Source organism: Nocardia sp. NBC_00881 (genome assembly GCF_045207455.1).
Lineage (GTDB): Bacteria > Actinomycetota > Actinomycetes > Mycobacteriales > Mycobacteriaceae > Nocardia.
In genome coordinates this window covers 1,956,030-2,013,700 of record NZ_CP108798.1, presented here as the reverse complement: position 1 = coordinate 2,013,700, position 57,671 = coordinate 1,956,030, and the positions used below count along the sequence as shown (strand labels likewise).

44 protein-coding genes and 2 pseudogenes (2 of these 46 cut by a window edge) are annotated in these 57,671 nt (G+C 65.7%); 23 read left to right on the top strand and 23 right to left on the bottom strand.

Going from position 1 to position 57,671, the window contains the following annotated elements; genetic code table 11:
* Window positions 1–1,252, bottom strand: partial view of an MDR family MFS transporter gene (locus OH799_RS08090; RefSeq protein WP_406277292.1) — the 5' portion only. The gene continues 365 nt to the left of window position 1, outside the view; the window shows 1,252 of its 1,617 coding nt (coding positions 1–1,252); its start codon is at window positions 1,250–1,252; its stop codon lies off the left edge, out of view.
* Complete coding sequence (locus OH799_RS08085; protein ID WP_406277289.1) at window positions 1,249–1,887, bottom strand: TetR/AcrR family transcriptional regulator; 639 nt, start codon at window positions 1,885–1,887, stop codon at window positions 1,249–1,251. The genes OH799_RS08090 and OH799_RS08085 overlap by 4 nt, the downstream gene beginning before the upstream one ends.
* A gap of 179 nt (window positions 1,888–2,066) precedes the next feature.
* Here OH799_RS08085 and OH799_RS08080 point away from each other — a divergent pair, with 179 nt between their 5' ends.
* Window positions 2,067–3,488: a purine-cytosine permease family protein gene (locus tag OH799_RS08080; RefSeq protein WP_406277286.1), complete on the top strand. Its 1,422-nt coding sequence runs from the start codon at window positions 2,067–2,069 to the stop codon at window positions 3,486–3,488.
* A 570-nt stretch (window positions 3,489–4,058) separates the two neighbouring features.
* On the opposite strand, the pseudogene OH799_RS08075 reads toward OH799_RS08080, so the two are convergent.
* Window positions 4,059–4,202, bottom strand: a pseudogene (locus OH799_RS08075) (SDR family NAD(P)-dependent oxidoreductase); the annotation flags it as partial.
* Window positions 4,203–4,257: 55 nt separating this feature from the next.
* Window positions 4,258–4,971, bottom strand: a complete 714-nt coding sequence (locus tag OH799_RS08070; RefSeq protein WP_406277283.1) for an SDR family oxidoreductase — start codon at window positions 4,969–4,971, stop codon at window positions 4,258–4,260.
* 89 nt (window positions 4,972–5,060) lie between these two features.
* Here OH799_RS08070 and OH799_RS08065 point away from each other — a divergent pair, with 89 nt between their 5' ends.
* Window positions 5,061–5,708, top strand: coding sequence for a TetR/AcrR family transcriptional regulator (locus OH799_RS08065; RefSeq protein ID WP_406277281.1), 648 nt, complete (start codon window positions 5,061–5,063; stop codon window positions 5,706–5,708).
* Window positions 5,709–5,796: 88 nt separating this feature from the next.
* Here OH799_RS08065 and OH799_RS08060 read toward each other — a convergent pair whose 3' ends face one another.
* The gene (locus OH799_RS08060; protein ID WP_406281907.1) at window positions 5,797–8,508 is read right to left on the bottom strand and encodes a DUF5682 family protein; all 2,712 of its coding nucleotides are present in this window, start codon (window positions 8,506–8,508) and stop codon (window positions 5,797–5,799) included.
* Here OH799_RS08060 and OH799_RS08055 point away from each other — a divergent pair.
* Window positions 8,409–8,648: pseudogene (locus OH799_RS08055) on the top strand (hypothetical protein); the annotation flags it as partial. The gene OH799_RS08060 and the pseudogene OH799_RS08055 overlap by 100 nt on opposite strands.
* Here the strand turns inward: OH799_RS08055 and OH799_RS08050 are convergent.
* The 4 genes from OH799_RS08050 to OH799_RS08035 are packed head-to-tail and all read right to left on the bottom strand — an operon-like array spanning window position 8,553 to window position 12,830.
* The gene (locus OH799_RS08050) at window positions 8,553–9,665 is read right to left on the bottom strand and encodes an AAA family ATPase (RefSeq protein WP_406277278.1); all 1,113 of its coding nucleotides are present in this window, start codon (window positions 9,663–9,665) and stop codon (window positions 8,553–8,555) included. The pseudogene OH799_RS08055 and the gene OH799_RS08050 sit on opposite strands and share 96 nt — an antisense overlap.
* 14 nt (window positions 9,666–9,679) lie before the next feature.
* Complete coding sequence (locus OH799_RS08045; RefSeq protein ID WP_406277275.1) at window positions 9,680–10,993, bottom strand: vWA domain-containing protein; 1,314 nt, start codon at window positions 10,991–10,993, stop codon at window positions 9,680–9,682.
* Complete coding sequence (locus tag OH799_RS08040) at window positions 10,990–12,372, bottom strand: hypothetical protein (protein WP_406277272.1); 1,383 nt, start codon at window positions 12,370–12,372, stop codon at window positions 10,990–10,992. The genes OH799_RS08045 and OH799_RS08040 overlap by 4 nt, the downstream gene beginning before the upstream one ends.
* Window positions 12,372–12,830, bottom strand: a complete 459-nt coding sequence (locus tag OH799_RS08035; RefSeq protein ID WP_406277269.1) for a hypothetical protein — start codon at window positions 12,828–12,830, stop codon at window positions 12,372–12,374. The genes OH799_RS08040 and OH799_RS08035 overlap by 1 nt, the downstream gene beginning before the upstream one ends.
* Before the next feature lie 538 nt (window positions 12,831–13,368).
* On the opposite strand from OH799_RS08035, the gene OH799_RS08030 reads away from it, so the two are divergent.
* The 6 genes from OH799_RS08030 to OH799_RS08005 are packed head-to-tail and all read left to right on the top strand — an operon-like array spanning window position 13,369 to window position 20,573.
* On the top strand, window positions 13,369–14,718 hold the full coding sequence (locus tag OH799_RS08030) for a Rieske 2Fe-2S domain-containing protein (protein WP_406277266.1): 1,350 nt from the start codon (window positions 13,369–13,371) through the stop codon (window positions 14,716–14,718).
* Window positions 14,708–16,240 (top strand): class I adenylate-forming enzyme family protein, encoded by a 1,533-nt coding sequence (locus tag OH799_RS08025; RefSeq protein WP_406277263.1) that lies wholly within the window; start codon window positions 14,708–14,710, stop codon window positions 16,238–16,240. Before OH799_RS08030 ends, OH799_RS08025 begins: the two co-directional genes overlap by 11 nt.
* The gene (locus tag OH799_RS08020) at window positions 16,240–17,646 is read left to right on the top strand and encodes a 3-isopropylmalate dehydratase large subunit (protein ID WP_406277260.1); all 1,407 of its coding nucleotides are present in this window, start codon (window positions 16,240–16,242) and stop codon (window positions 17,644–17,646) included. Before OH799_RS08025 ends, OH799_RS08020 begins: the two co-directional genes overlap by 1 nt.
* Window positions 17,646–18,248, top strand: coding sequence for a 3-isopropylmalate dehydratase small subunit (leuD, locus tag OH799_RS08015; RefSeq protein WP_406277257.1), 603 nt, complete (start codon window positions 17,646–17,648; stop codon window positions 18,246–18,248). The genes OH799_RS08020 and leuD overlap by 1 nt, the downstream gene beginning before the upstream one ends.
* A 22-nt stretch (window positions 18,249–18,270) precedes the next feature.
* Entirely contained in the window at window positions 18,271–19,509 is a 1,239-nt protein-coding gene (locus OH799_RS08010) for a hypothetical protein (protein WP_406277254.1), read from the top strand.
* Complete coding sequence (locus OH799_RS08005) at window positions 19,506–20,573, top strand: DUF3179 domain-containing (seleno)protein (protein ID WP_406277251.1); 1,068 nt, start codon at window positions 19,506–19,508, stop codon at window positions 20,571–20,573. Before OH799_RS08010 ends, OH799_RS08005 begins: the two co-directional genes overlap by 4 nt.
* A 207-nt stretch (window positions 20,574–20,780) precedes the next feature.
* Here OH799_RS08005 and OH799_RS08000 read toward each other — a convergent pair whose 3' ends face one another.
* Window positions 20,781–22,865 (bottom strand): serine/threonine-protein kinase, encoded by a 2,085-nt coding sequence (locus tag OH799_RS08000; RefSeq protein WP_406277248.1) that lies wholly within the window; start codon window positions 22,863–22,865, stop codon window positions 20,781–20,783.
* A gap of 465 nt (window positions 22,866–23,330) precedes the next feature.
* Complete coding sequence (gene aztA / locus OH799_RS07995) at window positions 23,331–24,017, bottom strand: zinc ABC transporter ATP-binding protein AztA (protein WP_406277245.1); 687 nt, start codon at window positions 24,015–24,017, stop codon at window positions 23,331–23,333.
* Window positions 24,018–24,065: 48 nt separating this feature from the next.
* Here aztA and aztB point away from each other — a divergent pair, with 48 nt between their 5' ends.
* From aztB to aztD, 3 genes are read left to right on the top strand one after another with little or no spacing between them, the layout of a single operon-like run.
* Window positions 24,066–26,057 carry a zinc ABC transporter permease AztB gene (gene aztB, locus OH799_RS07990; RefSeq protein ID WP_406277242.1) on the top strand — a complete coding sequence of 664 codons (1,992 nt, stop codon included), beginning with the start codon at window positions 24,066–24,068 and terminating at the stop codon, window positions 26,055–26,057.
* Window positions 26,054–26,971: a zinc ABC transporter substrate-binding protein AztC gene (gene aztC / locus OH799_RS07985; protein ID WP_406277239.1), complete on the top strand. Its 918-nt coding sequence runs from the start codon at window positions 26,054–26,056 to the stop codon at window positions 26,969–26,971. The genes aztB and aztC overlap by 4 nt, the downstream gene beginning before the upstream one ends.
* Before the next feature lie 26 nt (window positions 26,972–26,997).
* The gene (gene aztD / locus OH799_RS07980) at window positions 26,998–28,152 is read left to right on the top strand and encodes a zinc metallochaperone AztD (RefSeq protein WP_406277236.1); all 1,155 of its coding nucleotides are present in this window, start codon (window positions 26,998–27,000) and stop codon (window positions 28,150–28,152) included.
* Between the two features lie 506 nt (window positions 28,153–28,658).
* Here the strand turns inward: aztD and OH799_RS07975 are convergent.
* The 4 genes from OH799_RS07975 to OH799_RS07960 all read right to left on the bottom strand — a co-directional run bounded on the left by OH799_RS07975 (window position 28,659) and on the right by OH799_RS07960 (window position 33,352).
* Window positions 28,659–29,429, bottom strand: coding sequence for a hypothetical protein (locus OH799_RS07975; protein ID WP_406277233.1), 771 nt, complete (start codon window positions 29,427–29,429; stop codon window positions 28,659–28,661).
* A 603-nt stretch (window positions 29,430–30,032) separates the two neighbouring features.
* A complete protein-coding gene (gene prcB / locus OH799_RS07970) occupies window positions 30,033–30,884 on the bottom strand; it encodes a proteasome subunit beta (RefSeq protein ID WP_406277230.1) in 852 nt (283 codons plus the stop codon).
* A gap of 257 nt (window positions 30,885–31,141) precedes the next feature.
* Window positions 31,142–32,467 (bottom strand): family 1 glycosylhydrolase, encoded by a 1,326-nt coding sequence (locus OH799_RS07965; RefSeq protein ID WP_406277227.1) that lies wholly within the window; start codon window positions 32,465–32,467, stop codon window positions 31,142–31,144.
* Between the two features lie 87 nt (window positions 32,468–32,554).
* Window positions 32,555–33,352 (bottom strand): HugZ family protein, encoded by a 798-nt coding sequence (locus OH799_RS07960; protein ID WP_406277224.1) that lies wholly within the window; start codon window positions 33,350–33,352, stop codon window positions 32,555–32,557.
* 100 nt (window positions 33,353–33,452) lie between these two features.
* Here OH799_RS07960 and OH799_RS07955 point away from each other — a divergent pair, with 100 nt between their 5' ends.
* Entirely contained in the window at window positions 33,453–34,544 is a 1,092-nt protein-coding gene (locus OH799_RS07955) for a hypothetical protein (protein ID WP_406277221.1), read from the top strand.
* Window positions 34,545–34,703: 159 nt separating this feature from the next.
* Here the strand turns inward: OH799_RS07955 and OH799_RS07950 are convergent, their stop codons facing one another.
* From OH799_RS07950 to OH799_RS07940, 3 genes are all read right to left on the bottom strand, one after another.
* Complete coding sequence (locus OH799_RS07950) at window positions 34,704–35,609, bottom strand: SMP-30/gluconolactonase/LRE family protein (RefSeq protein WP_406277218.1); 906 nt, start codon at window positions 35,607–35,609, stop codon at window positions 34,704–34,706.
* A 465-nt stretch (window positions 35,610–36,074) separates the two neighbouring features.
* Window positions 36,075–36,791, bottom strand: coding sequence for a metal-dependent hydrolase (locus OH799_RS07945; protein WP_406277215.1), 717 nt, complete (start codon window positions 36,789–36,791; stop codon window positions 36,075–36,077).
* A gap of 433 nt (window positions 36,792–37,224) precedes the next feature.
* On the bottom strand, window positions 37,225–38,160 hold the full coding sequence (locus OH799_RS07940; protein ID WP_406277212.1) for an AAA family ATPase: 936 nt from the start codon (window positions 38,158–38,160) through the stop codon (window positions 37,225–37,227).
* A 351-nt stretch (window positions 38,161–38,511) separates the two neighbouring features.
* Between OH799_RS07940 and OH799_RS07935 the strand changes: the two genes are divergently transcribed.
* The 5 genes from OH799_RS07935 to OH799_RS07915 all read left to right on the top strand — a co-directional run bounded on the left by OH799_RS07935 (window position 38,512) and on the right by OH799_RS07915 (window position 44,850).
* On the top strand, window positions 38,512–39,420 hold the full coding sequence (locus tag OH799_RS07935) for a hypothetical protein (protein WP_406277209.1): 909 nt from the start codon (window positions 38,512–38,514) through the stop codon (window positions 39,418–39,420).
* A gap of 513 nt (window positions 39,421–39,933) precedes the next feature.
* Window positions 39,934–40,437 carry a DinB family protein gene (locus tag OH799_RS07930; RefSeq protein ID WP_406277206.1) on the top strand — a complete coding sequence of 168 codons (504 nt, stop codon included), beginning with the start codon at window positions 39,934–39,936 and terminating at the stop codon, window positions 40,435–40,437.
* Window positions 40,438–40,921: 484 nt separating this feature from the next.
* Window positions 40,922–41,569, top strand: coding sequence for a response regulator (locus OH799_RS07925; protein ID WP_406277203.1), 648 nt, complete (start codon window positions 40,922–40,924; stop codon window positions 41,567–41,569).
* A 70-nt stretch (window positions 41,570–41,639) separates the two neighbouring features.
* The gene (locus OH799_RS07920) at window positions 41,640–43,382 is read left to right on the top strand and encodes a GAF domain-containing protein (protein WP_406277200.1); all 1,743 of its coding nucleotides are present in this window, start codon (window positions 41,640–41,642) and stop codon (window positions 43,380–43,382) included.
* Window positions 43,383–43,557: 175 nt separating this feature from the next.
* Complete coding sequence (locus tag OH799_RS07915) at window positions 43,558–44,850, top strand: IS4 family transposase (RefSeq protein ID WP_406273045.1); 1,293 nt, start codon at window positions 43,558–43,560, stop codon at window positions 44,848–44,850.
* 102 nt (window positions 44,851–44,952) lie between these two features.
* Here the strand turns inward: OH799_RS07915 and OH799_RS07910 are convergent, their stop codons facing one another.
* Together OH799_RS07910 and OH799_RS07905 are read right to left on the bottom strand one after the other, a co-directional pair.
* On the bottom strand, window positions 44,953–45,423 hold the full coding sequence (locus tag OH799_RS07910) for a universal stress protein (RefSeq protein WP_406277196.1): 471 nt from the start codon (window positions 45,421–45,423) through the stop codon (window positions 44,953–44,955).
* A 219-nt stretch (window positions 45,424–45,642) separates the two neighbouring features.
* Entirely contained in the window at window positions 45,643–46,638 is a 996-nt protein-coding gene (locus tag OH799_RS07905) for an Acg family FMN-binding oxidoreductase (protein ID WP_406277193.1), read from the bottom strand.
* Between the two features lie 388 nt (window positions 46,639–47,026).
* Between OH799_RS07905 and OH799_RS07900 the strand changes: the two genes are divergently transcribed.
* From OH799_RS07900 to OH799_RS07890, 3 genes are all read left to right on the top strand, one after another.
* Window positions 47,027–48,775 carry a GAF domain-containing sensor histidine kinase gene (locus OH799_RS07900; protein ID WP_406277190.1) on the top strand — a complete coding sequence of 583 codons (1,749 nt, stop codon included), beginning with the start codon at window positions 47,027–47,029 and terminating at the stop codon, window positions 48,773–48,775.
* A 187-nt stretch (window positions 48,776–48,962) separates the two neighbouring features.
* A complete protein-coding gene (locus tag OH799_RS07895) occupies window positions 48,963–49,550 on the top strand; it encodes a YitT family protein (RefSeq protein WP_406281905.1) in 588 nt (195 codons plus the stop codon).
* A gap of 229 nt (window positions 49,551–49,779) precedes the next feature.
* A complete protein-coding gene (locus tag OH799_RS07890; RefSeq protein ID WP_406277187.1) occupies window positions 49,780–50,664 on the top strand; it encodes an SGNH/GDSL hydrolase family protein in 885 nt (294 codons plus the stop codon).
* A 479-nt stretch (window positions 50,665–51,143) separates the two neighbouring features.
* Here OH799_RS07890 and OH799_RS07885 read toward each other — a convergent pair whose 3' ends face one another.
* Window positions 51,144–52,034 (bottom strand): alpha/beta fold hydrolase, encoded by an 891-nt coding sequence (locus tag OH799_RS07885; RefSeq protein ID WP_406277184.1) that lies wholly within the window; start codon window positions 52,032–52,034, stop codon window positions 51,144–51,146.
* Window positions 52,035–52,159: 125 nt separating this feature from the next.
* Here OH799_RS07885 and OH799_RS07880 point away from each other — a divergent pair, with 125 nt between their 5' ends.
* Window positions 52,160–54,019, top strand: coding sequence for a Na+/H+ antiporter (locus OH799_RS07880; RefSeq protein WP_406277181.1), 1,860 nt, complete (start codon window positions 52,160–52,162; stop codon window positions 54,017–54,019).
* A gap of 10 nt (window positions 54,020–54,029) precedes the next feature.
* Here the strand turns inward: OH799_RS07880 and OH799_RS07875 are convergent, their stop codons facing one another.
* Window positions 54,030–54,578, bottom strand: coding sequence for a TetR/AcrR family transcriptional regulator (locus tag OH799_RS07875; protein ID WP_406277178.1), 549 nt, complete (start codon window positions 54,576–54,578; stop codon window positions 54,030–54,032).
* 361 nt (window positions 54,579–54,939) lie between these two features.
* Here OH799_RS07875 and fadD11 point away from each other — a divergent pair, with 361 nt between their 5' ends.
* On the top strand, window positions 54,940–56,751 hold the full coding sequence (fadD11, locus tag OH799_RS07870; protein WP_406277175.1) for a fatty acid--CoA ligase FadD11: 1,812 nt from the start codon (window positions 54,940–54,942) through the stop codon (window positions 56,749–56,751).
* A gap of 168 nt (window positions 56,752–56,919) precedes the next feature.
* On the opposite strand, the gene mshC is transcribed toward fadD11, so the two are convergent.
* A protein-coding gene (gene mshC, locus OH799_RS07865) for a cysteine--1-D-myo-inosityl 2-amino-2-deoxy-alpha-D-glucopyranoside ligase (protein ID WP_406277172.1) crosses the window boundary here: on the bottom strand, window positions 56,920–57,671 show its 3' portion. Its footprint extends 487 nt past the window's final position; only the last 752 of its 1,239 coding nucleotides appear in the window; its start codon lies beyond the right edge, outside the window; the stop codon is at window positions 56,920–56,922.

The window sequence follows — 57,671 nt, the reverse complement described above, 5'->3', positions numbered from 1 at the left end:
CGAGTGCGCCACCCATCTCACGGAAGTAGTTGTTGGCGCTGGTCGCGGTGCCGATCTGGTTGGGTGACACCGCGTTCTGCACGACGAGCACGATGATCTGCATCATCAGACCGAGGCCCGCGCCCATCACGAAGAGCATCGCCGAAACCATCCACATCGGGGTATCGGCGTCCAGCCGGGTGAGCCACAGCATGTCCACGAACATGAGCGCCGCGCCGAGCGGCGGATAAACCTTGTAGCGACCGGTCTTGGTAACCATCGTCATCGAAGTGATCAGAGTGATCATCAGACCGACCATCATCGGTATCAACAACAGGCCCGAGACGGAAGCCGAAGCACCAGTGGCCATTTGGAGATAGGTCGGAATGAAGGCGAGCGCGGCGAACATCACCAGGCCGACCAGGAATCCGATCGCCGAGGTCAACACGAAGGTCCGATTGCGGAACAACCACAGCGGCAGCATCGGCTCCTCGGCCCGGGCCTCCACCATCACGAACGCGGCCACGATCACCACGAACGCGGCGATCATCGTCACCATCACCGTCGAACCCCAGGTGTACTGCTTGCCGCCCCAGTCGGTGATCAGGATCAACAGCGTGGTCGCGGCCGACATCAGGACGACACCGAGGTAGTCGGGTCTGGTCCTGGGGCGGTGGCTGGGAATACTCAGGTAGCGGAAGGCGATGAACAGTGCGGCAATACCGATCGGCACATTGATCCAGAAGCACCAGCGCCAGCCGAGGTGATCGGCGAAGAAGCCGCCGAGCAGCGGGCCCGCGACCGAAGTGATGCCGAAGATGGCGCCCATCGGGGCCATGTACTTGCCGCGATCCTTCGCGGGCACTACATCGGCAATGATGGCCTGCGCCAGGATCATCAGGCCGCCGCCACCCACGCCCTGCAGGCCGCGGAAGGTGATGAACTCCCAGAAACCCGTCGACGCGGCGGCGCCGACGGATGCGACGGTGAAGATGGTGATCGCGAACAGGAACGGCCAGCGCCTGCCGAACAAGTCACCGAATTTTCCGTAGATCGGCATCATGATGGTGGTCGCCAGCAGATATGACGTTGCGGTCCACGCCATATGGGAAATGCCACCGAGATCGCCGACGATGGTCGGCATGGCGGTGCCGACGATCGTCTGATCGAGGCTGGCCAGAAACATACCCGCGATCAGCGCGGCGAAGATGAGCCCGATTCGCCGCTGGGTCAGGACAATAGGGGCGGGCGGCGATTCAGCGGTCGTGGTCATTCGGCACGTCTCCTTTTCCTGGCCGCCGGCTCGAACAGCCGGGCGGCCATTGCACAGTGGTCGCGCATCGCCGCGGCCAGCGATACGGTCGGATCACCCGCTGAGGACATCGCCGCCCTCGTGGTGATGGTTGTCATGACTCCCGCTGCGAGCGAGGCGAATTCGGGCGATACCTCGCTACCCAGCCGTGCCGAGAGCAGTTCGCCCAAGGTGGCCTCCAACCGGACACCGGAGGCGACGAAGGCCGCGAGCACCCTCGGTTCGGTTTTGATAATCTCGGTGACCAAGGAAATGCCCTCGCGTACTTCGCTTTCTGGTTCGAATCCCGCGGCGAACAGCCAGGTGAGATCGTCCATGAGCACACCGGTCGGTCCGCCGGCGGTGAACTGCTCTCGCAATTCCGGTGTGCCGATCTCGCCGACCGGACCCACCACCGCGTCCATCTTCGTCTCGTAGTAGTTGAAAAACGTGCGCGGCGAGACACCGACGGCTCGCGCGATGTCCTCGACGGTCGTGGCATCGAGCCCCCGCTCGATCGTCAGCCGCCGCGCGGCCATGCAGAGGTCGAGTTCGGTCCGCAGCTTCTTCTGTTCGCGCAACCCGATCGTTGGCTCGGCACGCTTCGACGGGGACATGTGCGAAAATTTAGCACAAACTGCAAGATTTCATAAACTGCAAGTTATTGGGTGTCGGAGCGGTCTGAGCATCGCACGCCGACCGTTCCTTGACGCCTTCCTGGGTGGCGGCCGCAGAGATGTCGCACCCCAATCAAGCCTCTATTGAATGAGCCGTTGATTGACGGTACATTCGCGCGATGAGCGAAGCCGGTGCTGCCGATTCCGATTCGTGGTTGCGGCGAGTAGGTGGTGAAGTCGAGACGGTCGGCGTGGCGCCCGTACCCGACAACCAACGCACTGCCACACCGGGAAAGTTGTTCATTGTCTGGGCCATGACGTCCGGCTCCGCGATAACACCACTGATCGGCGCGATTCTGTACCCCTACGGGCTCTGGTACATGATCGGCGCGATCGTGGTGAGTTGGCTGATCTTCCTGATTCCCTGTGGCCTGTTCTCCGAGATGGGCCGTGAGCTGCCGCTCACGGCTTTGGTGGTCGCTCGCCGCACCTACGGATGGTCGGCGACATTTCTGCTCTCGGCGCTGTTCTCCTTCGTCAACATCGTCTTTTTCGGCCTGAACACGGCCACTGGCGCCCTCATCATCGCGGCGTTGTGTCACACCTCTGCGACACCGTGGTACTGGATCGTCGGCGGTATCTGCATCGTGCTCGTTCTGTTCGGGTTCAAGTGGCTCGAGTACTTCTACCGCTACACGGCGCTGCTGTTCATCGTCTGCTATGCCGCCTTGACCGTCTATCTGGCGACGCACTACTCGCTGCACGTTCCGCGCCAGACCACCCCGATGGCATGGGGCACGGCGGTTTCCGCTGTCGCCGGGTTCTCGATTCTGTCCTGGACTTATAAGACGTCGACGATTTCGCGCTTCTGTTTGCCTGCTGAGCGCACAGCTGAGCGGACCTGGTACTTCCTGATGCCGAGCCTTGGGATCATGATGCCCATCGTGATCATGGGCGTGATGGGCGCCTACTCGCAGGAGGCGATCGGCGACTGGAACATCGCCGTCCTCGGCGCGCAGATCACCGGTTGGGGCGCGGTGGCGGCGATCGGCGCGGCGCTCGCTGTGCTGCACACCAACGCTATGAACCTTTATCCCTCGACCGTCGACCTGCTCGTGACCCTCAACACCGTGCGAAAGCCGCGCAGTTGGGAACAGCCTGTCGTCACGGTCGTCCTCGGCGTTCTGGGTGTCCTGCTGGCCCAGGCCGGCATCCTGACGCACGCCGAGGTGTTCGTCACCGGCGCAGGCGAGCTGCTCGGCCCGTTCGCCTTCGTCATGATCGTCGACTGGCTGTGGGGATTGGCCGACAAACGCGACGTCGACAGTTACTTCCGCCCTGCGGTCGGCTTCGCCGGCCGATGGCGCATTCCGGCGCTCGCCTGCTTCCTCGCAGGCTTCATGGTGAATTTCTGGGGGAAGGATTTCCTACCCGAGGGCATTTACCACACGGTGCCGCTGAGCCTGGTCGGATCTCTCGTCGCAGGTGGCGCGTACGGAGCCGTTCTCGGGACGCGCCGCAGTAGCTCGGGCAGGCGACGGCCCGGCTCCAAGGTGCTCGCGGACCGAAATCCCGAAGAACAGCAGGTGCGGAGGATCTAAGGGGTGTTTCGAAGTGCCGGTGGCGAGCGCCGCTGTGTGGATTCTGCGGTAATGGGCGGATTCACGCGGGGAAGGCTCGGCTCGCTCGTCAGTTGGCCAGGAAGTTGATCGCTTGGGTGGTGAATCGCTTGGCGCGCTGGAACAGGAAGGCGTGACCAGCGTCGCTGTAGACCACGAGAGTGGCGTTCTGGATGTAGGGGACTCCGACGGGGCCGTCAGCGCCGGAGTCGTTGGTCGTCGCTGGGCGACAGTGCCGTCCAGCGTCCAGTCGAGCAGGTCGACTTCGGTCGAGCCGCGGGCTTCGATGAATTCGGTTGCACCGTCGGTAAATCCCTCGACGGAGTCGCGCGGTTCACCGGTGGTGTAGCCGACCCGACCTTGTCGAACACGCACGCCGCGCTCGGCGGCCAGATAGTCGAGCCACTGCGTGGCCCCACCGTCGATGGTTCCCCGGACATGGTTCAGAGGATCAGCGGTATGCCGCCGCGCGTGGGCCGATCCGCCGATAGGTGAACCGGGCAGACGGGCCGTCCGCGGTCAGGTTCTCGGCGACGTCTGCCAGATAGGTGTCACCCCGTCGGGCGGAGTGAGCTCGCTGGTGTTGCGGCTTGTTCCGATTACCTGGAATCCGGCGCTGACGAGCGCGAGGGCGGCTGCTTCGCCGATCCCGGAGGACGCGCCGGTTACCACGGCTACTGGAGGTGTGATGGCCATTGGGTGCTCCTGAATGTTGGGGTCTGTCGGGTTTGTGAACTGTGGTTCGTATCGGCTACTCGGCTGCGGCGGCTTGGGGATAAAGGATCGCCGGGTCGGCGGCGAGCCCGGCTTTGACCTGTCGGGTCAGGTCATCGGCGATGACTTCCAAAGCGTCGGCCTCGATGCCGTCGAGAGCTTGAGATGCCACGCTGTGCGGGGAGGTCTTGGGGGCGTCGACGCCTGCGGTCATGTCGGTGTCGACGTAGCCGACGTGCAGTCCGGTGACGCCGATACCGCGCGGGCGCAGCGCCAGTCGCAGTGCGTTGGTCTGCGACCACAGTGCGGCCTTGGCAGCGCTGTAGGCGTCGGTGCCTGGGATCGAGATCCACGACAGGGCCGAATGAATAGTGAGGATGTGGCCGCCGCCGTTGCGTTCGAGGATCGGGGCGAAGGCACGGGTGACGTGTAGCGGACCGTAGAAATTGATATCGAACTCGCGGCGGATGTCGGAGACCGGCGAGTCGAGGAACGACGAGCCGAATGAAGCCCCGGCGTTGTTGACCAGGATCGTCACGTCCGGTGCCTGTTCGGCTGCGGCCACTGCGGAGTCCGGGTCGGTCAGTTCCAGGGCCAGCGCGACCGCGTTCGGGTGCGAGACAGTGCGTGGGTCGCGAGCGGTCGCGTAGACCTTGGCGGCGCCGCGTGCATAGAGCTGCTCCACGAGTGCCTTACCAATGCCGCGGCTGCCACCCGTGACGAGTGCTACGGAACCTTTGATGCTGGTCATAGACTGAACTCCTGCCGGAAACCGATCTGTTTCCCCCAGCATAAACAGATCGGTTTCCATTAGGCAAGGGGATGGGTAATCTGAGATCTATGGCCGACCCGAGACCGTCAGTGGCATCACATGGTGCCGCCTCCACCCGCGACCGGTTGCTCGATGCCGCCGCACGGCTCTTCTACGAACAGGGCGTCCACATCGGCGTCGACACGTTGTGCAAAGCCGCCGGTGTGTCCAAGCGTTCGATGTACCAGCTGTTCAGCAGCAAAGACGAGCTGCTGGCTGCCAGCCTGGAGCGCATCGCGCCAAACCATCAGGCCGCACTGCTGCCTGCCGACGACGTCGGATCGCCCCGTGAGCGGATCCTGCACGTCTTCGAACGGTTGGAATACTTGGAGCCGGTCCAGGATTTTCGCGGCTGCCCGTATGTCGCGGCGGCGGTGCAACTCAAGTCGCCCGAGCATCCGGCCAGTCAGGTCGCTCGCCGACAGAAGGACGGGCTGACCTCGTTCTTTCGGGACGAGGCCGAACGCGGCGGCGCATACGACCCCGCCCAGCTCGCCCGACAGCTGACCCTCGTCTTCGACGGAGCCAGCGCCCAATCGGTCATCCAAGCGCAGCAGCTCGACGGTCTCGCCGTCGCCACCGCAAGCACCCTTCTCGACGCTGCGGGAGTCGGTAAACCCTTGCCGAACAAAGTTATCGGCCAAGCCGCTACCGCGGCAAACGCTCCCGCGCAATAGCGGGCAGATCAAGGGGATGAGCTTCCTACAGATCCATCAGGACCAGACCTTCGAATATTCGCCGCGTGTATTGGGGCGGTCAGAGTCGCTAGCCGAGTCCGAGATCGGTGGCGAGTGCCGCCGCGGTCGCCGGGTGGCGTCCGAGCAGGGTGGTGAGTGCCCTGTCGGCGGCGGGACTCGCCTCCTGGCAATCCGCGTCGTAGCCGAACAGGGTGACTAGGGCGTCGCAGGTGGCGGGGTGATCGGCGAGCAGATCGGTTGCTGGTCCGCGCGGTGCGGTGGCCGGGGCGGGTTCGGCCGACCACGGCGGCACCCAGGCGTCCACGGCGGGAAGCGCGCCAGGGAAGGTGCGGTCCGCCTCGCGAACCAGCGCCGGGACCAACTCGCCCCCCTGGTTGCGCAGGGTGGCGATCAGGGCCGGCAGCCACGGCAGCAGGACCTTATCGGGAAGCCTGCCGAAGGCTTTCGACAACAGTTCCACGGCAAAGGGTTTCAGCGCGGGGGCCGGATCGATGGCGTGCACGAAACCGGCAATGTACTGCGGAAACGACGGCAGCACCAGGGGATTGGCGAGCATGGCGTCGCAGCGTTCGCGCAGTTCCGTCAGTGGCAGCAGCCCGAGCTGGAAGCGGGCCGCCCACAGCAGTGCCACCTTGGCTGGTGCTTCCGGATGGGATTGCAGTACGGCCAGTTCCAGTTGAGTGTGATCGCAGCCTAAGGAGAGCGCGAGGTGCTCCATGCCGAACAGGAAGCCCAGCATGGCCGCGATCTGACCGGTGCTCGTGTCCTCGTTGGCAAAGGCGGTGGGCAGCAGGGTGCAGTAGTGCGCGTAGCCGGCGGTGACGAAACGCCCGCACCAATCCGGAAGGCCATCGCTGGTCGTGCGGAAGTAGTTGAGCAGCAGGCGGATTCGCTGCAGCACCGCAGGAGCATCATCGGCCGTCTGTTCCGCCGTGAGCAATTCCACGGCGCGGGAGCCCAGTTCGTCGGCGAGTCGGACCGAACCCAGGTATAGCAGGGCGTCCTCGACCGCCGACAGGGCGATCGTGACGGTGGCATCCTGTTCGTTGACCACGCGGCGCAGCCGCTGTTCGAGCACCTGCTCGACGGTGACGCCTTCGTAGCCGAGCTCTACCAGCGACCGTTGGTATTTGCCGAGCCCGAGATCCCAGCTCTCCTGAATGGACTTCGCGCCGAGGGTGCGCGAACCCATGATGGGGCGGATCGCGTCCGGGGGCAGCAGCCGGCGCAGCAGCCACAGCAGATCTGAGCACGGGTGCAGGTCCGGATTCGCCCCCAGATCGAGCAGCGCCCGCTGCAGTGTGCGCTTGGACAGATCCAGGCCCAGTGGCTGCAGCCGGTCGAGCACATCCCGCGCCAGCGGCGGTAGCGCTGCGTAGCCGACCTGCCCGATCCGATCGCCGCCGAGCAGAACTTCGCACAACCGGCGCACATCCCGGCGTCCTGGCACGCGGTCCTTCTCCAGGCAGGTGATCGCGGCGTCCTGGAAGTCATACGGCGTCGGGCGGGTGCGATTGCGCATGCCTGCCAACAGGATCGAGGTCTCGAAGATCGCGATGGCATCGGCGGTGCTGGCCAGGTAGCCGTTGCGCCGGGCCGAGCGGACGATGTCGACTGACCACTCCAGCAGTTCGGCCTCGTCCAGCGGATCCAACCGTGGCGGCCGGGACAGAAACCCGGAGAGATGATCGGCCACGGCGGTCGCAGGTTGCTTCGGGGCGATCTGCTTCTTCTTGGCTCGGGACCGCCCGCTTTGTTGTCCTTCCAGCTGGAACGGTCGCAGCTTGTTGCGCCGCAGTCCTTTCGACCACGTGGCCGCAGCGATGGACACCGCACCGCCGGCCAGGCCGAACTGCGCCTCGATGGCGGAGTGGCTGGAGGGGATCAGCCCGTAGTGCCAGGTGGTGGCCGAGCGCGGCGTGATCTCGAACGGCGCGTCCGAGTCCAGGCCGAACTGCTCCACCCGGCTGGCTGCATGCGCCGCGCCGCAGACATACAGGCAACGCCGCGGATCGGTACCGGTGGCCGCCAGATGCTCACGCATCCGCGTCCACATGTACCGCTCCCGGTCCTCGTCGACCTCGGTGCCGCCCCGGCGCATGCGCAGGAACAGGCTGCCGATCATCACCATGACCTGGCGGTAGGTGTCATAATCGGCGTCGGTAAGAGGCTGTTCGACATACTGGTCCCACCACTCCGACCAGTGCCGGACCTTGCCGTGGTGCAGTAGGTACTGCTCGAGTTCGGCAAAACGCGGGCGCAGATCACCGATCTCGATGCCAACCGCCTCGCCGTGCAGTCCCCTCTCTGGGTTGTGCGACCCGTCGTCGCGCGGCTCGGACGTCGCCGGCTCGTCTTCCCGCGGCGACCACTGGAATATGTGATCGGTGGAGCGGTCCACCAGAACAAGTTCGACGCCGGGAGTGTCCAGCGTATAGGCGATGGCCTGGTATTCCGCCGACGATTCGGTGATGGGCACGACGATCGACAGCGGCGCCCATTCGGCCGGAAAGCCGTCGATCTCGTTGGCGAAGGCCTGCAGCGCCACTGGCAGGCGGCAGTTACGCAGCTCGTCGAGCAGTGGGCGCAGATCCTCGCACAGTTCCAGATAGATGACGCTGGGTTGTTTTTCGTGCAGGCGGCGCACCATCGCCAGCGCGGAGGCGGGCGAATGATGGCATACGGGAAAGATTTCCAACCGCTCCGACAGCGCCCGGTCGACATCGCCGACCATGCCTGCCAGGATGTCGCCGGTCGCGCCGGTATCGCCTCCGAACACGGAGGCCGCGTCGGTCAGCTGTTCCTGGAGCGCCGCGAAGGGATTCACGAAAGCCTCGCGATCGCCGCACGTCCGCCCTCGAGGAATTCGCCCCAGGCTCCGTCCTGGTTCTTGCTGCGCGGCTCGACCACGCCGTGCAGGTACTTGTTCAGGATCGCGAGATCTTCCGGTGTGCGCCTGGCCAGGGAACCGACCAGCGAACCAGCAAGGGTCTCAGCACGCAACTCGCGTTCACCGAAGAACTGGCTGTGCAGGATGGCGTCCTCGAGCACGCCGATTTGCTCGGCGGTTGACAGCGCCGACTCGAGCTTGTCGTCGTCGTTGGCAGCCGCAGCGGCGGCGGCACGCAGGTCGGCGAAGCTCTCCAGCAGGATGTCCAACAGCGTGGGCGGCAATTCCAGCTCGATCTGATGGCGGCGCAGTAGTTCCTGGGTGCGAAACCGCACGATCTCGGCCTCGCTGCGCTTGTTCGACACCACCGGGATGCGCACGAAGTTGAAGCGCCGCTTGAGCGCCGAGGACAGATCGTTCACCCCGCGGTCGCGGCTGTTGGCCGTGGCGATGATGGAGAAGCCGGGTTGCGCGAAAATCACATTGTCGTCGTCGAGTTCGGGAATCGAGACGTACTTCTCCGACAGGATCGAAATGAGGGCGTCCTGCACATCGCTGGTGGCGCGGGTCAGCTCCTCGAAGCGGCCGATCACGCCCTGCTCCATAGCGGTCATGATGGGCGAGGGGATCATCGACTCCCGGGACTGGCCCTTGGCGATGACCATCGAAATGTTCCACGAGTATTTGATGTGGTCCTCGGTGGTGCCCGCGGTGCCCTGCACCACGAGCGTGGAGTTGCGGCTGACGGCCGTGGCCAGCAGTTCAGCCAGCCAGCTCTTGCCGGTCCCCGGATCGCCGATGAGCAGCAGGCCGCGGTCGGAGGCCAGGGTCACGATGCTGCGTTCGACGAAACTGCGGTCGCCGAACCACTTCTGCTCGATCTTGCGGTCCAGGCCGTCGGCGCGTTCGGAACCGAGAATGAACAGCCGCACCATCTTCGGGCTCAGCCGCCAGGCAAAGGGCCTGGGGCCGTCATCGATGGATTCCAGCCAGTCCAACTCCTCGGCGTACTTGACTTCGGCGGGCGCGCGCAGAACGTCGTTCATGATGGGTAGGTCTCCTAGTCGAGAAAGTTCTTGAGTTCGTACACAAGCTTCTGAATGCTTCCCGAAAGCACCGGGGCACCAATGTGTTTGAAGCGTCCACGGAACCATGGGTTGATGCTCTGCTGGCCGGAGCTGTTCACCGAACCCACCGGGATGAGCTTCACCCCGGAACGGTGGACCGACTCCATGCTTTCGAACAGCTGCTGGCATTCCCATTCGTAGAAGTCCGAGATCCATACCAATACAGTGTTTTTCGGGTCGGCGATCTTGGGTTGGACCAACGTCATGGCGACGCGGCCATCGGTGCCGCCGCCGAGGCTGGTACGCAGCAGCACCTCGAACGGGTCGTGCACCCACGGGGTCAGGTCGAGAGCATTGGTGTCGTAGGCGATCAGGTGCACGTCCACTTTCGGCAGTCCGGCGAAGATCGAGGCCAGGATGGTGCAGTTCACCATGGCGTCCACCATCGAACCGGATTGGTCGACCACCACGATCATGCGTGCGGGTACGGTGCGTTTCGCGGTGTGCCGGTAGAAAAGCCGGTCCACATAGAGGCGCTCGTCCTGCGGATTCCAGTTGGGCAGGTTCTTCCAGATGGTCCGGTCGATGTCCAGGTTGCGCAGGATGCGCTTGGGCGGGACCGATCGGTCGATGGCGCCGACGCTGGTCTGCTGCACCTGGGTGCGCAGCACCTCGGCCACCTGATCGATGAACCGCCGGATGAGGGCCTTGGCATTGGCCAGCGCGGCGCCGGAGAGATTGTTCTTGTCCCGCAACAGCTGTTCGATCAGCGACATGCTGGGAGTGAGCTGCCCGGCCAGCTGGGAATCGGCCAGCACTTCGCGCAGGCGCATGCGAGCGACCAGGTCGGCCTCGCATTCGGCGAGCGCGCCGAGCACTTCGCCGGACTTCGCGTCGCCGAGGGTGCGGATCAGCCAGTTCGCATCACTGTGCCAGCCGGCCAACTGGGTCGCGGTGACCGAGCCGGTCCCGGTAGCGAAGATGTTCGACAGCAGTTTGGAAACCAGTGCGGCAGTGCGCACATCGCTGTTGTCGATGCCCTCGCCCTGTTCGCCGACATCGGACACGACTGGCGTGTGCTCCGCGTTCCCGGTGAGATCCAGCGCGTCGAACTCCGGTCCCAGCTCCGGGAACCGCTGCACCACAGTGTCTATCGACACCCGGGGGTCGAGCACCACGGGTGAAAGACCGATATCCTCGACGATGCCCGCGCTCGCGGATTCCAGCGAGGGTTGCGGGTCGCCGGTGAAGACGCCGGCCAGCAGACGCCAGTACAGGATCTGGCGCCGAGTCTCGTGATTGGTCATTTCCGCAGCAACCGTCCCGCCCGCTCACGCAGCACCGCTACGGCGTCTCCCGCCTTCGCCTGCCGCTTGGCCACTTTCGGATCTGTCGGACCGCACGCCCAGTCGCCATTGTGTAGGGCGACGAGCTGAGTCCTGACCTTGCGCTGAATGGCGAGCGGGCGCAGGCTCCAGCGTCCGGCGTCCCAGCGCAGCAATCCGATGCAGGCGACGGAACCGGATACCGCGGCCGCGGTGAGCGGTCCACTCGCCGGCAGACGATCCAGTTCGACGGCGAGCTGGTGCCCGTCCAATTCCAATGCGCCGTCTTTGATCCGGTATCCGTGGACCAGGACAGGTTCGGCGATGTGTACCGGATCCCGGTCCAGCGGAGCGGCGGCTGGTGCCAGCGCACCAGCGAGCCGCACGGCCGCCGTGGTAAAGGGATCCGCCGGATCGCCGACGCTCGCCCGCTCGTCGTACCACACCAGATCGCCGCTTGCCGACAACGGCATGTCGGTGAGCGCCAGCGCGCGGTGTTCGGCGAGCGCGGTCAGCAGGCGGGGGTGCTTGCCGAGCAGTTGCCACACGGCCGGGCCGACGATAGTGTCCACTTTGGCGGCCGCAATGCTCACGCGCACGGTGCGAGCCGGTGCGCTGGCTGACTCCAGCACGCCGTAAACCTGTGCCTGTACGGCAGTCCCGTGTTCGTGCACATCCACACCAAGCGGCAGAAGCTGCCCGGAAGCCGTCTCCGGCATGCTGACTTCTCCGCCGCGCCAGGATAAGAGCAGCGCTCGCGTCCACAGGTCCGCCCAGCGCCGCGCAGGCAGCCGATCCATGGTGGCGACGGGAGCCGAGGCGCCCAGTTCGGCGGTCAATCCGTCCAGCAGGACCGCGAGCCGCCGCAACGCGGGCTCGGCCAGCAGTCCCCGCACCGTCTGATCGGCTGCGGAAACCAGGGCATGGTCCACGGCGCGCCATCCGGCGATAGCGAGCTCACCCAGCCAGGCGCGGCTGCCAACGGCCAGCGCATGCGGCGCGGCGGGGATTACGGCAGGTTGTACCCAGGACAACCGTCTGCGGCCCAGCGCCGTGTCCAGGTGTTCGAGTAGTGCGTCGTGTACAGCGCCGAGCAGTGCGGCCCGGCCGGCCGCCAAGGCGGACAGCTGATCCGGTCCGATCATGCCGGTGCTCAGCTTTGCGACCGCCTCGGCCACCGGGGTGGCCAGCGGTGATCCGGTAACGGCACCTGCCAGCGACCGCAGTGCCGCTGCCTGCCGATCGTCGACGCGGGCAAAGCCGACCACCAGCGCATCGTCGAAACCGGCCACCACATCCTGAGCCCCCGCGACGCCCTCCGGCGCCTCGCTGAGTAGTTCGCCCAATTGCACACCGAACATCAGCTGGTCACCCCCGTCGCCGGAAACCACTGCAGTTCAGGAATCGCTGTCACGCTCCCCGGCAGTTCGAGATACGCCAGATGTCGCAAGAACCGGCTGAACACCACTGCGGCAGGAGCTGGATCACGAGTTCCATCGAGAGCCGTGGCAAGACACCCGCCTTCGGGGACCTCGATCCGCAGGTATCGAGCCACCCGACCCTGCCCGTACTGCAGCACGGCCTCGTCGATGAGCGCGTCCAGGTGCTTGCAGGTCCAGCTTCCCGACAGCCCGCCGCACGGCCGGTTGTTGTTGGTGCTGCAGCTGAGCCCGTGCGTGCCGGCCGTCACCGAGGCTACGTACACGCGTCCGATATCGGAGCCGCTGGACACCACGCCCTGCAGCCGCCCGTCGGACAATTCGACGAACGGAACTTTCGCCAGTTTGCGAGGTGCGGCGGCGTACACCACCTGTACCACCGATGAGGTCCTCCAATCTGGTTGTGCTGGTTCACTATTCGCCTTCGGAACCATTGCTGTCCCTCTCGTTCGGTCGCGATGTCGATCAAGCTATGCCATCCCACCGACAGGTTGGCGGCCGCCGATCCGAGTGGTGCGGCTCGGCCTTCGCGCGAGGAGGTGAGCCGCAAAGCGGGTCGGAGCATCGAGTGGGTTGACACCTGCGGTGGGAGCTGGACAGAGGACTTGCAGTAGGCGCCTCGGAACTGATGGCCATCGGCTCGGGAGCATGACGACTGGACGGCTGGCTGTCCGTGCGGCGGGATGCGGGGATCGGCGATCGGGGTGGCCACCGGCGATCGCTCCAGCACCGGGCGTGTTGCTGTGTCAGCCGTCTGCTCTCCGGCGACGCACCGAAAACTCTTGCCTAACAGTGCGATTGCCCACGCTATCGACTCCGTATACGGCCCGGGGAAATCTTTTGCACCTATTGAGTGAGCCGTTGTCCAATGGTACGTTACTTGAGTCACATGCCGCTCGGGAAAGTCGAGGGTGCCCGATGTTGAAATCGTCCGACAACGAACGCCTCGTGCGGGTGGGTAGCGGAACTCCGATGGGCGAATTGATGCGTCGTTACTGGCATCCGATCGCGCCCATCGCGGAACTGGACTCCAGCCCGCTGCGCACGAAAGAGGTGCGCCTGCTCGGCGAAGACCTGGTGCTGTTTCGAGATCGCAGTGGGCGACTGGGGCTGATCGATCGCTACTGTTCGCACCGTCGAGTGAACCTCGCGCTCGGCATGGTCGAGCAGGACGGCATCCGATGCCCCTACCACGGCTGGAAGTTCGCCACCGATGGTTCGTGTATCGATCAGCCCTTCGAGATGACCATGCAGGGCAACGATCACTTCGCCCGTAGCTGTGGCATACCTGGGTATCCGGTCCAGGAACTGGCGGGGCTGGTGTGGGCATATCTCGGCGCCGGTTCCGCACCGCTGCTGCCGCGGTGGGCGCCGCTGGTGTGGGGGGAGGCCGTGCGCGACATTTCCATTGCCGAGCTACCGTGCAATTGGCTTCAGTGCCAAGAGAATTCGCTCGATCCGGTGCACACCGAGTGGCTACATACCAACTACCCGAACTATCTGCGCCAGGTCACGAACATGGGGGACGAGACCCGGTTCGAAGGGCTCGGCCCGACAGCGGGCAAGCGGCATCGCCGAATTCGCTTCTACGACTTCGAATACGGCATGGCAAAGGCGCGAATGGTGGAGGGCGACACCGGAACAGAGGAGGACTGGACCGTCGGCCATCCGGTGATCTTTCCGCATATCCTCGTCACCGGATGCCAGTTCGCCTACACGATGCAATTCCGGGTGCCGATCGACGACACGCACACCAATCACATCTCGCTCTACGTCTTTCCGACAGCGCCCGGAACCAAAGCTCCTCGGCAGCGGCAGATACCGTATCGCTACGTACCGCTGAAGGACGAATTCGGCGACTGGATTTTGAATTTCAGCTTCAACCAGGACTACATGGCCTGGGTGGAGCAGGGTGCCATCGCTGAGCGCGATCGGGAGAAGCTGGGCGTCTCCGACACCGGCATCATCAAATACCGGAAGCTGCTGTTACGCGAACTGCGCAAGCTGGAGCAGGGTGACGAGCCGATGAACGTCTTTCGGGATCCGGCGGCCAACGTCTGTGTCGACTTCCCTCGCGAGCGCATCAAACACGGCATGGTGACCCGCCCGATCTACAAGCCCGGACCGGGCGAGGTCAGCGGAATCGCGGGCGAATACGGCTGGAGTTCCGACACCGCGCTCATCGAGCAAGCCCTCGCCACCTGGGACACGATTCCCGAACATGCCCGTCCGGCCCGCACGAAGGAGACCGGGCCGCATGTTCGGTGAACGACTCGCGACCGCGCTCGCCGCCTGGCCGGACCACCGCCCCGCCGTCGTCGACGAGGAACACACGCCCCCGCGGGTGATGACGTTCGGTGAGCTGCGGGTGGCGATACGCCGATACCGCAGGCAACTCGCCGCGCTCGGCGTCGGCCCCGGGCATCTGGTGCCGCTGCTCACCCGGCAGACCCCGGAATCCGTCGCGGTGGCCTGTGCACTGCTACTACAAGGTGCGGCGTTCTGCTTTCTCAGCGAACGGTTTTCGCCCGGCGATCGGCGCTGGCTCATCGAGCGGATGGATCCCATCGGAGTGCTCGTCGACGAGTTCGGCACCGGACTGCTGTCGGACGACGACCAGGCCGCGTTCCCTCCGATTCGAGTGCGGCCCGGCGGCCTCGATCCATCGGCGGACGAGGTTCGCGCCGGTTCGGCCGGTTTTCCCGGCATCGCGGAGGCGCACTTCTCCTCGGGGTCGACCGGGCGGCCGAAGGCCGTCCTCGGCACCCGCCGAGGGTTGGAGCACTTCGCCGACGTACAGATCGTCGGGAGCGGCATCACGGCGAACGACCGGCTGTTGTGCAACGTCGGTTTCGGCAGCAATCTCGGGCTCGTCCAGATATTCAGCACGCTGTTCACCGGCGCGGCACTGCATTTGAGCCGAGCCAGGGGCAAAGAACTCGGCGACGTGATCAGGCGGTCGGGGATCACCGGCCTGGGCGGTGCCACGCCGATGTGGACGGCCGCTCTGGCGACCGGCGCCGTCGACGAGCCGCTGTTCGGCGACGTGCCGACGCTGCGCTACATCTTCACCGGTGGACTGCACATGCCGCGCTCACGTCTGCGACAACTGTTCGCCCGTCTCGGCGCCGGTGTACGCGTATTCGAGATCTACGGACAGGCCGAGGTGCGGCAGATGACGCACTTTCCGATCAACGCACCGGAGCACCGGCACCGGATCGACAGTGTCGGACGGGCGGTCGAGGGCTCCACGCTGTTCATCGCGCGCGATGAACAAGCACTGGCACCGGTCGGTACCGTCGGCGAGATCGCCCATATCGGGCCCGGGATCATGCACGGTTATCTCGGCCAGCCGGAACTGACGGCGACCCAACTGCGTACCCACGGCGCCTTCCCCGGACAGACGGTGGTGTACACCGGTGACCTCGGTTACCAGGACGAAGACGGCTACGTCTACATCAAGAGCCGTGGCTCCCGGGTGATCACGCTCGATGACGGGACCCGGGTATGGCCCACCGATGTCGAGAGTGCGCTCGCCGCGCACCCGGAGGTTGTCGATGCCGTCGCGGTGGGCGTGCGCGTGGACGGCCACACCGCGGTCGCCGTCGCAGTGCTGGCTCGCGATGGCGTCGATGCGGCCGAGCTGAGTACGGAACTGGTACACGCGCTGCCCACATCCGCGGTCCCCGCGCACATCGCGATCTGGCCGGAACTACCCGTCACGCCGAACGGGAAACCCGCTGTGGCACAGATCGCGACGATGCTGGCAGCCGAGATCGACGGTGCGTAATGGACACAACGACGCGAAAAGCGCCGGCGAACATCATCGACAAAATCTGGGCGCAGCATGTCGTGGCAGACCTCGGCGGTGGCGCCTGCGTCCTCCATATCGATCGTCTCATGCTGCACGACCGCGGCGGTGGGCTGGTGTTGCGCAAGCTGAGCGATGCGGGCACACCCGTGGCGCGACCGGAGTCGGTGTTCGCGACAGTCGATCACGTCGTGGAGACGAAGCCCGGCCGCACCGATCGGACATCGGTGCCGGGGGGTGCGACGTTCATCGGTGAGCTGCGCGCGGGAGCGCGCCGACACGCGCTGCGCCTGTTCGACGTGAACGACCCCGGTCAGGGCATCGTCCATGTGATCTCCCCGGAGACCGGGATCGCACTGCCGGGAATGACGTTGTCCTGCAATGACAGTCACACCTGCACGGTCGGTGGTGTCGGGGCGCTCGGCTGGGGCGTGGGCACCACGGAGTTGGAGTACGCGCTCGCCACCGGATGTGTGCTGATGGAGACGCCGCGTCCGATGCGGATCGAATTGACCGGATCGGCGCCGGCGGGTACAACCGCCAAAGACCTGGTGTTGCATCTGATCGGTGTGGTCGGCGCCGACGGAGCACGCGGATATGCGGTCGAATTGGCCGGAAACGTGGTGCGGTGTATGTCGATCGAGGAGCGTTTGACGATCTGCAACATGGCCGTCGAATTCGGCGCGCGCACCGCGATTGTCGCCCCGGACGACACCACCTTCGAGTTCCTGTCCGGCACACAGCATGCCCCGACGGGTGCTGCCTGGGACCAAGCGCTGAGCCAGTGGCGCGCCCTGTCCTCGGATCCCGGCGCACCCTATGCTGCGGCACTGTCGGTCGCCTGTGATTCTGTTGCTCCGCAAATAACTTGGGGGACGAGCCCGGCGCAAGTCGTCTCTGTTCATGGCCGCGTCCCCGCGCCCGAAGGAGTACGGGCCGACGACATCGACCGGGCGCTGCGCTATATGGGGCTCTCCCCTGGGCAGCCGGTTCTCGGCATACCGATCGACGTGGCGTTCATCGGATCCTGCACGAACAGTCGCCTGTCGGATCTGCGTGCGGCGGCGGCGGTGCTGCACGGCCGGACCGTCGCCCCAGGTGTGCAAGCGATCTGCGTGCCCGGTTCACAGGAGGTGAAGCGCCGAGCCGAACTCGAGGGTCTTGCCGAGGTGTTCGTCGCCGCAGGCTTCGCCTGGCGCGAGCCGGGGTGCTCGATGTGCTTTTACGCCGGAGGGGAAGGATTCGGCGGCCGCCGTGTGATCACGACCACGAACCGGAACTTCGAGCACCGCCAGGGGCCGGCGACACGCTCCCACTTGGCAAGCCCGGCTACCGTCGCCGCCTCGGCCGTGGCGGGTGCGATCACCGACCCGAGAGCACTCTGATGGCCGGCTCGACCCGCACCGGGGTGGTTGCTCCCCTGCTGATCGATAACGTGAACACCGATCTCATCATCCGTTCCCGCGACATTCCGCCTCGTGCGGGCGACGACTGCGGCCAGCACCTGTTCGCCTGCTGGCGGGGCCGGTCCGATGCACCGTTCGTGTTGGACCGCCCCGAATTCCGCGCGGCGAGCCTACTGCTCACGGGGGCGAACTTCGGCTGCGGCAGTTCCCGTGAGGCCGCGGTCTGGGCGCTGCGGGACGCCGGCATCGAAGCGATCATCGCGCCGAGCTTCGGATCCATCTTCGCCGCCAACTGCGTGCAGAACCAGATCGTGCCCGTGGTGGTACCGAGCAGCTGGATCGGCGATATCGCCGCCATGATCACCGCCCGCACGACCATCGCACTCACCATCGACATCGCGCGGTCCACGGTCGTGCTCCCGGACGGGCGCTCGGTGCGGTTCGAGCTGACGACCGTGCAGCGCATGCTGCTGAGTACCGGCCGCACGGCCATCGACCTGATCCGTGCGCACAGCAGCGCCATCGCCGACTTCCAGTCTCGCGACCAGCACCGTCGACCGTGGATCTACCAGGATCGATAACCATCATCGGAGAGGACGTCCCATGGGCGCACACGACCGGCCGAAACAGGCCGCATCCCGTGGCAGGCTTGTGATCTGGGAGGAGTCCGCGCGCGACGGAGCGCAGGCGAAGACGATCATGAGCGGGTCCGAACGCGCGCTCATCGCCCGTGAGACCGGCGGCATCTTCGGCTCCGAAGGGCCGAGCCAGGTGATCTTCGCCGCGGGTTTCCCCGCGATCGGCCCCGAAGAGGTGCAGACCATGCGGGTGCTCGCCGAAAGCGTCGACAACTGCTCGCTCGCCTCACACGGCCGAGCCACGCGGCACGATATCGACCTCGGCCGTACCGCGCTGCGCGACGCCGCACATCCCAGAATCACCTTCTGGATCCCGGCGTCCGATGCGCTGGCGCACGCGCTGGGCATGGCTTCGCGGGCGCAGGCACTCCAGCGCGGACTCGACTGCCTCGCCTACGCTCTCGACACTTGTGGCGGTATCCCGATCGACGTGGCGCTCTCGGGCGCGGACGCCAACGAACCCCAGTACGTCGCGGACGTGGTTGCCGCACTCGATGCGGCGGGAGCATCGATCGTCAAGGTGTGCGACACCGCCGGGCGTTTCTTTCCGCGGCAGACCAGGGATTTCGTCGAACGGCTCTGCGCCGACCCCAGCATCGCGCACGCGGTGGTGGGGGTCCATCTGCACAACGATCTCGGCTTTGCGCTGGCCAACATCATGGAATCGGTGGCGCAGGGCGTCCGTGTGGTCGCGTCCTCCTGGATGGGCTTGGGCGAGCGGAACGGGCTCGCGGCGACCGAACAGGTGGTCGTCGCACTTTCCGGCGTCGTCTGTTCGGTGAAGAGCGCGGTGGGGGAGCCCGTCGACCTGTGGGAGCAGCCTCCCGATCTGCACCGGGTCGTACCGATCGCAGCGAATGTCAGCCGGATCACCGGGGTGCCGCTGAAGGTCACCGACCCCATCTGCGGCACCGGCGTGAATTCGATCTCCACCGGCACACCATTCCTGGATCGAGGTGTGTTCCGTCCCTTCGATCCGATGGCCGTGCTCGGAGTCGAGCCGCGGATCGAGATCACTCAGCTTGCCAGCAAAAGGGTCCTGCAGGCGGTGGTCGCACAACACGGCATCGCCCTCACCGACGGTGAACTCGACGCGGCGTTGCGCTGGGTCAAATCCGTTGCCTATGAGCGGAATGAGCCGATCATCGACAAGGAAGAGCTGTTCGCCTTCCTCGGCAGGAATGAAGGCGGAGATTCCCGATGAGCCGCGCCGATGGCTTCTCCCCGGCGCGGAAGCGGCCCTGGTTCCTGCCGCTGAACAACCCGCCGGTCGTCGATGCGAACCGCGCGGATCACATGCGTGACGACGATCCGGTGGTCGGTGTGCTCGTCGGTGCGCAGGCGCGAGCCTATCCGTGGTGGATCCTCGCCAACCACCACTTGGTCAACGATACGTTTCTGCTGTCCGAGGAGCCTGAAGGCTACCTGTGGACAGAGGCGATGACCGGAACCGGCGAACCGGGATATCCGTGGTTTCCCACCACCCCCGTGGTGCTGAGCCTGTGCGAGGCATGTAGTGCGACATCGGCGTTCGTTCCGATCCCCGACAGCGACGGTGCTCAACCACTGGTGTTCAGCCTGGTGGAGCGAACAGCCAACAGTCCGTACCGGGCGCTTGGGACCTTCACTATCGCGGATGTCGAAACGCACAGCCGCTGGCATCCGTTCACCGGCCGCGCGCACAGCGGACCGCTCGCGGGCGCGCAGCTGCGGAGGCTCCCGGCCTTCATCGACCACTGGGGTACGTGGTCGCGCGATTTTCCGGCGACGACCGTTGCGTTGGCCGGTGACGAGATGCGCACCCGCCCGCATGTGGCCGACCTGCCCGGGGTACTCGATCCCGACGCCGCCCACACCAGTCTACGGGAGGTGCGCCTGCACAGTCCCGCGCTCATCGATCACCGACTGCCGCCGACGGAGCTGGTCTTGGGCGCCGGTGACGCGGCCACGGGCGCCGCCGTCGCGATACCCGTGGCGGCACTGCGCTCCCACGGCGGCGTCCTGCAGACCGAACTCGCCGGGCGACCGTTGCTGTTCACCCTGGCGGGTGACTTCCGTGGGCTGGTCTTCGAACGTGAGCTGGACGAAGCTGCCGTCGAGTTCCGTCCCGGCAGCCTCGTCGACCATCTCGGCGGCACCTGGGATCACCTCGGAGCCTGTCACAGCGGTCCGCATCGAGGTCGTCAGCTGTCCCATGCCCCGGACGGCTATCTTTCGAAATGGTCGGAATGGAGCCTCGCCCACCCCGGTGCCGACATCATCGGATGACGCACCCGGTGGAACCGCAGGGCTGTCTCCACCGGTGTGGGAGTTGCCAGATCTGTTGACGGCCGTGGGTTGCCAGCCGGGTGGGGATCTCGATGAGGTCGGCGCGGATCGTGGCGGTGGTGGCCGTGGAATCGGCCGATCGTCGCTGGGCCGCTGCTGCGGCTGTGTCCGCGTCTGGTGGCGTTCCGAGTGAGCGCGGTCTCGGCCTTAGGAAACTGTTGGCCCGAATGCCCCCGGTTGGTGGCCGACCGAGCTGACCCGCTGCATGTCGACGGTAGCGCGGCTGGTGGCGGGACAAGGGTCGGCTTTGTCGCGGACCCATGTGCCGGTAAATAACTCGGTGGGGTCGGGTCCCGCATCGGACTGGAACAGCTCCCAATGAAATGTCGCGTTGGTGTGCGGCTCGTTCGATCCCACGTAGCAGGGGTAAGGACCGTCGTAGTCGCTCCGCCATGCCCCGCCTTCGAGCACGAACAACGGAGAAAAGATGGCGCGCGGATCTGCGCGAGGATCTGCCTGTGTCGTTGCGGCGCAGCGGTCGCCGCCGCGCACGCAGATGGTGTCGTATCGTTGCCGGATCTTGTTCGGCGCTGGGGGGTTGAGAACATCCGGCGTCGCAATGTAGGTGACGGTCACGTCGTAGGTGCCGCTGATCAGTGCGATGGGCGGGGTACCGACGCGGTCGGGAATGGTTTCGGGCGGGATTACGGCGACATTCGGGTCGATGTCGCCGATGCGGGAGAGCGTCATCCCTTTCTCCAGGATGTATGCGCAGGGTCCTCCGGCGAAGCCGGAGTAGGTTCCGGCCCACGACGGGGCGTCGGATCGGAATTGGACTCTCTGCCATAACGGGGCGTTTTGAGGCGCGTTGGTGATCGGACTTTCGCAATCGGGATCGGGCTGGGGCGATAGCTCTCTTGTGGCCATCCATGTGCCGTCGCGATAGTCTGCGACGAACTGGACCGGGGCTGTCTCCGGCTGGGACGGGTTCTGGCTGGTTATCGAGGCTACGCAGCGTTCGCTGTGCGGCGGGCAGTGTGATCGAACCGACCACACCCTGGTACTCCGGGGCCGGTCGTCCGGTTTCCCGTTCAGAGTTCGGGGTGTGTAGGTGACCTCGTACTTGCCGTCGAAGGCGAGTTCGGGCTTCGAGCGGTGGGTCAGTTGCCAGACTCCCGCCACCATCGCGGCGGCGATCAGCATGGCGACCACGGCCGCCGTTACACGGGTGACGGGCCGTTGACGTCGTGGCGGTGCAGGGCCGTCTCGTCGGGTCTTCCCCGATTCGGATCGACTGGGTCGCAGGCCGGCGAGGTGCATGGAAGGTCCGGAATCGACCGTGGATTTTTGCTCCGCGTCCGGTCCCATGGACGGGATCGTCGGCGGTGTGTCGGGCCGATCGCTGTGACCTTCGAAGCCGGGCTTCGGTATTGATGTGGCGGTGGTTCTACTGGTATCTCCGGTGATAGCTGTGGGAGCGGTGGTGAGTGCGCGGTCGGCGGCGGCGGCCAGCTCTCCGGCGGTCGGGTAGCGGTCGTCCGGGCTTTTCGCCATGCCCCGGGCGACGACGTCGTCGAAACCGGCCGGTAGGTCGAGTCGCCGCAGACTAGGTGCCGGGGGGTCGGCCGTCAGGTGTGCTGCGATCTGTTGCTCGGCGCTGTTGCCCGGATAGGGCGGGGTTCCGGTCAGGCATTCGCACAACACGCAGGTGAGGGCATACACGTCGGATCGGGCGTCGGCGACTCCGGTGGTGAATCGTTCCGGAGCCATGTAGGCCAAAGTTCCGATCATCGTGTTGGTGCTGGTCAGGGTGGTGTTGTCGGCCGCGCGGGCGATGCCGAAGTCGATCAGATACACGAAGCCGCTGTCGGTGACCAGCAGGTTGGATGGTTTGACGTCGCGGTGCACCAAACTTTGAGCGTGTGCCGCATCCAGCGCCGCCGCGGCTTGGGTGATCACCGCGACCGCCGTCTGTGGCTTCATCGCACCTTCGCGGAGGAGTAGGGTTTTCGCGTCGGCGCCGTCGATCAGGCGCATGTCCAGGTAAAGGTGGCCGTCGATTTCGCCGTAGCCGTGGATCGGGACCACATGTGGTTCGCGCAGCTGGGCGGTGTCGTGAGCCTCGCGTCGGAATCTTTCCCGGAAGCTGGGATCGGTAGCGCAGTGTTCGGGCAGCAATTTGACCGCCACAATGCGGTCGGTGACGGTGTCGTAGGCCCGCCATACCTGGCCCATGCCGCCCTCACCGATCAGCTCCTGCAACTGGTAGCGGCCGAACGCTATGCCGTTCACCGACCACCTCCCGCACGCATGAATCGCGTTTGCTATGAAGGGTTCGCATCGTGAAAGGTCGCATACCGATCATATCGGCCCCGACATTCCTAGCGCATCACTGTGGGCAAGACGATCCCGTACGGGGTCTATGCGTGGTAGCCGGCTGGGTCGATGTCGATACCGACCACGACTCCGCCGCCCTCAGTGGGCACGTTTACCACGGCGACTGGAACTACACAGTGCACCCGGTACCCCGCCCCCCGGCGGGAGCCGCGGATCTTGTCCGACTCCGCCCTGACCGGCATGACCCGCTCCGAACTGGACCGGCTGACCGCTGCCCTGCACACCCTTCACGAGCGGCACCCCCGGATCAAAGCGGGGCTGTCCGCCCACCGTCGCCTTCGCCGACCAGGTTCTGATGCCCGCCCACGACCCGGCTTCCGTCGCCCGCTACCACTGAGACCCTGTGGTAGCGGGCTCGCGTCAGAGCGGTCGCCGGTCGGACAATGCCGTTGCCGGGGGCCCCTCGGCCCGGACCTGCCCGTCGCGCAGAACGAGGCAGTGGTCGGCCCGCCGTGCTTCCTCGTGATCGTGGGTGGCGTGGACGACGGTGACACCCTGGTCGCCGAGCTCGGTGAGGACGCGCGAAATCTCCTGGTGCGACTCCGAATCCAGGCCGGCGGCAGGTTCGTCGAGCAGGAGCACGTCTGATTCCTGGGCTAGCGCCTGGGCGAGCAACACACGCTGGCGCTGACCGCCGGAGAGGGTGTCGAGGCGACGCGGCGCGAGATCGCCGACGGCCATGCGTTCCAGACAGCGATGCACGATGGTGTGGTCCTCGCTGGACAGCCGCCGCCACGGGCCGCGATGTGCCCACCGGCCCATCGAGACCGTGTCGCGGACCGTCAACGGCAGCGTCGCGGGAATCGTGGTGTGCTGCATGACGAATGCGGGACGGTGCACGCTCGTGCGGTGTACGGAGCCCTGCTCCGGCCGCACGACGCCCGCCAGCACGCCCATCAGCGTCGACTTTCCCGATCCGTTGGGCCCGACCAGCGCTGTGATCCGTCCGTGCGGGATCGACGCGGTCACGTCGTAGAGGACCGGCCGTCCGTGGTATCCAGCGTGGAGCCGCTCGACGCGGATCGCGTGCCCCGTAGTGTGTCGCATATCACCTCGATTGAAACGATAATCATTATCACTATAGGGTGCTGCGCTATGGACTGGCTGTTCGCCCCGTACGAGGTGGCTTTCGTGCAACGAGCGATGTGGGGCGGGCTGCTGGTGTCCTGCGTGTGCGCACTGGCCGGAACATGGGTGGTGGTGCGCGGCATGGCCTTTCTCGGCGACGCGATGGCCCACGGCATGCTGCCGGGGGTCGCGGTGGCCTCGTTGCTCGGCGGCAACCTGTTGCTGGGCGCGGCGATCAGTTGCGCGGCAATGGCGTTCGGTGTCTCGGTGCTCGGACGCAATAGACGGTTCGCACCCGACACCGCGATCGGACTTCTGTTCGTCGGAATGCTCGCGACCGGTGTGATCATCGTTTCGCGCTCCCAGTCGTTCGCAGTCGACTTGACCGGCTTCCTGTTCGGCGACGTGCTGGCTGTGCGCGAACGCGACCTCGGCTATCTGGCCGCCGCGCTCGTGGTCGCGGCGGCGGTGGCCATCCTCGGCCACCGGGCCTTCGTCGCGCTCACCTTCGATCCACGCAAGGCGCACACGCTCGGACTGCGCCCCAAGGCGGCGCACGCCGTGCTGGTCGGCCTGGTGACGCTGGCGATCGTCGCGTCGTTCCACATCGTCGGCACCCTGCTCGTCTTCGGGTTGCTGATCGCCCCGCCCGCGGCGGCGATGTACTGGTCGAGCCGCATCCCGGTGATCATGCTCGTCGCCGCCGCACTGGGATCGCTGTCCACCTTCGCCGGACTGTGGATCTCATGGCATGCGGACATCGCTGCCGGGGCCACGATCGCCGCCGTCGCGGTGGCGACGTTCTTCGTGTCCGCGGTGGCCTCCGCACTACGGGATCGGGTCCGGTCGGCCGGAGCAGGAGCGGGGGCCATGCTGATGGTCGTTCTCGCCGCTCTGCCATTGCTGGGCTGCGGCGCGGGCGGGGGAGACGCTCCGGTCACCGAGGAGACGACACACGGCTATGTCGCGGGCGCGGAGGAAACGGCCGAGCCGCAGACACGTCTCGTGGTGGCGGACGGGAGCACCGGCGCGGTCCGGGTCATCGACCTCATCACCGAAGCGGTCATAAAGGCCGACCAGGTCCAAGGCGCACGCCACATCGCCGGTGACGGTCGGTTCGCCTATCTGGGCGCAGCGGACTCGGTGCGAGTCGTCGACAGCGGCGCATGGATAGTCGACCACGGTGACCATGTCCACTACTACCGCGCACAGGTCCGCACCGTCGGTGCCCTGCCCGGCGCGGAAGTGTCCGACGCGCACAGCGATCCGATGATCGCGGCCGTCGGCATCGACAACGGTGGGACGATTCTGCTCGACCGCGGCTCGCTCGATGCCGGTTCGATCATAGAACGCGGTCGCGTCGACCGCGGCGCCGCTGTGCCCTACGCCGAGCACCTCGTCGTCGCCACCCCTGACCGAGTCGAGGTGCGGACTCGAGATGGAGCGGTCGCGGCGACCGCCACCGAGCCCTGCCCAGACCCCCGCGGCCACGCAGTGACACGGCGCGGACTCGCGATCGGCTGCGCCGACGGCGCACTGGTGCTCGCGCGGCGCGACGGAGCATTCGGTACCGAGAAAATCCCGTACCCGCGCGGAATGGGCGGCCGCGCCACGGAATTCACCCATCGCCCGGGCAGCACCACTCTGACCGCCCTTGCCGGGAGCGACGGTGTCTGGGTGCTGGACATCAGGAAGAAGACCTGGACTCGGGTGCCGATCGCGGACGCCGTCGCGGTGAACACCGCGGGGGAGGGCTCCGCACTGCTGGTGCTGACCCGCGACGGCACCCTGCACGCCCTCGACGCCGGAACCGGCAGGCAGACCGCGCAAGTTGCGCTGCTCGCCGCACCAGTGGGCGACCGAACGCTGCCGGTGATCGAGGTCGACGCCAACCGTGCCTACGTCAACGACCCGGCAGGCCGCGCCGTGCACGAAATCGCCTACAACGACAACCTTCGCTCGGCCCGCACCTTCCCCTTGGACATCGCCCCGACGCTGATGGTGGAGACCGGTCGATGAGAATACTGATCCGCGTCCTGGTCGCTTGCCTTCTACTCGCGGCGCCGACAGCCTGCGGTAGCACGGCCGACCGCAGCGGAATCGTCGTCACCACCAACATCCTCGGCGACCTGACCCGCGCCGTCGTCGGTGACGCGGCCGACGTGACGGTGCTGATGGCCCCCGACACCGATCCGCATTCCTTCGCGATCTCTGCCAAGCAGGCAGCTGAACTCGAACGCGCGGGTCTGGTCGTGCACAACGGACTCGGTCTCGAGGAGAGGGTGGCACGCAACGTGGCCGCGGCCCGCTCCGCGGGAGTGCCCGCCTTGGCGGTGGCCGACCACATCGATCCGATCAGCTACGTGGCCGACGAGTCGGCCGGTCGGGCCGACCCGCATTTCTGGACCGATCCACATCGCGTGCACCGCGCCGTCGAGGTGATCAGCGCGCACGTCCTCGACCATGTGCGCGGCATCGACGCCGACACGGTGCGAGCGAACACCGACCGATATCTCGCCGAGATCGACCAGCTCGACCGGTGGATGGCCGAACAGTTCGCAGTGATACCGCCCGAACGGCGGCAGCTGGTGACCAACCATCACGTCTTCGGTTACCTGGCACAGCGTTTCGGCTTCCAGGTGATCGGGGCGGTGATCCCCAGCGGTACCACGCTCGCCTCGCCCAGCCCGTCGGATCTCGGCGCGCTCGCCGGCGCGATTCGCACCGCGGGAGTCGGCGCGATCTTCGCCGACTCCTCCCAGCCCGACCGACTGGCCCGCGTCCTGGCCGACCAGGTAGGCGTACACATTCAGGTGATCGCGCTGCACAGCGAATCGCTCACCCGGCCGGGCAGCGGAGCGGGCAGCTACCTGGACATGATGCGCACCAACACAGCCGCCATCGTCCGCGGGCTCACCGCGCCTCCGGCCTAGAAGTCGCACGAGAAATGGAGCAGCACATGCCTAGTCGGTCACGAGCCACCACAAACGTGGCCCTGTCCGGTCTGATCGCCGCGACGGTCGCGCTGAGCGGATGCGGTTCGGACCAATCCGCGCACCCGCCGATCGGCGAACCGATCGCCCTCACCTACGACGGCGGCATCTACGTCCTGGACGGAACCTCGCTGGAACAGCGCGGCGAGGTGCGGCTCGACGGCTTCAATCGGCTCAATCCCGTAGGTGACGGTCAGCACCTGATGGTGTCCACCAAGGACAGGTTCCGCGTCTTCGACGCCGCGCACGCCGAATTCACCGATATCGCTTTTCCCGCGGTGAAACCCGGCCACGTCGTGCGGCACGCCGGGCGCACGGTGCTGTTCGCCGACGGTACTGGCGAGGTCACCGTCTTCGACCCCGCCCAGCTCGACGCCGGCAAGCCGCGGACGGAGATGTATCGCTCGGCCGCGCCACACCACGGCGTCGCGATCGAACTGGCCAACGGTCAACTGGTCGTCACGCTGGGCACCGAGGAGACGCGTGTCGGCATCGCCGTCCTCGACCGCGATCGAAAGGAAATTGCCCGCAACGAGGACTGTGCGGGCGCGCACGGCGAAGCCACCGCGAAGGACGAGGCAGTCGTGATCGGCTGCCAGAACGGTGCGCTGGTCTATCGCAACGGTGTAATCACGAAGGTGACGAGCCCGACACCCTACGGCCGTATCGGCAACCAATCCGGAAGCGAGGCCTCGCCGATCGTGCTCGGCGACTACAAGCAAGACCCGGATGCGGAACTCGAACGGCCGCAGCAGGTTTCGCTGATCGACACCACAACGGGGAGCTTGCGTCTTGTCGGCATCGGCACGAGCTACACCTTCCGTTCGCTGGCCCGTGGCCCGCGCGGCGAGGCTCTCGTCCTCGGCACCGACGGCCGAATTCACATCATCGACCCGGTCGCGGGCACCGTGGAGCGCACGATACAGGTTACCGACCCGTGGCAGGAACCGCTGCAATGGCAGCAGCCGCGCCCGGCTCTTTTCGCCCGCGGCGCCATTGCCTATGTGTCCGACCCGGCGACGAAAAAGGTCCTGCGAGTCGACCTCACCACCGACGCCGTCACGGCGACAACCACGTTGCCTTCGGCGCCGAACGAGATCAGCGGCATCGTCGACCACTGACGAACGCCCCCGCGACGTCCGCCGCCCCGCGGCATCCGCGGTGCAGGCCACCGCGGGCCCCGCCGCCATGGTCGTGACGTAGCCCGGCTCGGACAGAATTCGGTGAAGCTTCGGGTTTCTCGATCCGGCTCGGCCGGAAGGGATCACGCTGATCGCAACCCGTGGGTCCAGAAGCAGACACGGCTAGCGTCAGCTCCATGGGCAATGCCGACGTGCGCCGTCGACTTCTGAAGACCCTCACTGGCCTCAGTGGTGCGGTCAGTGTGTACGCGGCCGCGTTCGATAGCTGGCAGCCCGGGGTACTGACCTCCGACGGACACGGTGGCGCAGCGCTGGACGCGGACCGGGTCCAGCCGATCGACCACACGGGGGAGTACTTCACCATGCGCGCGCTGCTGAACATCCCGACCCTGCCGCAGCGCAGACGGGTCCGGTTCCAGGCCGATCACTTCGCCGGCCGCGGCGAAGGTGCCGCCACGATCACGGTGGCGGCACCTATCACCCTGCTAGCCGATGAGTATCGGGGTGCGCGTGGCCGAGCCGTCGGGGGTCTGGTGCAGCGGCGCGGCCAACGGATTCCGCACCCAGGTGACGTTCGCGATCACATCGTCGTCGAAGACCAGCTCCTCCCACAGGGCCAGGCCTTTGTCCGGTTCCGACGGTGTCTGCTCGATGTGTACGTCAACCGCGGCCACAGGCTGCGACGTCGGCTGTGGCTCGGCGACGCGCCACAGCAGGTTGGCCGCGTACCGGCGGGTGCCCTGAGCGAGCGCGGCTACCGCGGTACCGCAAGCCGTCAAGCCGCCGACCAACGCCGCGGGAGTCAAGCCTGCACTGGCGATGGGACGCGGATCGGCATCCGAAGCCGTCGACGCACCCAAAAGCCTGTCCATTATCGAGCCGAACCCTTCTTGCTGGACAGTCAGGCTGCGAAGTTCGGGTCCCTTGGCATCGAGGTACATCAAGGTGATGAGGACCAGAAGCGCCACGGCCGCGCTGGAACCCATGATCAGACAGGAGAGCACCTCGGTGCGCAGCCGCCGGTGCGCTATCACCGCGAACACAGTTGTCACCATGGCGCCGCTCGCCAGCAAGCCCCAGACGCCGGTGATTTCCATGTTGCCGAAGCTGGACACGCCCCAGTCGCCGTAGCTGGACGAGTCGTCGACGCCACTGCTGGTGATCCCGTCTACCCGGCCGAAGGCGTCGGTGCTGACCCGGCCGCCCGAACCGGATGCCGAAAGCCACGGCTGGAACAACAGGATGAAGGTGACCACGCTTCCGACGGCGGCAAACAGATAGCCCCAGTCCGATCGACGATCCTCCCCGCGTGGCGCCGCGCCGAGTGTCGGGCGGGCGGAGTTCTGGCTCCGACGGGATCGCGCTTCGTTCGCTTGCCAAGGGGTTGGTTGTACCATTGCTCCAGTTTCGATGGTGTCGCGTGAATTATTCAGCCGCCCAAGGCAATAACGTCCATATGGACAAATTGCCCCGTGGCTGGGAACACAGCTTTTCGGTGAGGTGGAATTCGAATGGGCGGCATCGGCCATCGACGTAAATTACGGTAAGTGCCGATGCGGAACGGATCAAGCGTGATCGATCTCCCATGCGTTGTCGCCGGTCCCGACGCCGCACACCAGCACTGTGATCCAACCGGCCGGTAACTTGTCACCGATGGCGCTGATCTTGGCTTTTGTCTTTCCCCTCGGTTGTGAGCCCCTCGATATGCGAAGGAGCGCGCCGGCTTCGATTTGCTGCGCAACGCAATTCCTGTGACACGCTTAACATGTCAACTTTGCGAGTTCGATCACATTCGCCCTCGGATAAGCGGCGCGGTAGCGCGCATCAATCCTGGGCGCTCGACCGATTTTCGGATTGCGTCATGCGGAGCGAACGCCGCCATCAGTGTCTTCCGCAGCGGCACGATCGCTGACGATCGCACGGGCGATCTCCGCAAGACGCTCACTGCCGACCTCGACGGCGCCCTCGGCGTCAACCACCACCGCGGTCGGATAGATATTACGCAGCAGATCCGGACCGCCCGTCGCTGTGTCGTCGTCGGCCGCGTCGAACAGAGCCTCCACGGCAATCCGCAACGCCCCCTGCTCATCGATATCACGACGGTAGGTCTTCTTCAGCGCCGACTTCGCGAACAGCGAACCCGAACCGACCGCCGTATAGCCGAACCGTTCCTCGTAACGGCCACCCACCACGTCGAAAGACACGATCCGCGCGGCCTGCTCGGGATCGATAGCATCCAGGTCATAACCGACCAGGATCGGGACCACCGCCATGTCCTGCAGGGCGGCCGGCAGGTTGTCGCGCACCATCTTCGACAGCTTGTTGGCCTTGCCGTCGAACGTCAGCGACGCGCCCTCGATCTTTTCGTAGTGCTCGAGCTCGACCGCGAACAACCGGATCAGCTCCAGCGCCATACCGACCGTGCCCGCGAAACCCGCCGCCGAGTAAGTATCGGTGATGAAAACCTTCTCCATATCGCGAGTCGACAGCAGATGCGCCATGGTCCCCCTACGGTCACCAGCGAGCAGCACCCCACCGCGATAACCGACCGCCACGATCGTCGTCCCATGCGGCGCGATGTCCGCACTGCCGATGCCCACACCGTCGACACTGTTGTCAGGCAGCAACTCCGGTGCGTACTGGCGCAAGTACTCCGAAAAGGATGCCGCCGTGTAGTCCATGGCAAGCGGAAGATGGCTATCGGACCTCATCGATCACCTTTCCGGGTCGACCGTGCGTCACCCGCGAACGCGACACGTGCTCTCAGCCGACGTTACCGCAGCCACCCACATCCCTCACCAGCTCGGCCGTCGCCGGACCTCCGGAGGTACCACAAACGCCACCCGTCACGATGCCAGCGCATTCGATCCGCACCGGAGACCGACTCGACAACACCCCGTCCAGCACGGCCAGGCTGCGTCGACCCGAGCCGAAGAGCGCGCGTACCGCAAACGAGTTCGAAACCCATTCACTCCTCAGCGGATCCGTCCTCCGGGCACGCTTCCGGCGCATCGATCTGTAGGCAGGGAACCGGGGCACGGGTCGGGAGATAGGTCGCGTCGACCCCACCCGCACGGATAAGCCGGGTATACGCGTCGACCGCGTCGGTCGGGCGGCGAGCCAGTGTCGGATCGGTGAGCACATCGACCGTGTAGAGACCGAACCGCGGCGCGTAGGAACCCCACTCGTAGTTGTCGGTGAGACTCCAATAGTTGTAGCCGATCACGTTCATGCCGTCGGCCCTCGCGCGTTGCAGCCAGTACACCGTGTCCCGCAGATGGTCGGCACGGCTGTATCCGTCCGGACGAGCCTTCCCGTTCTCCGTCGGGATACCGTTCTCCACCACATACAGCGGCCGATCAGGGAACTGCCGCGCGTAATGCCGCAATGCGTAGTAGATACCCTCCGGCTGCACCGGCAACTCCCAGAGCGGTGGACCGCCCTCGGCACCACCCTGCGCTGACGCCCCGGTCTCCGGCAGCCGAGCGAAATAGTAATCGACGCCGACGAAATCCAACTTCGCCGCGATCCGATCGACGATCGGCTGATTGACCTCGGTCTCCGCACCCGCCACATAGCCCAGATTGCTGGTCACCTGCGCGTCCGGCTGGAACCGGTGGATGACATCGTAGATATCGTTGTGCGCCTGCGCGATCCGATCCAGCATCGCCGGCGCCTCCTCGACACTGATCCCGCCGGTGCGCAACTCGGTGCCGACATACGCGGCCGGCTCGTTGAACGTCACCCACAGCGGATTACGCGAGGCATAACGGTCCACCACCTTGCGCATGTTCGCCAACCAGTTCTCGACCATCCCGTGGTCGCGCCACCCACCACGCTCCAACGCCCAACCCGGATACACCCAGTGATCCAAGGTCAGCATCGGCCGCATACCCGCCGCGACGATCCGGGCGATCACGTTGTCATAGAAACCGAACGCCGCCTCGTCCCAGGTATCCGGCGCCGGCTGCACCCGCGCCCACTCGATACCCACCCGGTAGACCTTCACCCCAAGCCGTTCCGCTAGGCCGATGTCGGTGATATAGCGGCGGGTGAAGTCCACCGAATCGCGGTACGGGTCCGCCGTCTCACCCGAGGCAATATAGCGCCGCCAGTTGCTGTCCGGTGCATGCCCTTCGGACTGGAACCCGGACGCCGACACACCCCACAGGAAATCCGCACCGAGCTCCGGCACATGCCCAGGCGGCTGAGCAGCGGAAACGCCGGACGCCGTCAAGAAGGCCGCCGCGGCGAACGGCGCGGTCCACCCGCGCCGGCGTCTGCGTGTATGCATCGCCGTAGCGTAACTGTCAGATTGCTGACCTCAGGTGTAGAGCCGGCCGTGTCGCCGATCGCAGTACCGTCACGGTTCCGCGAGCACTCAATCCCGCCGCGATCGCCGCGCCAACTCCACGGTCGCCTCCCGCAACCGACCGATCGAACCAATCGGCGCCGCATAACCCACCCTCGTGCGTGCTACCCCCCGCGGCGTCACCACCCGCAGATCCAACCCGTAGCGGTCGGCACGCTCACAACTCGCCTCGGTAGAATCGGGATAGCCGCCCCACGCCCGCGCTATGTCGAGCAACGCGTCGGCATGATCGTCGTTCAGATGCGCGATGGCAGGCGCCGCCACCGGCGCCACCGGGTCCGGCTCGGCCGCCGCATAGTGCTCGGCGCTAGCCGAATCCATCCGGCCGTAACCGCCGACCCAGCGCACCCGCCGCACACGCAACACCCACACCGAGAAATCGCTGTAGTCGATATACGTCCTCGCCGCGGGAACCGCCGCCAGATGCGCCTCCCGTGCGGCTACCGCTTCCACCCCGACCGGACGCTCCACCACACCCGACAGTGTGATCCTCGTACCCGCCAGCGGGTCTGCCGGCGGATCCGGCGCCACGATCGCCAGACTCGCCCGCGGATCGCCTTCCACATTGCGGCCGTGCTCAGCCAGCCGCGACACACACAGCACCGGCTGCCCGTCCAACAACCCATAGGTCACCAACGACGCCCACGGCGATCCGTCCTCGGCGAGACTGGCCAATGTCGCGGTATTCGTCGCCGCCGCAACGGTTCTCGCCTCCTCCGCCGCCGTGGGACGAGCGGGATTCAGCAGCGGAGCCAGCGGCCGCGGAACCGAAGGAGCATCGCCGGGATCACCATGATCGAGAGTCATACCCCTATCTTCCCAGCATGCGCCCGCGAAACGCCGCACGTCGCCGCGGGGCCGACCACTTGGCCGCGCGCATCCGCCACAGATCGAGCAGACTTGCCGGGTGACCCGATACGCATTCGACGCCGACCGATCCGCCCTCGTCGCCACCTGGGCAACCGGACGAGGCGACCTCGCCCAGTCCGTGGCCACGCTACCTCCACAGGTGACTACCGACCAGGCCACCGATCTGGCGTCGAACCTCACCACACTGTCGCGGTTCCAGTGGCGCACCTACACCCACCCGGCCAGCGCCGCAGGCGACCCCGATGTCCCCAACAGCGAGGCGTGGCGTCGCGCCGAGGAACGCAGGAACTTCAAAGAAGTCGAAGCAGCCTTGCGCACCCCCAACCTGCCCACCGAAGAAGGACTGCTCGTCTCCTATAGCGGCGTCGTCGAATCCGCACACTGCGTCGGACGCACCCTCCACGAGATCGGCGCCGACGTACTGCGCGACACCGTGCTCGCCGAGGTCCGCACCGAGCAGGCGGCCATCGAATCCGCCGAGCGCGGCGACCTCTCCGGCCGCGCACGACAAGCGGTCGAACTGTCCCGGCCCGATGTGTCCCCGGCCCAAGTCCACGCCGCCGACGCCCTGCTGCGTTCCGACCCACTCGGCACCATCGAACTGTTCACCGAACTCGATCCCGCCTCCGCCTCCGTCGCCGCTGCCCATTGGCTCTACGCGGCGGCCGAAGTGGCGGGGGAGACCGCGAACGTACCGACCACCGATGTCGTCGCGGAAGCCGACGACATCGAAGCGCTCCAGGTCGAGACCCCCACCCTGGTCCTCGAACGGCTCTGCGCCGGAGAGACCCCGACCGACGTGGTCGTCGACCTCATCGCCGAAGCCATGGCGGTGCACGAAGGACGCGTACCCACGCCTTGGGGCCTCGTCGCGCAGGTCGCCGACATCGAAGCGCAGGCACACAGATTCGGCGTCGACGCCGACACCCGCGACGCGATGCTCGCCGGCTTTCGCATCAGCCGGCTCGATCCCGCGCGCCCAGCCCTCGACCTCCTGGAAGACCTCCTCGACGGCATCCGTGGCTGCCAGCTGCTGTATGCCGCGCACACCGAAGAAGCCGACCCCGAGTCCCAGTTCGCCGCCGACGTCCGTCTAGAAGCGGACGCCGACCCCGAAGACCTCCTCTGAACAACGAATGGGACATGATGCGCAGCGAATCGAGGTCCTGCCCAGCGGAGACTCGCCGGCCGACGGTGTCGTGGGCGGAAACGAGGGCTGAGCTTCTGTCGTGAGCCAGGACGGCATGGCCCCGTAGACCGCTCCGTGGTGGAGCAGGGGGTCGCCGGCTCAGGGCACCCGCGACACAGCCACCGCCGACTCGATGAGACTGCCCAGATACAGCACACCGTCCTGCTCCACCACACCGGTCACCATCGAGTAGTCGGTGCCCTCGATCTGGAGGTCGTGCACCACCTTGCCCTCGAAATCGACCGCCATTACCCAGACCGTTTTGGCCGGTTTGGGCTGCATCCACTCCGGAAGCATCCATACGATGCGGCGCAGAATGCCCGGCAGCGGAAAAAGGCGATCCAGCAACGGATTTCGCGGCGAGGGAAGGGTAATCCAAATCAGGCCGTCGCTGCCGAGGCCCATGTTGTCCGGGAATCCCGGCAGATTCTCGATCAGCCGATCGCAGGTTCCCGCCTCGGGCCCGGTCAGCCAGTATCGAGTCACGCGGTAGCCCCCGGTCTCGGCGACCACCACGCAGGAACGGTCGGGTGCGAGAACGACGCCATTGGCGAACTGGAGGTTGTCGATGAGGGTCTCCACCGTGCCCGCAAGGTCGCGGCGGAATAGGCGGCCGGTCCCGGAGTGCTCCAAGATGTCGCCCATGTACTCGTCGAGCGAGTACCGGCTCGATGACGAGGAGAAGTAGATCGTCCCGTCGGTATCCCGAACGACGTTGCTGGCGAACCGGAGTCGTTCACTGTCGATCTCGTCGACCAGTACGGTGAGTTTGCCGTCGGGGGTCAGCTCCAGGAGCCCTAGCTCGAAATCGCAGATCAGAATGCGGTCGTCGGCGTCGGCGTGTAGGCCGAGCGGGCGGCCGCCGGTGTTCGCGAGTTCCCGCACGTCGCCGGTCGCCGGATCGATGCTGAGGATCGCTCCGTTCTCCGTGCCTGCGATCAACCTGCCGTCGGGGGAGAGCACCACATCCTCGGGGCCTTTGCCGGGCAGCTCTAATCGCTTCACTGCGGGAAGTGGTGGGACGCTCCGGGTTCGGCGTGCGCGGGCCGGAGCGTGCGGAGGAGTCCAGCGCTCCGGCCGCATTGTCGATGGGAGCATGCAATCAGGGTAGCCGGGGGAGTGTGGAGTTCCGTGGGAAATAGTGCTAGGGAAGGTGGCGCCCACGGCCCCAGGTGGGCGAAGCCCAGTGCTGGAGACGGCGTCAGCTAGAGAGCCTTGAAACATGTCCTTACGTAGATATGCGCATTTAAACATGGATCGCCATTCCACTAATCGACCGCGACCAATCCACTCCACCAAAAACGCAAAGAAGCCAGGGCCGCCCAGCTCGGCCGTCTCATAATGAGGCAGGGGAGCGTCAGGGCGGCCACTTCTGGACTTTGCTTGTAGATCGCCCTGGAATCGCCTGGCATCCGGAGTTCGTTCGTCACCTATCGTTCGAGGACGGAGCACGCGTCCGACGACGCGGTATCAGGGCTGGTGTGTAATCGTGTACCAGAGAATGGCAAGGGTGCCGAGTGTGAACAGCGGTGACACAATCCAGATTTCGACTTTGTTCCCGGTTCGATCGATGATCGGGAAGCGGACGCGGATGTCGAAGGGCCAGAACAATCGGCATCCATGGTCGGTGAGGCAGTCGCCGATCAGGTGGGCCAGTGCACCGAGGCCGACGGCGAACGGCAACCATACCGGCTTGTCCGCGATCCAATGGTCCATCGCGAAGGTTCCCGCAGCGGCCAAGACGACGATGGGTCCCCACGCTTTGAAGCTGTGGCCGGACGGACACAGGTGCAATGCGCGGACGGCCAGCGCCAGCAGGAAGAACACGAGACCCAGGGTGAACCATCGTCCGAGCCAGTGCTCGCCGGCCCAGGTGCCGTAGGCGACTGCCGCGACGAACGCCAATGAGTGTGTGGCGTGACGGTGGCCGCCTGAGATCCAGGAGATGAGCTTGCACGCGGAGTGTGTAATCGGACCCAGTGCGTGGGCGATCGTTCCATCGGGGTGGTCCGCGTCGGGGAGCAGTGCCGCTCCAGCGGTGAGGAAGACCCCGAGTAGCAGGTCGACGATGCCGAGATGTCCCGTCGCATCCTGTAGAGCTGGATAGGTCAGCACCGTGACCGGAAGCACCGCGGCCGCCGCCGACCAGGCCAATGCGCCACTGGTCGCATGTGAATGTCCAAGCACCGGCCGAACATTAGTTCAACCTCGTACGGTCGCGCGAACGGCGTTGTGCGGTGGCGAAAGGTGAGTGGGGAACTTGCCGACCTGGCTGGCTCATCTGAATGACGCTGGTGCCCTGGGTTATTGCTCTCGTGTTGCGGGCTAGGGGAGGGTGTGGAAACCCGGTGCGTACGTTGCGCGTTGCAGGTGCTCGAGGCGGAGCCTGGACAGGTAACGACGGTGCGTTCATCGATCTGAATTAGATGTTCCTGAATCGTCCGAGACGCCGGATGTGGGCTATTTCTGCATCACTCCTACGGTACATCTAGATACGTACATCTGCGCATATAAACATGTATTCATCTAACCAACCTATATCCGAATCAACCCACTTCTAAAAGAAGAAACGGCCTAGACGCTCAGAAACGACCCCGAGCTGCAGACTATCGGTTTCGCGCTACAGCACATCATCGATGACGACCGTCGCCGCCGCCATGACCTGCCGTGCAAGGTCCGCGCAGTCCACCGGAGCGGTGGTGTCGATGGAGACGACGGGGGCGAGGGCGATCGGTTCGGCGAGTCGCGCCCATCGGTTCCAGTCATGGGAGAGGTGGGCGTCATCGTGGTAGAGCGCGGCGCGGGTACGGCCGCGGTATCGCGCCAATGCGACATCGGGAGGCGCTGCACACCAGACTTCGACGGCTCGCGTCGCGCCGGAGGTGTTGATTCCGTTCGCGACGAACCGTGAATCACGCGGTTTGAACCACCAGGAGTCGACCACTACTACGCCTGGTAGTGCGGCACTCAGCGCCCATGTTGCGTCCATCGCGATCGCTCCGAGATTCGGTATGACAGACGCCTTGTCGAGCCCGGAACCCAACGCCTCCTTGATGATGTCCTTTGAGATGAGATGCGCGCCGAGCTCCTGTGCCAAGGTCGGCGCGAGCGTCGACTTCCCGGAACCGGGCAGTCCGTTGATCAGGATGAGCAGGTCGCAGATGGTGACGAGACCTCCGGTGAGCGCCGAATCTATGACAGGCAGAAACCTTATTGTGCAAGTCGATTCGTGCCCACCCGGAATGGCGTAGCGCCTGGCGGTGGGAGCGTCGCTGCTCGTCGACGATCGGCGGGCCGCCGCGAACCATTTGTTCGAGACCTCGTCTATCGCCGGACAGCGTTGAACGGTTGGAAGACTCGCAGGGAGCAGTACCGCTACGAGACCAGGCCGTCGCGCTGGAACAGAAGTGTGCGCTGCGCATAGCCGACGGAGGTGGCCGATCTGCTCGGCGATGTTCTGTCGGATCGCGCCCAATCCACGGACTCCACAAATGATCTGAGCACGTGCGATGCCTCCCGCATCCTGGCTGCGAGCGAAATTTGTCCACCGCAGCATCGCCGGATTCCTGCGGCCGAGCCGCGCTCGACCACTTCCCAAATGTGGGGAACTTCATTGCGCGACCGCGCTTACGCTGCATCGCGTAGCGCGACCTCATCGCGAGCCTGTGACCCGACCACGCACCATCGCTCGGTCTCGCGCAGAGCGGGACGATGCGTGGCAACAATCCGGTTTCGACCAGGTCGGCTCGACCAGCGGTAAGCGATGTGTAGGGAGGTTGTAGTGGGTAGGGGTCGCGGAGTTCATCTGTGCGGCAGCGTTCCGTTGGCGGATGCGCAGACGGTGTTCTCGGAAGCAGCGCAGCGGATAGGTTCTCGATTGAAGCGCATTCCGGATGGTGAGACAGGAGTGCGTGACAACTGGGTGGTGTGGCAGCTGCCCAAGATGCAGGCACACCCGGACCTGGAAACCGTTCCGCCGCCGAGCCCGGAATACGGGCCGAGCGAACGAGTGCAACCCAAACCGGGCGTAGACGGGGCATCAATCGACTTCGGCCCCTTGGGCTACGCCGACGCCGCCCTGGAGTCGTGGCAGGTCTTCCGGCGGCTGCGGGAGGAAGGAGTGATCCCGCAGGGCACCCGATTCCAGGTGTGCCTGCCGACGCCGATCGCGGTGATCGGGGCGTTCGTCGCGGGACCGCAGGGGGAGTTGGAGGGCAGGTATGAGGCGCAGCTGCGCAGCGAGCTGGCCCATATCGTCGACGGCATTCCGGCGGAAGACCTTGCGGTGCAATGGGATACTGCGGTCGAGTTCGCCATCTTCGAAGGCGTGTTCCCGTCCTGGTTCGGCGGCGACTATCCGACTCAGCTCGAGGAAGTCGCACAGCGGCTGGTCCGGTTGGGCGCCGCGGTTCCGGAGCCGGTCGAACTCGGATACCACCTGTGCTACGGCGACTTCGGCCACCGCCACTTCGCCGAACCCGCTGATACCGGGCGGCTGGTCTCGGTCGCGACCCGAATTCTTTCTGGGTTGGGCAGGCGCGTCGATTGGATCCACATGCCGGTCCCTCGGTCGCGTACCGACGCCGACTACTTCAAACCCCTCGCCGATCTCGAGCTGCCGCCCGAAACCGATCTGTACCTCGGCTTGGTGCACGCCACCGACGGTCGAGACGGTGCACTGCGCCGGATCGAAGCCGCCCGCACCGCCGTCGCGGACTTCGGCATCGCCACCGAGTGCGGCATGGGCCGCCGGCCGGCTGACCAGATCCCGGCGCTATTCGAATTACATGCGGAGCTGGCTGACACACTTTCTTGATCCAGACCGCATGGCGTTGATCGGCGTCGTCACCAGGTCCACGCAAATGTATGGCACCCCGTGAGCTGATATGGCTTACGGGGTGCCGCACTGTGATCAGGCGTAGACCTCGGCGCGAGTGCAGCTGCGAGTTCGAACCGAAGACCGGTTCGCCGGGCCGGCGAACCAGGGCGGACGGTTGGCCGTCGTCCCCTTGGTCTTGGTGATCCTGCATATTCGCTTTGATCGAATTCGACTGCTCCGAAGCCCGCCCGGAATCAAGATTTACGGCATACTGACCCTGTGTCAGGCCTCCTGACAGGCCTGGGCTGCGGCGTCGATGCGGGCCCGTATCGCCCATGCTCGGTTCGCAATCCGCGCGGCGAGTGCCTCTCTCTTTCCTGGTCGTTCCCTGACGCCGGACTCTTCGTCTCTCTCCCGAGATCGATCGCTTCACCGCCGCCTTGTGTCGTTCAGCCCGACCGATACCTACCGCACAGGCCTCAATCACACAACAGAATGGAGCGAAAACCCATGAATACCATCCGAATTACCAACGGCACCGAGCGAGCGATCATCGAGAACATGCTCGATCGCAACCGGGAAGCACTTATCGAGACCGTACGCGGCCTGTCTGACGCGGACGCCCGCCGACGACTCGTTACGTCGCTGACGACACCGATCTCATTGATCAAGCATGCCGCCGCCGCGGAACGGATCTGGTTCCAACGCTTCTGGGCGGGACTCGACAAATTCGAATGCGACGGATACTCCAACCGTGACGAGGGCACCTTCGCCGTCGCCGACGACGAATCGCTGACCGACGTCATCGCCGAGTTCGAGCGCGCAAGCCAACGATCACGAGTGATCGCGTCCCGCTTCGACCTCGACGACACCAAGGACAATCCCCGCGAGGGCAAGGTCAGCATGCGATGGACTCTGCTCGCCATGATCGAGGAATTCGCCAGGCACGCAGGTCACGGCGACATCCTCCGGGAACAGATCGGTAAGGGCGCACTCCGGCACCCGAACCCGTGAAACTTCGGAGCTATCCGGACCGCCCGCGGCCTACTTGACATAATGTTGATTATCAGCAGAAGAACCGGCTGGGTTCATTGGTGCATCGGCTCGTGATACTGCGCACGTTCGACGTGTTGAATTCTGAGAGTAATGAGAGCTGAGATTTATCCGGTTTGATCTCGAGTCTCCGAGTGAGCCCCGAGTGCCGGATGGCCCCAGTTGGCGCATGCATGTATATATGCATAGTTATGCATACTACAGTTTTGTCACTGTGACAATTGTTGATGGTGTGACTTGTGGTCTGATCTGCCGCGTGTTCGAAATTATCGTGTCTTTCTTGTGGGCGCGCGTGCCTGGCTATCGGCGCAGAATAGTCATGACAGCGGGCGGCAGGTAGGTACCGGTCCTGTCGAGGACTTCGGTGGCTCACGGTCGAGATCCGGCGTGCCCCACCGCGCGCTCCATAGTCCGGGATGATGTCGACTGAGGGAGAGGTGTACCCATGGTCACGGTGTTCTTGGTCGACGACCATGAGATCGTCCGACGCGGGGTCGGTGATCTCATCGGTGTGGAGCCGGATCTCGAGGTGATCGGTGAGGCGAGCAGTTACTCGCAGGCGGTGGCCCGGGTTCCCGCGTTGCAGCCCGACGTCGTGGTCCTCGACGTGCGGCTACCCGACGGTAATGGCATCGAACTGTGCCGGGAGCTACTCTCGGCGAACCAGGATCTGCGCTGTCTCATTCTGACCTCGTTCACCGACGAGCAGGCGATGCTCAACGCCATCCTGGCCGGAGCCAGCGGATATGTCGTCAAGGACATCAAAAGCCTCGAACTGATCGATGCCATCCGTGAGATCGGGGCAGGCAAATCGCTGCTCGACAATCGCGCCGCCGCCGCGCTCATGGTCAAGCTTCGCTCGGAGGCCGAGGAAAAGACCGGTCCGCTGGCCAGCCTCACCGACCAGGAGAGAACGCTGCTCGCCTTGCTCGGTGAGGGGTTGACCAACCGGCAAATTGCCGGTCGGATGTATCTGGCCGAGAAGACGGTCAAGAACTATGTGTCGAGATTGCTGACCAAGCTCGGGGTGGAACGACGTACTCAGGCAGCGGTGCTGGCCTCGAAGCTCAACCGACCGGATAGATCGGACTAGCCAGCCGCCTGCCCAGGTTTCCAGTGCTGAGCGGTCAGATCCAGGCGTCGATCGTGGAAGAATGCCGGATATGGAATTGCAGCCGTCCGGGACACGCCCGAATGGCCGGACGGCGGTAACGGAAACGCTGTCCCAGCTGCGGCTGCGCGAGCTGCTGATCGAAGTTCAGGAGCGGATCGCGCTGATCGTCGATGTGCGTGATCGGATGGACCGGCTCGTCGAGGCGATGTTGGTGATCACGGCCGGGCTGGACCTCGACAACACGCTGCGCACGATCGTGCACGCCGCCATCGAACTCGTCGATGCCGGGTACGGCGCGCTCGGGGTCCTGGAGACAGACAAGGCAAGCGATCAACTCGCCGAGTTCGTCTACGAAGGGATCGATGACCGGACTCGTGTGTTGATCGGAGACCTTCCGCGTGTCCACGGAGTGCTCGGTCTGCTCATTCAGCAGCCGAAACCTCTTCGGCTGCGGAATCTTTCGGACCATCCGTCCTCGGTCGGCTTCCCGGAGCATCATCCACCGATGCACACGTTCCTCGGTGTGCCGATGCAGGTGCGTGGCGAGGTCTTCGGCAATCTCTATCTCACCGAGAAGGCGGGAGGCCAGGAGTTCACCGAAGACGATGAAGTCGTGGTGCAGGCACTCGCCGCGGCCGCGGGCATCGCCATCGAGAATGCCCGTCTCTACGAGCAGTCCCGTTTGCGGCAGCAGTGGCTGGAGGCGACCTGGGATGTGGCGACCGAGTTGCTGGCAGGCGGCGAGCCGGGAGAGGTCCTTGATCTTGTCGCCGAGCGAGCACTGACGCTCACAAAGTCCGCGTACACGTTTCTCGCTTTGCCTGAGGACACGGACATCCCCCACGATGAGGTGACCGAGCTGGTCGTGGTCTCCGCCGCGGGAAGCGGCTGCGAGGAGCTCATTGGGCGGCGGATACCTCTCGAACAATCCGGTGCCGGCGAAGCCTTCCGGGACGGGCGCGTGATCGCGGTCGACAAGCGGTCCTACTTCCAGCTCTTCGGCTCGACCCAGCTGGGTCCAGCGCTGATCCTTCCGCTGCGGGCCGGACGCTCAGTCCTCGGTGTGCTGATCACTGTTCGGCCCGCCGACGCGACGCTCCTCGCCGCCCCTGCCGATTCGATGATGGCCGCGATCGCCGACCAGGCAGCACTGGCGCTGCGACTGGTCGATACTCAGCGCCGGATGCGGGAGCTCGACGTGCTATCCGATCGTGACCGCATCGCCCGAGGCCTGCACGACCACGTCATCCAGCGACTGTTCGCGGTCGGACTTTCTCTCCAGGGGACGGTGCAGTGGGCGCGGGCGCCGGAAATCAAGGCCCGGCTGATGGAAACCGTCGACGATGTCCAGGCGATCGTGCAGGACATCCGCGATTCGATCTTCGACCTGCAGAGCAACACGGCAGCGGATTCCTCGAAGTACCGCAAACATGTGCACGGCATCATCGTCGATATGACCGCCGAGAGTGGACTACGCACCACCGTGCGATTGGCTGGGCCCGTCACCGTCCTGGCGCCCCCATTGTCCGATGATGTGGAGGCCGTCCTTCGAGAAGCGGTCAGCAACGTGGTGCGGCACGCTTCGGCAACCACCGTGTCGGTCGAACTGCGGGTACACGATGACGTCACGATCGAAGTGACCGACGACGGGGTCGGTCTACGCGACGACATCACCCGCCGCAGCGGATTGGCGAATCTGGCGACGCGAGCCGAGCAGGCGGGTGGCTGTTTCAGTATCGAGAGCCGTCCGTCCGGCGGCACCGTCCTGCGCTGGTCGGCGCCGCTACCCTAGCCCCAAGGCCGCGCAGTTAACGTGTGAGTTGGTGTGTCAAGCGGGGTGGGGTGGTGAGCGGGGACAGCGGAACTGCTGGTAGAGAGGTGTTGTCCGCCAAGACAATCCGCTCGTCCGAGGAGTTCCGCTGTCAGTTCAGTGTGTCATTGATCGTTCCTCGCGGGTCGCGGAGGGTGTGTTCGCGCCGGGGCACCTTGGGGAACTGACCCGGATCGTGTCGTTCGATCTGGTCGACGCGGCGCTGGAAACAGCCGGTGCCGTGCGGTCGCGAGTGCGGCTGCTGCCGTCGCGGGTGGTGGTGTATCTGCTGCTGGCCGGAGCGTTGTTCTCCGATATCGGGTATCGGCAGGTATGGGCGCGGTTGTGTGCCGGGTTGCCCGGTGGATCGTTCGTGTGTCCGGGTTCCTCGGCCTTGTCACAGGCGTTGCGCCGTGTCGGGGTCAAACCGTTGGCCGCGTTGTTCGACCTGCTCGCCGGCTCCGCCGCTGGAGCGGTGCGGTGGCGGGGTCTGCTGGTGTGCGCGATCGATGGCACCAGCGTGTTTGTGCCCGACAGCCCGGGCAACGTGGCCGAGTTCGGGCGTCACGGTGGCGGTCACGCCCAGGCCGGGTACCCGATGCTGCGGTTGCTGGCGGTGGTGGCGTGTGGCACCCGCACCGTCGTCGATGTCGTGTTCGGTCCGTTGCGGATCGCGGAAACAGCCTATGCGCCACAACTTTTGGGGTGCCTGCGCCCGGGCATGTTGTTGCTGGCCGACCGGAACTTCGCGGTTACGGCGTTGATCGAGCAGATCACCGACACCGGAGCGGATCTGCTGATCCGCGCCAAACTCAACCGGCGCGTTCCCGCGATCGCGCGGTTGGGTGACAGATCGTGGCTGACCCGTACCGGTACGGCGACTGTGCGCGTAATCGACGCCGAGATCGCCGTCAGCTGCGCCGGCGGGCCACGCCGGGTCGAGCGGTACCGGCTGATCACCACCTTGACCGACGACAAGCGCTACCCGGCAGAGGAATTGGTGGATCTCTACCATCAACGATGGGAGATCGAAACCAGCTATTTCGAACTGAAATCGACCATCCTCGGTGGGCGGGTGCTGCGCGCCCGCACCCCGACCGGGGTCGCCCAAGAGGTCTACGCGTTGTTGATCACCTACCAGGCGCTGCGCACCGCCATCGCCGATACTGCGCTGGCCACACCGGGTTTCAGCCCCGACCGCGGCAGTTTCACCATCGCCGTGCACACCGCTCGCGATCAGCTCATCCAGGCCGCCGGAGTCCTCGCCACCACCACGATCAACCTGATCGGCACCATCGGCCGCGCGGTCCTGTCCAGCCCGCTGCCACCGCGACGCCAACGCTCCAGCCCCCGCATCGTCAAACGCGCCATCTCCAAACACCGCGCCAAGGGCGAGGTCGACCGCAACATCTACAAAACCCAGATCAGCGTCCATATCCTGCCCGGTTGACAACCAGGCAGAAACCCAAACTGCGCGGCCTTGACCCTAGCCCGCCGGCCGGTGCCGACCGCGTGGTTCGTGATCAAGGACCGGTGCTATGTCGCGGAGAATTCATGACCTACGGGCTGCGCCGGTGGATGATGCCTGCGATGTAGTGGATGACCGCGAGTGGATGACCACGACTGGGCAGTGTGCGTGCCGGGTCACCGCGGTGCTGACCGAGCCGAGCGGCGCGCGGTGGAAGGCGCTGAGGCCCCGGCTGCCGACCACCAGCATTTTCACTTGTTCCGACCGAGCGATCAGTGTGGGAACTGGGAGGTCGAACGACACCTCGGTGGTGAGCACGAGTTCCGCATCCGGCACCGCGGCTCGCGCGATCCTGCTGGCTTCTGTGACGATCCGCTCGCCGTCGCGGCGCTTGGACTCCATGTCCGACTCGCTGGGTGTCATGCCGGGACCGAAAACGCTGGGAAGTGCTATCGAGGTGAGAATGTGCAGTTGTCGGCGGTGCATGGCGGCCTCGACCGCTGCCCAGGCCACCGCTTGATACGAGCTGGCGGAGCCGTCGACAGCTGCGATCATTTGCGGGGCGGACTGTGAGGCAGCGGAGTCGGCCATGGGTTTCCCTGTCGTCGTCGGGTTCGCTATCGAGCATTCCCGCCGGGTCTGGTGCGTGGCAGAGACGAAAGTCCCTCGCTGGGCGGCCACCGGTCCTCGGTTGCCCACTGCGCGCACCGCGACGCGGTTTGCGCCATCGGTCATCGAGGCAATTGAAAGGCTCACTCGCAACGGAAGGCGCCGCTAGTGGGCGGTGCTTTCCTCGGCGTCGAACGGGTCCAGCAGTTCGTCGACCGTTCGTCGTGGCGGCATCGGCAGTGGCGGGGTGTCGTCGGGCAGCCAGCCGATTCTGATGATGGCTTGCGGGAAGGTGGCGTCGTCGAGCACGCCGTGGCGGATCTTCTTGCGCAGTTCGGGAATCTGCAGCGGCTCGGTCAGCAGGCAGGTGGCCAATCCGACATTCGTGGCGGTCAAGAGGACCGCGCTCGTCGCTTCGCCCGCGCGCAGTCGCGACAGCCGGTCGTCGGCCGCCGTGCCGAGTACCAGCAGTTCGGCGTAGTCGGGTTCGCGGATGGAATCGACCAGCCGTGGCGGGGCGAAGACTTGGCTCTGCGTCCTCTGGCTGGTGTGGGGTGGCGGGGTGTCGCGTGCCGGTGCACCGTCGGTGGTGTCGTGCTTGCCGCTCCATGCCGCCAGGTCGAGTTGATAGTCCGGGTCTTCTGGGTGTTGTCGTGCCGCCGCGTTCATCGCCTCGACGAGCCGGTTGCGTGATTCGTATGCGGCCTGGCGAATGACGCCGCCGAACTCCGCGGCGCGTTCGGTGACGAGCCCGAGATAGCCAGGCGGTAGCGGCTGGGAGCTGTAGTTCCTGCGGTCGGTTCGTCTGTCGGTGATCGCGGCGTTCAGCGCGATGTCGGTCATGGTCGGCCGGTTCCGGACGAGTTCGATCGAAGCCAGGTGATTGCGATCGGAGGGATTCGGCAGTCGGTGCACCACAGCCGACCATCCCATGGCGGCGAGCGCGATCCGCAAGTGGTGCAGTGCTGCCCCGCAGCTCAGTACGAGATCACGCTGATCGGGATCGGTCGGGGGCAGCGCTCGAGTCGGGTCGAGATAGATGTGCACGCTGCGCTCGCCGGTGCGGAACCGCCACGGCTGCGTGTTGTGTACCGACGGTGCCCGTACCGCGAGCGCGAGTGCCGCCTTCATGGTGTGATCGTCGGGCAGTCGGTGATCCATCTGTCGTCCATCTCTCCTTCGTCGCATCCGATACCTACGTTGCCACCGGTGACGTGCTGTCGGTAAGAGCAGGACGTCCTCTACTGATGGGACGGACTTCCACTGTGGTGACCTCCTGTTGGGAGGCTTCTGCTGGGTACTCGCCGCTATCCGTACTGCGTGCGGCGATGCGGGTGCTCGACATTGCGGCTGCCCGACGGCGAGGCCATCCTCGCCAGTGCGAGCGGCTGCGTCGGTAGGACATGAAAAGCCTCGAGCTCATCGCGTCGTCCGCGATGCCGGCGAGCAGACCGCTGCTCGACAATCGCGGCGCCGCGCTGATGGCGAAGCTGGTGGCGGAAGGGGTCAGTCCAGCAAGTGTCTCTGGTGGCATGAGAGAATTCCGAGCATGGAACGCCAGCGGTCCGAGACCGGTTCCAGTGACTGGATGCCGGTCACCGAGACCCTGTCTCAGCTGCGGCTACGTGAGTTGCTCCTCGAGGTCCAGGACCGGATCGCGCAGATTGTCGGCGTCCGCGACCAGATGGACCGGCTCATCGAGGCCATGCTCGTTATCACCGCTGGATTGGATCTCGGCAACACGCTGCGCTCCCTCGTGCACGCCGCTATCGAGTTGGTCGACGCACGGTATGGAGCCCTCGGCGTCCGCGAAACCGAAACGACCGCCAACCAGCTCGCGGAGTTCGTTCACGAGGGCATTGATGACCGTACCCGGGTGCTGATCGGTGATCTTCCTCGTGGCCACGGTGTCCTCGGCCTACCGTTCGACCAACCGAAACCCATTCGGCTGGCTGATCTTTCGGCTCATCCCTCGTCGGTCGGCTTTCCTGCACATCATCCGCCGATGGGCACCTTTCTCGGTGTGCCGGTCAAGGTCCGCGATGAGGTGTTCGGCAATCTTTACCTCACCGAGAAGGTAGGCGGCCAGGAGTTCACCGAGGACGATGAGGTCGTCGTCCAGGCCCTCGCCGCGGCCGCGGGCATCGCGATCGAGAACGCCCGGTTCTACGAACAGTCCCGGATCCGCCAGCAGTGGCTGGAAGGGATCCGCGACGTGTCGACCGAACTGCTCGCGGGCGGCGAGCCCGGCGAAGTGCTCGACCTGATCGCACAACGCGCGTTGACGCTCACGGACTCTGCGTGCACGTTTCTCGCCCTGCCCGACGACCCCGATATCCCTCATGAAGAAGTGACCGAGTTGGCGGTGGTCGCGGCTGCGGGCATGGAAGCCGACGTGCTGATCGGCCAGCGGATCTCGATCAGCGAATCTCATTGCGGCACGGTTTTCCGGGAACAGCATGCCTTGTCCGTCGACCGGCTGCTGCGCAATGTGCTGTTCGACTCTGCGGCGGCACTCGGCCCGGTGCTGGTCCTACCGTTACGAGCCGCGAACACCACCATCGGTGTACTCGCTACCTTGCGGCCCGCCGGTGCGCCGCGCTTGGACACTGCGGCGCAGTCGATGATGGTGGCTTTCTCTCACCAAGCCGCGCTTGCGCTGCACCTGGCGGACACGCAACGGCGGATGCGGGAGCTGGACGTGCTGTCGGATCGTGACCGGATCGCGCGCGATCTGCACGATCACGTCATGCAGCGACTTTTCGCGGTGGGCCTGTCGCTGCAGGGCACTTTGCGACGGGCCCGTGCGCCCGAAGTCGAGGCCCGGCTCACCGGAACCATCGACGACCTGCAGGCCATCGTGCAACATATCCGCCACTCGATCTTCGATCTGCAGAGCAGCACCTGCGCCACCAAGCCCCCCACTTTCCGTAGCCGCCTGCATGACATTGTCGCCGAGGCGACCGCCGACAGCAGCTTACGTACCGCGGTGCACCTGGCCGGTCCTGTTTCCGTACTGGCGCCGCTGTTGTCCGAGGACGTCGCGGCGGTGGTGCGCGAGGGGACGATCAACGCTGTCCGGCATGCTGCCGCGACCTCGGTATCGGTCAGCCTCACAGTGGGTGACGACATCACTATCGAGGTGATCGATGACGGAACCGGCGTTCCCGACGACCTTGCGTGGCACAGCGGGCTGGCCGACTTGGCGGCCCGCGCCGAGCGCGCGGGCGGTAGTTTCGGCATCGAGGGCGGCCCCACCGGGGGAACCGTGCTGCGCTGGTCTGCACCGTTGCCGTAGCCGGTAGCGCACGTGGCTGATCACGAACCGCATGAGCGGTGTGGGTGGGGCGGGTGGCGGTAGCGTTTTACAGTCCAGTAGTTGGTAGGTGGCTCTGTTTTGGCGGTCCAGTTATCGGCATGCTCGGTCGGTGCTGATTCGTCGGGTGGTCGCGTTGTATGTCGGGTTGTGGTTGTACGGGTTCTCGATGGCCGTGATGGTGCGGGCGGGGCTCGGACTGGATCCGTGGGATGTGTTTCATCAAGGGGTGGGGCGGCATGTGTCGATCAGTTTCGGGGCGGTGACGGCGGTGACCGGTATCGCGGTGTTGCTGGCGTGGATTCCGTTGCGGCAGTTGCCCGGATTGGGAACGGTGAGCAATGTAGTGGTGATCGCGCTGTCGGTCGACGTCGGCCTGGGGTGGTTGCCGCCGTGGGAGGCGCTGCCGGTGCAGGTGGGGGCGATGGGCGCAGCGGTGATGCTGAACGCGTTGGCCAGTGTGTTGTATATCGGCGCGGGCATGGGGCCGGGGCCGCGGGATGGATTGATGACTGGACTGGTTCGCCGGACCGGTAAATCGGTGTGGGTGGTGCGTACGGCGATCGAGGTGACGGTGTTGTCGACCGGGTGGGTTCTCGGCGGCAGTGTCGGTATCGGCACGCTCGTGTACGCGTTCGGGATCGGTCCGCTGATTCACCTGCTGATTCCCGGGGCGAATCGGTACCTGCCGGGATTTCGTGTTCCGTCGAAGGAGGGATCCGTCACCAGGGTGCCCGACTGTGTAGCTGAGAGGTGACTCCCCTACTTCGTCTCCGGGGACGGCTGCGATTGAATGTCGCAATGAGCAATGTCGGCGCCTGGGCTGGTCGGTCACGTCGGCGGTCCAGTCCATGATTTGCACTGAAACGCGCTGAGGCCGGCGCGATCTGGAGGCTGCGTGTGAATGCTGGATAGTGAGATGCTAGGTTCACTAGTATTGTACGAACGTCCAAATTTGCTGAAAGTCGGCTAGGTGCGGAGGTTGTATGGGTGGGAGGGTGCGCGCGGTGGTGGCGTGTGCGGCGATCGGCGCTGCTGTCTCGGGCGTGCAGGTGTCGGATTCCTCGGCGGCTCCCCTATTCGGTGAGTACGTCGCTCTGGGAGATTCGTGGGCGGCCGATGCCTCGTTGAGTCAGCCGACCGACGAGTTCGTGCCGATCGGGTGCGCACAGAGCCGGGCCGACTACGCCAAACAGGTGGCCGCCGCACTGGCGATGCCGGTGTTTCGGGACGCGACCTGTGGCGGGGCGACGACCGCGCATATGGCCGCTGCACAGAGCACTGTGAGTGGAGTGAACGCGCCGCAGTTCGATCGCCTCACCCCATCGACGGATCTGGTGACCCTCGAAATCGGCGGTAACGACGCGGGATTGGCCACCACGGTCCAGCGCTGCCTGACCGCCGACCCTGCGGTGTCGCCCTGTCTGAATACGCTGGTGGTCGACGGCGTGGATCGGATGTCGGCCAGCATCGCCGCGGTCGCGCCGAAGGTGACGGCGGTGATCGAGGGCATCCGTGCGCGGTCGCCGCGTGCGCGAATTCTGCTGCTGGACTACTTCGCGGGCGTCGGTACCGGATCTGGTTGCTTTCCGGCTGTCCCGATCTCGGATGCGGATGCGAACTGGCTGGGCCACAAGCTGATCGAGCTGGACGCGATGCTGGCGCGAGTGGCGCGGACGACCGGTGTGGAGTTCGTCGACTCGTACGCCACGAGCATCGGGCACGATGCGTGTCAGGCGCCAGGGACGCGGTGGGTGGAAGGGCTGATCCCGTTCTCCAGTGATCCGGTGGGCCCGGCGGTGCCGTTCCACCCGAACCAGCTGGGCGCCGATCATCAGGCCAGGAGCGTGATTGCGGCCTTGGCTGGTTGATTCGGGACGACGGCTGGGGCCTGCGCTGGATTCGGTGGATTTCTGTGTGGCTGTGGACATGTACGTCACGGAGACGACCCGGCATGCGGACATCATCCTGCCGCCGATCTCGCCGCTGGGGCGCGAGGACGTGAGCATCCTGTTCTCCCTGTTCAGCGTGCGCAACAACCTGCGGTACGACGCGCGGGTGTTCGAGCCGCCGGCGGACGGGTTGGAGGATTGGCTGATCATGGCTCGCTTGATCACCGAGACGTTGCCGCTGCGCGCGCCGGTTCACCGGGAAGCTGCTGAACGGAGTGTTCGATCGGATCAGTCCGTTGCAGGTGGTTTCGTTGGTGGTGTTGGCGATCCGACGGATAGGGAGGATCTGCCCTCGCTCACACGCGGACAGATCCTTCCGGCTCACACGACCGGCTTCCACGCAACCCGGCGGTGCGGTCGCCCATGTATCCCGTACGCGCATCCTCGATCGCGCGGGTTCAGCCGACCCGGTTGCCGTGAAATTCCAGGAACGCCGTCAGCGTCTCCTTCGGCGCCTCGAGCTGGGGGTAATGGCCGATCCTTGACAGCTCCACCACGTCCGGGTCGGGGATCAGCTCGCGGTAGCGGCGCACCATATGCGCGCCGGAGACCGGGTCGAGCAGGCCGTCGATGAGCCGGATCGGGACCTGCGCCTGCTGCAGCGCGCCTACCCAGCGTTCCCGATGCTTGCGGCGCTCGGCCATGTAGTGGATCAGCTTGTGCCCGTTGCGTTTACCATGCTTGCTGCACCACAGCAGCCAGAACTGGTTTGCTTCGATATCGCTGGGTTTGGTGTCGGGGCCGAACACCGCGGCCAGGCTGTGGCCGAAGGTGCGCTCGCTGCCGAGTACCCCGACTGCCGGTCCCAGTGGGCTAGCCAGCAGCCGCTGTATCGGGCGCGGGCGGTGGGCTTCCGGGAACAGGCCGCCGTTGAGCAGGCACACCGATTCGATCACCAGTGATTCGTCGCCTGCCGCACGGCGTTCTGCGTCGCGGGCCAGCAGTTCCTGCGCGACCGTGTCGCCGTAGTCGTGGGCGAGGACGTGATACCGGCCGACGCCTTGTTCGCGCAGCAGGTTTTCGTGGATGTCGGCCTGGTCGCCGATCGTGTAGTTGTAGTGGCGCGGTTTCGCCGACCAGCCGAAACCGATCATGTCCGGGGCGATGACTCGCGCGAAGCGTTCGCACAGACCGGGCCAGACGGCGTGCCAGTCCCATGACGCGGTGGGAAATCCGTGGATACAGACGAGCGTGCCTTCGGCACCCCCGCCGCCGTCTCGCCAGAAGATCTGGTGACCGCGGTGGGTGTGCCGTCGTCCATTCGCCCGCCAGAACGCAAACTCCTCCATGCCTACCTCCCTTTCGCCGACAAGCATGGCGCGTGCACGCGCCGGGCACAGCCGTTCCGCCGACCGCGCACGTGTCATCTACCGCGCGGCCGGTTGCCGATCGTGCGCTCTGCGAGAATGCAACGGTGCATGTCGCGATCGGCCTGGTTGTTCTCGTCGCGTCGGCGGCCGCGTTGGCGGCGCTGGCGCGTCGGTCCGGGGTGTCCGAACCGTTGGTACTGACGCTGGCCGGGGTGGCGGCGTCGTATCTGCCGTTCGTGCCGGAGATCCACCCGGATCCGGAGATCATTCTGCTCGGTCTGCTGCCTCCATTGCTGTATACCGCCGCGATTCGCACGTCGCTGGTGGATTTTCGCGCCAATGTGCGCGCCATAGTGCTGCTGTCGGTGGGGTTGGTGCTGTTCAGTACGTTCGCCGTAGCGGCGGTGGTGTGGTGGCTGCTTCCGGTGCCGTTCGCGGTCGCGGTCGCGTTGGGTGCTGTGGTGGCGCCGCCGGACGCGGTGGCCGCGACGGCGGTGGCGCGGCGGATCGGGATGCCGCGGCGGATCGTGACGATCCTGGAGGCGGAGTCGCTGTTCAACGACGCGACCGCGTTGGTGGCGTTGCGCACCGCGATAGCGGCGTCGGCGGGCACCGTATCGGTGTGGCAGGCCGGCGGTGACTTCCTGCTCGCGACGTGTGGTGGTGCGGTGGTCGGCATCGTCGTCGCCTACCTGCTGGCGATGCTGCGGCGGCGCATCACCGACCCGGTGCTCGACACGACGCTGTCGTTCTTGGCTCCGTTCGCGGCGTATCTGCCCGCCGAGGGCATCCACGCCTCGGGGGTGATCGCCGTCGTCTGCTGCGGCATGATCCTCGGCCACGGCGCACCGGTGTGGCAGAGTGCGGCGTCGCGGATCTCCGAGCGCATCAACTGGCGGACCATACAATTCATCCTGGAGAGTTCGGTGTTCGTCATCATCGGGTTGCAGGTGCGCGCGATTGTCGAGGGTGCGTGGAGCAGCGGACTAGACCACCGCACTCTGGTGTCGGCGGCGATCACGGTGCTGGCGGTGACGATGCTGGTGCGGCCGCTGTGGGTGTTTCCGTCGACGCTGCTGTCACGCAGGTTCGGGACGACCAACAATGTGCCGTTGACGCACCCGGTTGTGGTGTCGTGGGCGGGGATGCGCGGCGTGGTGACATTGGCGGCGGTGCTGCTGTTGCCCGAGGACACTCCGCAATTGCCGGTGCTGAAACTCCTCGCGCTGGTCGTGGTGGCGGGAACGCTGCTGTTGCAGGGGACGTCGCTGCCATGGCTGATGCGGTGGCTGCGGCTGCGCGGGCCCAGCCGCGCCGAGGATGCGTTGCAGAAGGCCAACCTGTTGCAGCAATCCACCGCGGCGGGTCTGGCCGCGCTCGATGCGGCGATCACGCCGGATACCCCGCCGGCGGTGGTCGAGATGCTGCGCGACCGCGTGACCTGGAAGAGCAACGCCGCGTGGGAGCGGCTCGGGCGCGGCGAGTCGGAACTGGCCACCCCCACCGCCGAGTACCGGCGGTTGCGGCTGGAGATGCTGCGCGGCGAACGCGAAATCGTGTTGCGAGTGCGGGATTCCGGCGCGGTGGACTACGAGATCCTCCAGCACGTTATGGCGCAGCTGGATCTCGAGGAGTCGATGATCGACCGCTTCGACGAGGCCGAGGAAGAGCGCGTCGAACCGCTGGCGGGCCCGGTGGCCAACGACAACAACTGCGCGCATCTGCGTGCCACGCCGCTGGTGCGTGAGTCTACTGGGGCCGACGAGTGTGCCGAATGTGTGGCCGAGGGGCTGGCGTGGGTGCATCTGCGGATGTGCCTGTCGTGTGGGCACATCGCGTGCTGTGACTCGTCGCCGGGCAATCATGCGACCAAGCACTTCGCGGGCAGCGGGCATCCGGTGATGCGCAGCGTAGAGCCAGGTGAGGCGTGGCGGTGGTGCTACGTGGACGAGCTGCTCGGCTAGCGGCAGGGTCTCAGCGCTGGGAGTGCGAGTAGATCAGGCGCGCGTATTCGGTGAGCAGCCCATCGAGCGACAGCTCCTCGCCGCCCGCTGCGATCTGCTGGTACCCGACTAGCATCGCCATACCCAGCGAGGTCACCACGGTGGTGGTGTCGTTGTCGCCGACGACGCCCTTGATCGCCTTGTGCACGGTGCGCCTGCGGGATTCGTCGACGCGTTTGAGGGCGAGATTGACCGATTCGTCATTGGCGGCCCACGCGCGGATCGCGGCCTCGGCGGCATGGTGCAATCCGGCGGCGAGAACGGACATGGCGCGGATGTCGTCATCGGGGTTGCCCTGGTTGAACTTCAGCGTCCGCAGGATGCGGACCTGGCGGTTCTCCCAGTGGTCGAGCAGGGCGTCGACGAATCCTTGCCAGCTGCCGAAGTGATGGTAGAACGAGCCGCTGGTGACGCCGAGCCGCCGACATAGCACGCCGATGTTGAGGCCCTTGAACCCGAATTCGGCGAGCACCTCCAGTGCGGTGTCGAAGTACTGCTCTTTGGTGACCACACGTGACATTCGCGGCGCCGTTCTGTTCGTTCGAGCCGGACTTGACGCACCGTACAGTACCCCATCGTCGCACCGCTCGGGCCGAGCTCAGCGAAGTTCGCGGCATCCATATTCGGGCGCGGCCTCAGTAGCGGACCGAATCCCCGCCGCGAGTTCGCGTGTGCATCGCTGTCGATCATGGTGAGTGCGACCGCATCATGCGGTGCTGCTCGCGGCAGACGAGCTGATCCGAGCCGCATAATCTTGCTGGGTAGACGACCTCGACCTCGATATCGGGGGAACGAAAGCCCAAAACGGTCGAAAAGGCCCCCGCGCGTCGGCCGGGCACTTACGGTCTGGGAAAGTCAGGTGTAATGAACGAGGTTGTGGGATGAGCGAACCGAATACGTCCTGTGCCGCATTCCAGCGCAACGCGGTGATCGATCCGGCCGCGGTGGCCGTCCGATCCATCGGCGGTGAACACACGCTTACCTGGCGGCAGTACGCCGACCAGGTTCGCGAGGTAGCCGCCGGGCTGCGCGCCCTCGGGATCGGCCGCGGCGACACCGTCGCGCTGATGATGGGTAATCGAGTGGAGTTCTATCCCGTCGAGGTCGGCGTCCAGCACACCGGCGCGACCTCGTTTTCGGTATACAACACCCTCGCACCCGAGCAGCTGAACTACGTGTTCGAGAACGCGGGCAACCGGGTGGTGATTTGTGAGCAGCAGTACGTCGAGCGCATCCGCCGCTCCGGCGCGCCGATCGAGACCATCATCTGCCTCGATGGCGCACCGGAGGGCACGCTTGGCCTCCACGAGCTGAAAGCCATGGGCAGCGGCGATTTCGATTTCGAGGCTACCTGGCGGGCCGTGCGGCCCGATGACATTCTCACCCTCGTTTACACCTCCGGCACCACCGGAAACCCGAAGGGTGTCGAGATCACGCACAGCAACTTGCTGGCCGAAGCGCGCGCGTTCCAGGCCGTGCTTCCGGTGGTGTTCGGTGATCGCCAGACCTCCTACCTGCCGTCGGCGCACATGGCCGACCGGTTCTGCTGTCTGTACTTACAGCAGGTCTACGGCATTCAGATCACGGTGGTGCCCGACCGCTCGCTGCTGCCTGCCGCGTTGGTCGATGTGCATCCGACGATCTGGGGCGCGGTGCCGCGAGTGTGGGAGAAGTTGAAGGCAGCCATCGAGTTCGCTGTCGCGAACGAACCGGACGAGACCACCCGGGTAGGGTTGCAGTGGGCGCTGGGGGTGGCGGCGCGCAAAGCCGACGCACAGCTGAGTGGTACGGCGATCGGCGCCGAACTGGCCGCGGAATGGGCGGAGGCCGATCAGCGGGTGCTGTCGGCGTTGCGTGCGAAAATCGGTTTGGACCAGCTGAAGTGGGCCATGTCCGGTGCTGCGCCGATTCCGCCGCAGACGCTCGGGTTCTTCTTCGGACTAGGCATTCCGATCTCGGAGATCTGGGGCATGTCCGAACTCACCTGCGTGGCCAGCGCATGCCCGCCCGCCCAGGCGCGCCTGGGCTCGGTGGGCCGGATGCTGCCCGGGATGCAGTGGCGGATCGCTGAGGACGGCGAATTCCTGGTACGCGGGCCGCTGGTGATGAAGGGCTACCGCAAGGAACCGCACAAGACCGCCGAGGCACTCGACGCCGACGGTTGGCTGCACACAGGCGATATTCTCGCCGTGGACGACGGCGGCTACCTGCGCGTGGTCGACCGTAAGAAGGAGCTGATCATCAACTCCGCGGGAAAGAACATGTCCCCCGCCAATATCGAGAACGCCGTCAAAGCCGCGACCGCGTTGGTCGGTGCCATCGCCGCGATCGGCGATGCCCGCCCTTACAACACGGCGCTGATCGTCATCGACGCCGAGACCGCGGCGTTGTACGCCGCCAGGCACGGTTTGCCGGACGCGTCGGCGCCAGCTCTGGCCGCCGATCCCGGTGTGCTGGCCGAGATCGCGCGTGGCGTCGCGGCGGGCAATGCGACCCTGTCGCGTGTGGAGCAAATCAAACGCTTCACGGTGCTGCCCACCTTTTGGGAGTCGGGCGGTGACGAGGTGACGCTGACGATGAAGCTGCGGCGCAAGCCGATCTCGGCCAAATACGCCGAGGAGATCGAGCGGCTCTATGCCGAGAAGCCGGGCGACACGGTGCACGAACCAGCCGCAGCGCAGGTGGCGCGGTAGGGGGGTGCGTCGACGGTAAGAGCGCATGTGACGCTCCGTCAGTGGTGCGCGAGCTGCCGGATCACGGTCACTTCGCCCGCGCCGACGGTGAAGTCGTAGCGGGCGTGGCGCAAAGCAAGCGATGCGCTCGACAGTCGCGCCGGCCTGCAGCGAGGACAGGTCCGTCGGTTACAGGCGGACGCCGAGCAGGGCGTCGACCGCCGTGGTGATCAGTGCGGGCGCCTCGGTGTCGGTGCCGCCGTAGTCGAGGGCCTGACGGGCCCAGTTGTCCACGGCGTCCAGCGTTTTGGGTGTGTCCAGGTCGTCGGCCAGGTGCTGGCGCAGGCGCGCGACCGTGTCGGTGGCCGACGGGCCAGACGCCGACGCGGCGGCCGAGCGCCACAGCTCGAGGCGTCGCTGGGCCTGCTCGAGCACCTCCTCGGTCCACATGCGGTCCTGCCGGTAGTGGCCGGCCAGCAGCCCGAGGCGGATGGCGGCGGGGTCGACGCCGCTGCGGCGCAGCGCCGACACCAGCACCAGATTGCCTTTGGACTTCGACATTTTTTCCCCGTCCAGTCCGATCAGTCCGGCGTGCACGTAGTGGCGGGCGAAACGACGGCCCGCAATCAGCGCCTCGCCGTGCGCGGCGGAGTATTCGTGGTGTGGGTAGATCAGGTCGCTGCCGCCGCCCTGGATGTCGAATTCCGGGCCGACCCGGTTCAACGCGATCGCCGAACACTCGATGTGCCAGCCCGGTCGGCCCGCGCCGAACGGGGCAGGCCACGACGGCTCACCGGGCCTGGCCGAGCGCCATAGTAGCGCGTCGATGGCGTCGCGCTTGCCGGGGCGGCCCGGGTCGCCGCCACGCTCGGCGAACAGTCGCTCCATCGTGGCGCGGTCGTAACCGGATTCGTAGCCGAACTGCTCGGTGGCGTCGGCGC

Excerpts from the sequence above, each read along its gene's own strand:
- OH799_RS08070 (WP_406277283.1), bottom strand. The coding sequence starts at position 4,971 with ATGACCAGCATCAAAGGTTCCGTAGCACTCGTCACGGGTGGCAGCCGC.
- OH799_RS08065 (WP_406277281.1), top strand. The coding sequence starts at position 5,061 with ATGGCCGACCCGAGACCGTCAGTGGCATCACATGGTGCCGCCTCCACC.
- OH799_RS07900 (WP_406277190.1), top strand. The coding sequence starts at position 47,027 with ATGGAACGCCAGCGGTCCGAGACCGGTTCCAGTGACTGGATGCCGGTC.
- OH799_RS07910 (WP_406277196.1), bottom strand. The coding sequence starts at position 45,423 with ATGATCGCAGCTGTCGACGGCTCCGCCAGCTCGTATCAAGCGGTGGCC.
- fadD11 (WP_406277175.1), top strand. The coding sequence starts at position 54,940 with ATGAGCGAACCGAATACGTCCTGTGCCGCATTCCAGCGCAACGCGGTG.
- OH799_RS08025 (WP_406277263.1), top strand. The coding sequence starts at position 14,708 with ATGTTCGGTGAACGACTCGCGACCGCGCTCGCCGCCTGGCCGGACCAC.
- OH799_RS07930 (WP_406277206.1), top strand. The coding sequence starts at position 39,934 with ATGAATACCATCCGAATTACCAACGGCACCGAGCGAGCGATCATCGAG.
- OH799_RS08050 (WP_406277278.1), bottom strand. The coding sequence starts at position 9,665 with ATGAACGACGTTCTGCGCGCGCCCGCCGAAGTCAAGTACGCCGAGGAG.
- OH799_RS08040 (WP_406277272.1), bottom strand. The coding sequence starts at position 12,372 with ATGTTCGGTGTGCAATTGGGCGAACTACTCAGCGAGGCGCCGGAGGGC.
- OH799_RS07895 (WP_406281905.1), top strand. The coding sequence starts at position 48,963 with ATGGCCGTGATGGTGCGGGCGGGGCTCGGACTGGATCCGTGGGATGTG.
- OH799_RS07965 (WP_406277227.1), bottom strand. The coding sequence starts at position 32,467 with ATGCATACACGCAGACGCCGGCGCGGGTGGACCGCGCCGTTCGCCGCG.
- aztB (WP_406277242.1), top strand. The coding sequence starts at position 24,066 with ATGGACTGGCTGTTCGCCCCGTACGAGGTGGCTTTCGTGCAACGAGCG.
- prcB (WP_406277230.1), bottom strand. The coding sequence starts at position 30,884 with ATGAGGTCCGATAGCCATCTTCCGCTTGCCATGGACTACACGGCGGCA.
- OH799_RS07940 (WP_406277212.1), bottom strand. The coding sequence starts at position 38,160 with ATGCTGCGGTGGACAAATTTCGCTCGCAGCCAGGATGCGGGAGGCATC.
- OH799_RS08085 (WP_406277289.1), bottom strand. The coding sequence starts at position 1,887 with ATGTCCCCGTCGAAGCGTGCCGAGCCAACGATCGGGTTGCGCGAACAG.
- OH799_RS07920 (WP_406277200.1), top strand. The coding sequence starts at position 41,640 with ATGGAATTGCAGCCGTCCGGGACACGCCCGAATGGCCGGACGGCGGTA.
- leuD (WP_406277257.1), top strand. The coding sequence starts at position 17,646 with ATGGCCGGCTCGACCCGCACCGGGGTGGTTGCTCCCCTGCTGATCGAT.
- OH799_RS07925 (WP_406277203.1), top strand. The coding sequence starts at position 40,922 with ATGGTCACGGTGTTCTTGGTCGACGACCATGAGATCGTCCGACGCGGG.
- OH799_RS08080 (WP_406277286.1), top strand. The coding sequence starts at position 2,067 with ATGAGCGAAGCCGGTGCTGCCGATTCCGATTCGTGGTTGCGGCGAGTA.
- OH799_RS07960 (WP_406277224.1), bottom strand. The coding sequence starts at position 33,352 with ATGACTCTCGATCATGGTGATCCCGGCGATGCTCCTTCGGTTCCGCGG.
- OH799_RS08005 (WP_406277251.1), top strand. The coding sequence starts at position 19,506 with ATGAGCCGCGCCGATGGCTTCTCCCCGGCGCGGAAGCGGCCCTGGTTC.
- OH799_RS07885 (WP_406277184.1), bottom strand. The coding sequence starts at position 52,034 with ATGGAGGAGTTTGCGTTCTGGCGGGCGAATGGACGACGGCACACCCAC.
- aztA (WP_406277245.1), bottom strand. The coding sequence starts at position 24,017 with ATGCGACACACTACGGGGCACGCGATCCGCGTCGAGCGGCTCCACGCT.
- OH799_RS07890 (WP_406277187.1), top strand. The coding sequence starts at position 49,780 with ATGGGTGGGAGGGTGCGCGCGGTGGTGGCGTGTGCGGCGATCGGCGCT.
- aztD (WP_406277236.1), top strand. The coding sequence starts at position 26,998 with ATGCCTAGTCGGTCACGAGCCACCACAAACGTGGCCCTGTCCGGTCTG.
- OH799_RS08045 (WP_406277275.1), bottom strand. The coding sequence starts at position 10,993 with ATGACCAATCACGAGACTCGGCGCCAGATCCTGTACTGGCGTCTGCTG.
- OH799_RS07875 (WP_406277178.1), bottom strand. The coding sequence starts at position 54,578 with ATGTCACGTGTGGTCACCAAAGAGCAGTACTTCGACACCGCACTGGAG.
- OH799_RS07905 (WP_406277193.1), bottom strand. The coding sequence starts at position 46,638 with ATGGATCACCGACTGCCCGACGATCACACCATGAAGGCGGCACTCGCG.
- OH799_RS08030 (WP_406277266.1), top strand. The coding sequence starts at position 13,369 with ATGTTGAAATCGTCCGACAACGAACGCCTCGTGCGGGTGGGTAGCGGA.
- OH799_RS08020 (WP_406277260.1), top strand. The coding sequence starts at position 16,240 with ATGGACACAACGACGCGAAAAGCGCCGGCGAACATCATCGACAAAATC.
- OH799_RS08010 (WP_406277254.1), top strand. The coding sequence starts at position 18,271 with ATGGGCGCACACGACCGGCCGAAACAGGCCGCATCCCGTGGCAGGCTT.
- aztC (WP_406277239.1), top strand. The coding sequence starts at position 26,054 with ATGAGAATACTGATCCGCGTCCTGGTCGCTTGCCTTCTACTCGCGGCG.